Origin of the sequence: Streptomyces phaeoluteigriseus (assembly GCF_001896135.2) — a bacterium.
Lineage (GTDB): Bacteria > Actinomycetota > Actinomycetes > Streptomycetales > Streptomycetaceae > Streptomyces > Streptomyces phaeoluteigriseus.
On record NZ_MPOH02000019.1, the window covers coordinates 380,032 to 430,202 of the forward strand.

At 72.8% G+C, this 50,171-nt stretch carries 34 protein-coding genes and 7 pseudogenes; 11 read left to right on the forward strand and 30 right to left on the reverse strand.

Annotation, left to right across the window (positions count from 1 at the left end):
• From BM536_RS31300 to BM536_RS31325, 6 genes and pseudogenes are all read right to left on the reverse strand, one after another.
• The coding region (locus BM536_RS31300; RefSeq protein ID WP_245873889.1) for a serine/threonine-protein kinase at positions 1-1,131 on the reverse strand (1,131 nt) is incomplete at its 3' end.
• Positions 1,132-1,157: 26 nt separating this feature from the next.
• The gene (locus BM536_RS31305; RefSeq protein ID WP_094103786.1) at positions 1,158-2,873 is read right to left on the reverse strand and encodes a serine/threonine-protein kinase; all 1,716 of its coding nucleotides are present in this window, start codon (positions 2,871-2,873) and stop codon (positions 1,158-1,160) included.
• Between the two features lie 92 nt (positions 2,874-2,965).
• Positions 2,966-4,594 (reverse strand): serine/threonine-protein kinase, encoded by a 1,629-nt coding sequence (locus BM536_RS31310; RefSeq protein WP_094103787.1) that lies wholly within the window; start codon positions 4,592-4,594, stop codon positions 2,966-2,968.
• Between the two features lie 126 nt (positions 4,595-4,720).
• Positions 4,721-6,496 carry a serine/threonine-protein kinase gene (locus BM536_RS31315; protein ID WP_073494451.1) on the reverse strand — a complete coding sequence of 592 codons (1,776 nt, stop codon included), beginning with the start codon at positions 6,494-6,496 and terminating at the stop codon, positions 4,721-4,723.
• 171 nt (positions 6,497-6,667) lie between these two features.
• Positions 6,668-9,187, reverse strand: a complete 2,520-nt coding sequence (locus tag BM536_RS31320) for a protein kinase (RefSeq protein ID WP_094103788.1) — start codon at positions 9,185-9,187, stop codon at positions 6,668-6,670.
• A gap of 275 nt (positions 9,188-9,462) precedes the next feature.
• A pseudogene (locus BM536_RS31325) lies at positions 9,463-11,573 on the reverse strand (serine/threonine-protein kinase).
• 321 nt (positions 11,574-11,894) lie between these two features.
• Here BM536_RS31325 and BM536_RS31330 point away from each other — a divergent pair.
• Positions 11,895-13,019: a serine hydrolase domain-containing protein gene (locus BM536_RS31330; RefSeq protein WP_073494453.1), complete on the forward strand. Its 1,125-nt coding sequence runs from the start codon at positions 11,895-11,897 to the stop codon at positions 13,017-13,019.
• 177 nt (positions 13,020-13,196) lie between these two features.
• On the opposite strand, the gene BM536_RS31335 is transcribed toward BM536_RS31330, so the two are convergent.
• On the reverse strand, positions 13,197-14,903 hold the full coding sequence (locus BM536_RS31335) for a glycerol-3-phosphate dehydrogenase/oxidase (RefSeq protein ID WP_073494454.1): 1,707 nt from the start codon (positions 14,901-14,903) through the stop codon (positions 13,197-13,199).
• A gap of 294 nt (positions 14,904-15,197) precedes the next feature.
• Here BM536_RS31335 and BM536_RS31340 point away from each other — a divergent pair, with 294 nt between their 5' ends.
• On the forward strand, positions 15,198-16,406 hold the full coding sequence (locus BM536_RS31340) for a nucleotide sugar dehydrogenase (RefSeq protein ID WP_073494456.1): 1,209 nt from the start codon (positions 15,198-15,200) through the stop codon (positions 16,404-16,406).
• Between the two features lie 663 nt (positions 16,407-17,069).
• On the opposite strand, the gene BM536_RS31345 is transcribed toward BM536_RS31340, so the two are convergent.
• The 4 genes from BM536_RS31345 to BM536_RS31360 all read right to left on the reverse strand — a co-directional run bounded on the left by BM536_RS31345 (position 17,070) and on the right by BM536_RS31360 (position 21,834).
• Positions 17,070-18,194, reverse strand: a complete 1,125-nt coding sequence (locus BM536_RS31345) for a GuaB3 family IMP dehydrogenase-related protein (protein ID WP_073494458.1) — start codon at positions 18,192-18,194, stop codon at positions 17,070-17,072.
• A 125-nt stretch (positions 18,195-18,319) separates the two neighbouring features.
• Positions 18,320-19,828, reverse strand: a complete 1,509-nt coding sequence (gene guaB / locus BM536_RS31350; protein ID WP_073494460.1) for an IMP dehydrogenase — start codon at positions 19,826-19,828, stop codon at positions 18,320-18,322.
• A gap of 230 nt (positions 19,829-20,058) precedes the next feature.
• Positions 20,059-20,646, reverse strand: a complete 588-nt coding sequence (locus BM536_RS31355) for a sigma-70 family RNA polymerase sigma factor (protein WP_073494462.1) — start codon at positions 20,644-20,646, stop codon at positions 20,059-20,061.
• A gap of 576 nt (positions 20,647-21,222) precedes the next feature.
• The gene (locus BM536_RS31360) at positions 21,223-21,834 is read right to left on the reverse strand and encodes a response regulator transcription factor (protein ID WP_003948568.1); all 612 of its coding nucleotides are present in this window, start codon (positions 21,832-21,834) and stop codon (positions 21,223-21,225) included.
• Positions 21,835-22,213: 379 nt separating this feature from the next.
• On the opposite strand from BM536_RS31360, the gene BM536_RS31365 reads away from it, so the two are divergent.
• A complete protein-coding gene (locus BM536_RS31365) occupies positions 22,214-22,540 on the forward strand; it encodes a WhiB family transcriptional regulator (protein WP_073494463.1) in 327 nt (108 codons plus the stop codon).
• A 147-nt stretch (positions 22,541-22,687) separates the two neighbouring features.
• Here the strand turns inward: BM536_RS31365 and BM536_RS31370 are convergent, their stop codons facing one another.
• Positions 22,688-23,584, reverse strand: coding sequence for a LysR family transcriptional regulator (locus tag BM536_RS31370; protein WP_073494465.1), 897 nt, complete (start codon positions 23,582-23,584; stop codon positions 22,688-22,690).
• 93 nt (positions 23,585-23,677) lie between these two features.
• Between BM536_RS31370 and BM536_RS31375 the strand changes: the two genes are divergently transcribed.
• From BM536_RS31375 to BM536_RS31385, 3 genes are all read left to right on the forward strand, one after another.
• Complete coding sequence (locus tag BM536_RS31375; RefSeq protein WP_073494466.1) at positions 23,678-24,346, forward strand: MOSC domain-containing protein; 669 nt, start codon at positions 23,678-23,680, stop codon at positions 24,344-24,346.
• Positions 24,347-24,443: 97 nt separating this feature from the next.
• Positions 24,444-25,217 carry an SDR family NAD(P)-dependent oxidoreductase gene (locus BM536_RS31380; RefSeq protein ID WP_073494468.1) on the forward strand — a complete coding sequence of 258 codons (774 nt, stop codon included), beginning with the start codon at positions 24,444-24,446 and terminating at the stop codon, positions 25,215-25,217.
• Positions 25,218-25,293: 76 nt separating this feature from the next.
• The gene (locus tag BM536_RS31385; protein WP_073494470.1) at positions 25,294-25,983 is read left to right on the forward strand and encodes an ester cyclase; all 690 of its coding nucleotides are present in this window, start codon (positions 25,294-25,296) and stop codon (positions 25,981-25,983) included.
• A 114-nt stretch (positions 25,984-26,097) separates the two neighbouring features.
• On the opposite strand, the gene BM536_RS31390 is transcribed toward BM536_RS31385, so the two are convergent.
• Entirely contained in the window at positions 26,098-26,604 is a 507-nt protein-coding gene (locus BM536_RS31390; RefSeq protein ID WP_211362984.1) for a DUF5753 domain-containing protein, read from the reverse strand.
• 484 nt (positions 26,605-27,088) lie between these two features.
• On the opposite strand from BM536_RS31390, the gene BM536_RS41935 reads away from it, so the two are divergent.
• Positions 27,089-27,757, forward strand: a complete 669-nt coding sequence (locus BM536_RS41935; protein ID WP_211362985.1) for a hypothetical protein — start codon at positions 27,089-27,091, stop codon at positions 27,755-27,757.
• 715 nt (positions 27,758-28,472) lie between these two features.
• Entirely contained in the window at positions 28,473-28,784 is a 312-nt protein-coding gene (locus BM536_RS31400; protein WP_073494475.1) for a hypothetical protein, read from the forward strand.
• A 941-nt stretch (positions 28,785-29,725) separates the two neighbouring features.
• On the opposite strand, the gene groL is transcribed toward BM536_RS31400, so the two are convergent.
• The 4 genes and pseudogenes from groL to BM536_RS31425 all read right to left on the reverse strand — a co-directional run bounded on the left by groL (position 29,726) and on the right by BM536_RS31425 (position 33,899).
• Positions 29,726-31,351: a chaperonin GroEL gene (groL, locus tag BM536_RS31410; protein ID WP_073494477.1), complete on the reverse strand. Its 1,626-nt coding sequence runs from the start codon at positions 31,349-31,351 to the stop codon at positions 29,726-29,728.
• Between the two features lie 130 nt (positions 31,352-31,481).
• Positions 31,482-31,790, reverse strand: a complete 309-nt coding sequence (groES, locus tag BM536_RS31415) for a co-chaperone GroES (protein ID WP_020132158.1) — start codon at positions 31,788-31,790, stop codon at positions 31,482-31,484.
• A 306-nt stretch (positions 31,791-32,096) separates the two neighbouring features.
• Entirely contained in the window at positions 32,097-32,657 is a 561-nt protein-coding gene (locus BM536_RS31420; protein ID WP_245873927.1) for a polysaccharide deacetylase family protein, read from the reverse strand.
• A gap of 331 nt (positions 32,658-32,988) precedes the next feature.
• Positions 32,989-33,899: pseudogene (locus BM536_RS31425) on the reverse strand (polysaccharide deacetylase family protein).
• Positions 33,900-34,028: 129 nt separating this feature from the next.
• Here BM536_RS31425 and BM536_RS31430 point away from each other — a divergent pair.
• Positions 34,029-35,188: pseudogene (locus BM536_RS31430) on the forward strand (THUMP-like domain-containing protein).
• Here BM536_RS31430 and BM536_RS31435 read toward each other — a convergent pair.
• The 5 genes and pseudogenes from BM536_RS31435 to BM536_RS31455 form a co-directional block, all read right to left on the reverse strand.
• Positions 35,176-36,443, reverse strand: a pseudogene (locus tag BM536_RS31435) (RNA polymerase sigma factor). The pseudogenes BM536_RS31430 and BM536_RS31435 overlap by 13 nt on opposite strands.
• Positions 36,444-36,533: 90 nt before the next feature.
• A pseudogene (locus tag BM536_RS31440) lies at positions 36,534-36,887 on the reverse strand (YciI family protein); the annotation flags it as partial.
• A gap of 133 nt (positions 36,888-37,020) precedes the next feature.
• Positions 37,021-38,001: an LCP family protein gene (locus BM536_RS31445; RefSeq protein ID WP_245873928.1), complete on the reverse strand. Its 981-nt coding sequence runs from the start codon at positions 37,999-38,001 to the stop codon at positions 37,021-37,023.
• A gap of 228 nt (positions 38,002-38,229) precedes the next feature.
• Complete coding sequence (locus tag BM536_RS31450) at positions 38,230-39,699, reverse strand: glycoside hydrolase family 10 protein (RefSeq protein WP_079275175.1); 1,470 nt, start codon at positions 39,697-39,699, stop codon at positions 38,230-38,232.
• Between the two features lie 82 nt (positions 39,700-39,781).
• A pseudogene (locus BM536_RS31455) lies at positions 39,782-40,853 on the reverse strand (LacI family DNA-binding transcriptional regulator).
• A gap of 142 nt (positions 40,854-40,995) precedes the next feature.
• Between BM536_RS31455 and BM536_RS31460 the strand changes: the two are divergent.
• A complete protein-coding gene (locus BM536_RS31460; protein ID WP_073497509.1) occupies positions 40,996-43,311 on the forward strand; it encodes a beta-xylosidase/alpha-l-arabinosidase in 2,316 nt (771 codons plus the stop codon).
• Positions 43,312-43,323: 12 nt separating this feature from the next.
• Here the strand turns inward: BM536_RS31460 and BM536_RS31465 are convergent, their stop codons facing one another.
• From BM536_RS31465 to tsaB, 4 genes are read right to left on the reverse strand one after another with little or no spacing between them, the layout of a single operon-like run.
• Entirely contained in the window at positions 43,324-43,581 is a 258-nt protein-coding gene (locus BM536_RS31465) for a hypothetical protein (RefSeq protein ID WP_073497507.1), read from the reverse strand.
• A complete protein-coding gene (tsaD, locus tag BM536_RS31470) occupies positions 43,578-44,678 on the reverse strand; it encodes a tRNA (adenosine(37)-N6)-threonylcarbamoyltransferase complex transferase subunit TsaD (protein ID WP_073497505.1) in 1,101 nt (366 codons plus the stop codon). Before tsaD ends, BM536_RS31465 begins: the two co-directional genes overlap by 4 nt.
• Positions 44,671-45,201 carry a ribosomal protein S18-alanine N-acetyltransferase gene (rimI, locus tag BM536_RS31475; RefSeq protein WP_073497503.1) on the reverse strand — a complete coding sequence of 177 codons (531 nt, stop codon included), beginning with the start codon at positions 45,199-45,201 and terminating at the stop codon, positions 44,671-44,673. The genes tsaD and rimI overlap by 8 nt, the downstream gene beginning before the upstream one ends.
• Complete coding sequence (gene tsaB / locus BM536_RS31480; RefSeq protein ID WP_094103790.1) at positions 45,198-45,851, reverse strand: tRNA (adenosine(37)-N6)-threonylcarbamoyltransferase complex dimerization subunit type 1 TsaB; 654 nt, start codon at positions 45,849-45,851, stop codon at positions 45,198-45,200. Before tsaB ends, rimI begins: the two co-directional genes overlap by 4 nt.
• A 109-nt stretch (positions 45,852-45,960) precedes the next feature.
• Here tsaB and BM536_RS31485 point away from each other — a divergent pair.
• Positions 45,961-46,508: pseudogene (locus BM536_RS31485) on the forward strand (hypothetical protein).
• A 4-nt stretch (positions 46,509-46,512) separates the two neighbouring features.
• Here the strand turns inward: BM536_RS31485 and BM536_RS31490 are convergent.
• The 4 genes from BM536_RS31490 to alr form a co-directional block, all read right to left on the reverse strand.
• On the reverse strand, positions 46,513-46,692 hold the full coding sequence (locus tag BM536_RS31490) for a hypothetical protein (protein WP_073497501.1): 180 nt from the start codon (positions 46,690-46,692) through the stop codon (positions 46,513-46,515).
• Positions 46,693-46,843: 151 nt separating this feature from the next.
• A complete protein-coding gene (tsaE, locus tag BM536_RS31495; protein ID WP_073497500.1) occupies positions 46,844-47,353 on the reverse strand; it encodes a tRNA (adenosine(37)-N6)-threonylcarbamoyltransferase complex ATPase subunit type 1 TsaE in 510 nt (169 codons plus the stop codon).
• Positions 47,322-48,572: an alpha/beta fold hydrolase gene (locus BM536_RS31500; RefSeq protein ID WP_073497498.1), complete on the reverse strand. Its 1,251-nt coding sequence runs from the start codon at positions 48,570-48,572 to the stop codon at positions 47,322-47,324. Before BM536_RS31500 ends, tsaE begins: the two co-directional genes overlap by 32 nt.
• A 169-nt stretch (positions 48,573-48,741) precedes the next feature.
• Positions 48,742-49,968, reverse strand: coding sequence for an alanine racemase (alr, locus tag BM536_RS31505; RefSeq protein WP_073497496.1), 1,227 nt, complete (start codon positions 49,966-49,968; stop codon positions 48,742-48,744).
• Positions 49,969-50,171: the final 203 nt, after the last annotated feature.

Sequence of the window (50,171 nt, forward strand, 5' to 3'; positions counted from 1 at the left end):
GAGGGAGGCCGGTGCGGATGCGGAGTCGGGGGTCGGAGCCGGAATTGGGGCTGGGGTCGGGGCGGGGTCGGGCTGCGAGGGTGCTTCGGCAGCGGGCCCGGGCTGTGGGTCGGCGGGCTCATCGGGCCGCTCCCCCGAAGGTGCCGCGGGCGGTCCCGCGGGCTGCGGTTCCGCCTCCGCGCCGAGCCGTGTCGTCCCCACGTCTTCGCCGGGCTCCCGCGGCCGCGCCGTGTCCTGCGGTTCCGCGGGTTCGGTGGTGGCGGACGGTGTCGACCGGCCTTTCGGGGCCGCAGCCTCCAGTGCCTCGGCCACCTCCGCCGGGTCCGGCCGTCGGTCGGGGTCGCGGGCGAGCAGGCGTACGAGGAGCGGGGCGAGGGGACCGGCCTGTTTCGGCTCGGGAAGGTCGGCGGCGAGGATCGCGGCGAGCGTGGCCTCCACCGTCGTACGGCGGAAGGGGGACCAGCCCTCGACGGCGGCGTACAGCAGGACGCCGAGGGACCACAGGTCCGAGGCGGGACCGGCACCGCGGCCGGACATCCGCTCGGGGGCGACGAACTCCAGGAAACCGACGAACTCGCCGCTGGCAGTGAGGGATTCCTCGCCCCGGACGTGCGCGATGCCGAAGTCGGTGAGGACGACGCGGCCGTGCGGGCCGAGCAGCACGTTGGCGGGTTTCACATCCCGGTGGACGATGCCGACGGCGTGCGCGGCGCGCAGCGCGCCCAGGACGGCGAGGCCGATCCGCGCGGCCTCGGCCGCGTCCAGCGGGCCGCGTCGCAGCGCCTCGTGCAGGGACTCGCCGCGCACCAACTCCATGACGATCCAGGGCAGTCCGTCCCGGAGGCCCTCGCCCTCCTCCACCACGACGTCGTGGAGGGAGACCGCGGAGGGATGGTCGACGCGGGCGGCGGCGCGGGCCTCCCGGTAGAGCCGGTGGGCGGCCCGGCGGTGGAACTCGTCCTCGGGGTCTCCCGGTAACCGGGGTTCCTTGACGGCAACTTCGCGGTCCATGAGCAGGTCTCGGGCCCGCCACACGGTGCCCATGCCGCCGGAGCCGATGCGTTCGAGCAGCCGGTAACGCCCGCCGACAGTACGGCCGTCGGCGCCTCCGGGATGCCCGTCGTCGCTCATGTCACATGACTACCACGAGCGGCCCGTCAGGGCTTGTCCACCTCGAGATGGGCGATGGCCGTGCGCGCCACCTCCTGGCCCCGTTCCGTGAAGTCGCCCTTGCCGGGGTAGGAGATGGTGAGCTTGTACATGTCGCCCGCGGTGGACTTGTAGTAGAGGGTCCGCATCTCGCGGGGGCGGGGGTTCTGGGTGTCGTCGGTGGTGTAGACGACCGTGTTCTCGGCGGCCGGCCTGCCCTGGTACTCGGCGTTGGCGTCCGGCGCGGTCCTCGGTGCCTTCGGCATGTCGAGGGCGTAGCTGCCGTTGGTCTTGAAGTCGTCGTTGTCCTCGTACATCTCGGCGGCTGCCGAGTCCTTGATGTCGCCGCCGGTGTCCTCCGCCTTGCGGTCGACGGTCAGGACGATCGAGATGGCCCCGCTCGGGTCGGTGAAGCTGACCCAGTGGTCGTCGTCCGACGTCCGGTCCGGCTTGCCGGGCACGTAGTCCTTCGGCACCGCCAGCGTGGCGGTGACGTCCTTCTCGGCGCTCGTCCTCCAGTCGGCGGGCAGTCCACCGGTGGAGGGGTCGGCGACGATCAGCCAGGCCGCGATCGCCGCGGCGACGACGGTCGTGCCCAGCCCGGTCCAGAACAGCCTGGTGCCGACCCGCAGGCCCCAGCCGGCGCGCCCGGCACTGGCCTTGACGGACCAGCCGCCGATCGGATCCGGCGCGTCCACGGCCGGGGCCGCGGGCGCGGTGACCACCTGGGTGGGCGCCGGGGCGGGCGGGTTCGCCGCGTGTTCCAGGAGGGCGCGGACCCGCGGGGCCCGGGGGCGGCGGGCCGGGTCCTTCTCCAGCAGGCCGTTGATGGCCTCGGCGAGCGGGCCCTGCGCGGCGGCGGGCGGCGCGGGCGCGGCGTTGAGGACGGACTGGAGGGTCGCCGGGGTGTTGCTGCGGCGGAACGGCGAGACGCCCTCCGTGGCCGCGTACAGCACCACGCCCAGCGACCACAGGTCGGACGCCGGACCGGGGCGCTGGCCCAGCACCCGCTCGGGCGCGATGAACTCGGGCGAGCCGACGAAGCCGCCGGTGTCGGTCAGGTTGGTCTCGCCCTCGATCTGGGCGATGCCGAAGTCGGTGAGGACGACCCGGTCGTGCCGCCCGAGCAGCACGTTGTCCGGCTTCACGTCCCGGTGCAGGATGCCCGCCGCGTGAGCGGCCTCCAGCGCGCCGAGCACCTCCAGGCCGATCCGGGCGGCCTCGCGCACACCCAGGGTGCCCTCCTCCAGGGCCGCGCCGAGCGACCGCCCGTTGACCAGTTCCATCACGATCCACGGCTGCCCGTCGACGACGGCGACGTCATGGACGTTGACGACGGACGGATGGTCGAGCCGGGCGGCGGCCCGCGCCTCGCGCCGCATGCGCTCGAACGCGTTGGACCGTTCCCGTTCGGGAAGGTGGTCCGGTACGCGCGGCTCCTTGACGGCGACCTCCCGATCCACCGTCTCGTCCTTGGCCCGCCATACGGTGCCCATGCCGCCGTGCCCGAGCTTGGCGAGAAGCCGGTAGCGGCCCGCGATGAGCCGCCCGACACCGGGTTCCTGCGGGGCCGAGGCGACCTGGGCGGGCATCGCGTAGGGGTTGTCGGGGTGCGGGACCCGAGGCGCTTGCGGAGGATGCCGCGCATCCGGCTGCCGAGGCGGTTGCAGAACAAAACTCGTCGTGTCGTCGGCCCCCTGGCCCGGTCCCCCGTCGTGGCTCATGCGTCCATCAATATCGCGCCACACGGGCCGATATCCACCAGCGGCCCTCACCGGTCACAGACCCGTGACTCAGGCCGCCCTTTATCTCCCCTTTATTCCGGTACGAGCGTGTCGACCGCCACGTCGAAGTACTCCCGTGCCTCGCGCGCCTTCCCGACCGGCGCCGACACCCACACGTCGTACAGCCGCCCGCCGTCCTCCCAGCACAGGTCGTACGTGTGCCGGGCGCCCTGCGCCGCGTCGAAGCCGTTCCAGGTGAACTCCCAGAGGGCGGCCGGCCGTCCGGCGCGGGTGGTCTCGGTGACGTGGCCGTCGCGGTAACCGGGGTTGGTCTCCGGCCCCTTGGCCGCGGCCCGCTCCATCACGCCCAGCGGGCCGCCGGGTCGGGGCGCGGTGATCTTCACGCCGAGCCGGAAGACCCGCCCCGGGGACAGGTAGAACACCCGCTCGCCCTGCGGATCACGGGTGAACCCCTCCGGTACGGCCAGCGCGAACCCGGCCGGGTCGTCGACGACGCGATAGCCGGAGGGGGCACTGGGCCGCCCGTGGGAGGGAGCGGGCGTGGCGGTACCGCCGGGAGTGCCGCCGGACGTCGTACCCGCCGTACTCGTGGAACTCGTGGAACTCGTGGAACTCGCCGTATCCTTCGACCCGCTCGGCCCTCCCGGTGCCGAGGTCGACGGCGTGTCGCGCCCGTTGCCCTCACGGTCGAGCAGCAGTGCCGCCGCGGACACGCCCGCACCCGCCATCGCGGCGACCAGCAGCGCGGCCACCAGCACGCCCCGCGTCGACCGTGCGCGCAGGGGCGGGTCCGAGTCCGGGCGGGCGGGCCGCCGACTCGGGAGGTCGGCCCGCGTGGGCGTGTACCCGGTCCGGCCCGACGGCGTACGCCCGGTGTCCAGGAAGGCCCGCAGCATCCGCTCGGCCTCCTCCGCGCCCAGCCGCCGGTCCGGATCCCGCTCCAGCAGCCCCCGTACGACCGGCAGGAGCGGCTCGGCCTGCGGCGGCGTCCGGATGTCGGCGAAGACGACGGCGTGCAGGATGCCGCCGAGCGAATCGCGGCGGAACGGCGACTCGCCGCTCAGCGCCGTACACAGCAGCGCGCCCAGCGACCACAGGTCGGACGCGGGACCGGTCCGCTCCCCCGACATGCGTTCCGGCGCGGTGTACTCGGGCGAGCCGACGAAGGAGCCCGTCTCGGTGAGGGTGGTGGCGCCCGCGACCTGCGCGATGCCGAAGTCGGTGAGGACGGCGCGGCCGGTGGCGGAGTCGACCAGGACGTTCGCCGGCTTGATGTCCCGGTGCAGCACCCCGGCGGCGTGTGCGGCGCGCAGGGCACCCAGCAGACCCGCGCCGATCCGGGCGGCCTCGCGCGGGTCGATCGGGCCGCGCTCGGCGATCCGGTCGGCGAGCGAGCCGCCCTCGATCAACTCCATCACGATGTACGGCCGTTCGTCCTCCTCGACGACGTCGTGCACCACGATGATGTGCGGGTGGCTGAGCTGGGCGACCGCGCGGGCCTCGCGCAGCGTCCGGTCGCGGCGGGCGCGGGCCTCCTCGGCCGACAGGGCGTCGTCCTGGACCAGTTCCTTCACCGCGACACGCCGTCCCAGCAGGTGGTCCGTCGCCCGCCACACGATCCCCATACCGCCGCGCCCGAGCCTCGCCTCCAGCCGGTAGCGGCCCGCGATGACCCGGACGTCGTCCCCCTCGGTCCCCATGCGCCCATCATGCCCCAACGGACGCCGCGCCTCCGGGGCGCCGACCGGCCAACTCACGGACGGTACGGGCCCCTCCGGGAGCGGGGGCCGGGGATCACGGGCCCCTCCGGGAGCGGGGGCCGGGGATCAGGAAGTGCTCGGCGGCTCCCGCCAGCTCTGGAGCACGGAGGTGAACTGCCGGGCGGTGCTCGCCCAGTCCGCCGCGGGCGAGGACATGTAGATGACGTACTCGGTCCCGTCCCGGGAGATGTACGTCTCCTCGATCGCGCGCCGCGGACCCGGGAAGTCCGTGTCCTTGGCGAGCGCGGTCCAGGTGTACTCCCACCGGGCGCTCTCGCGGTCCCGGTAGGTGTTCCGCTCGAGGGTGACCCTCTGGTAGTCGGCCAGCCGCTGGAGCTGCTGTTCGAGGTCGACCTGGTGGGCGTAGGGGTCGTCGAAGTCAGGGGAGGCGTCGATGGCGATGCGGACGAAGTGCTCGCCGCCGTCGGGCGAGTAGTCGATCTGCTTGAGGTCGGCGTCGTCCTGGTACACCGACCGCTCCCAGCCCGGGGGCAGCGAGAGCCCGAAGCCGAGGGGGTCGTCGATGTCCACCCGGGAGTCGGCGACGGTGCCCTGCCCCGACCCCTTGCCGTTGGGGGTCTGGCTGGGACTCGCGGTGGGGCTCGGCGAGCCGGAGCCCTGCGCCGTACCGTCAACGCCCCACGTCCGCAGCGCCACCGCCGTACCGCCCCCCACCAGCGCGGCGACGACGACCACGAGCACGAACCTGCGCAGCCGGCGACGCCGCAGCGGCTTCGGGGGCGGCGCGGACGGGCCGTGTCCCAGCCCCGTCGGGCCGATGGCGGTCGGGCCGCCGGTGACGAGGTGCGCGTGGGCGCCGGAGGCGGCGGGGACGGGCGTCGTCGCCCCGGCGTACGGACCGGACGGCGGACCGGAGGCCGGGTACGGCGTGGCACTGCCGTTCGTGAAGTGGGGAGCCCCGCCGGTCGTCCCGCCGGTCGTCCCGCCGGTCGCGACGGTGCCCTGCGTGCCGTGCCCCGCCGGTCCCGCGTACTGCGTCGGTATGTAGGCCTGCGCCTCGTCGGGCCGGCGGCCCTCCGCCGCCTCCGCGAGCAGGCGTTCCGCACCGGCCGTGTCGGGCCGGGCGGCCGGGTCCTTGCGCAGCAGCGCCGCGATGACGGGCGCGAGCGGGCCGGCGTACCGCGGCTCGGCGGGCTCCTCCTCGACGACCGCCTGCATCGTGGACAGCGGCGAGGTGCGGCGGAACGGCGAGCGGCCCTCCACCGCCGTGTACAGCGTGGCGCCGAGCGCCCACAGGTCGGAGGACTGGCCCGGGTCGTGGCCGCGGACCCGCTCGGGGGCGAGGAAGTCGACGGACCCGACGACCTCTCCGGTGCGGGTGATGGTGGTGTCGCCGTCGATCTGGGCGATGCCGAAGTCGGTGAGCAGGACCCGGCCGTCGTCGGAGAGGAGCACGTTGCCGGGCTTGACGTCGCGGTGCAGGACGCCCGCCGAGTGCGCGGCGCGCAGGGCACGCAGCACCCACAGGCCGATCCGGGCGGCCTCGGTCGGCTCGACACGCCCGTCCGCCTTGACGGCGTCGGCCAGCGAGCGACCCTCGACCAGCTCCATCACGATCCAGGGGCGGCCGTCGTGTTCGAGGACGTCGTGCACGGTGACGACGGCGGAGTGGTTGATCCGCGCGGCCGCGCGGGCCTCGGCCCTGGTGCGCGCCAGCAGGACCGTACGGTCGCTCTCGGACACGTAGAGCGCGGCGGTCAGCTCCTTGAGGGCGACGGCCCGGTGCAGCAGCTCGTCGTGCGCGCGCCATACGCGGCCCATGCCGCCGCTGCCGATGGCGTCGACGAGCCGGTAGCGGCCCGCGACGAGCAGGCCCTGCATCTGATTCACGTTGCCCCGCAATGCTCTTGACAGGATCAGCGTAAAGACCGGTCCGCGTCCGGGGAACCAGCGGGGGCCCACGGAAACCGCACTGTGACGGTTGTCGCTTCTGCCTCCGCGCCGGAACCATCCGCGTCGACCGGACGACCGGAGGTGTCACCGACCGGTCGCTCACCCCGTGTAGCGGTAGCTGGCCGACGCCTGCTCGAACAGCCGCGTCACCTCGTCCCGCTCGGCCTCCGGGCCACGCAGCTGCACGACGTGGTACCGCCCGTCGAGGAGCAGCGCCACATTGCGCACGAACAGCTCGCGCCCGTCGCCGTCGGTCCAGGTGAACTGCCCCTCGGCCGAGATCCGTCCGCCCACCTGGATGGTCCGCAGCCCGGAGGCGGTGGCCCAGCTGGAGTCGCGGTACGGCTGCAACTCGCTCTCCTTCTCCCGCTGGTACACCATCGGGTCGCTGCCGTACTGAGCGGCGGAGTCCCGCCCCGGCACCACGATCAGCTCGAAGCCGGAGTGCGTGTAGACGACCTGGCCGCGCCCGTTCTTCGGGGTGCGGTCCCAGCCGTCGGCGACGGCGAGCTGGAAGCCCTCGGCGTCCTTGCGCAGGGTGAAGCCGCCGGGCAGCGCGCCGGACTGCGTCTCGGTGGCCCCGGAGGCGGACTCGGAGGGGGTGTTGCCCGACGCCGGAGGGCTTCCGTCGTCGGGCCGGGGCTCGCTGCTCGCATCGGGCGCCGGATCGACCTGGCCCGCGGCACCGGTCTGCTCCGCACCGCCCGCGCTGCCGGTGCCCTCCTCGCCCGCCTTGGGCATGAACATCACGGCGTACGCGATCGCCGCCGCCAGCACCAGCAGCACCACCAGGACGAGGGTGCGGCCCAGGCTGCGCGGCGAACGACCCGTCTCCGCCCGGCCCCGTTTGTGCCGCCCGTGCGTCGCGGGCAGGCCGGCGCGCCGTCTGCGCACCAGCTCGCCCCTGCGGCGCACGATCGGCAGCCGGCGCGGGTCGGTGGGCGGTGTGGCGACGACGTGGGTGCCCGCCTCGGGTTCGGGCGCCGAACGCACCAGCGAGCGCAGCCAGCCGCGCAGTTCCTCGAAGTCCAGTCGCTCGGTGGGGTCCTGACGCAGCAGCGACTCCACGACCGGCCGGAGCGGGCCGCACTCCTCCGCGAAGGCGGGCGGTTCGGCGCAGACCAGCTGCACCAGCTCGGCCGTCGACTCCTCCGGATAGGGGGCATGCCCCTGCACGGCGCGGAACAGCAGCGCGCCGAGCCCCCACAGGTCGGTGGCCGGCCCGATGGGCGCGGCCAGTTGCCAGTTCTCGTGCACGGGCCCGGCCTGCTCCGGCGCCCACCTCTCCGTGACGGGTCCGACGACGGACATCCGCGCCTGCCGCGCCCGCTCGGCCGCCAGCGCCGTGGCCGGCCCGCGCCGCACCGCGGCCCCGGCCGGCTCGTCCCACCGCGTCCCGGCGGGTGCGCCGCCGGCCTGCGGCGGCACCGCGCCGGTCCCGAGGGCGATCGGCGCCGGTGCGCCACCCACACCGTAGGGATCGGCGCTCTGCCCGGGGGACGTACCCCCACGCCACCCGGCCCCTGCTCCCGGCCACTGCCGAGGACGTGACGGCGACGGCGCCGCGCCCGCGATCCCGGTCCCGGTGTCGCCCTCGACGGGAGTGCGGGCACCCGGCAGCGCCGTCCGGCCGCCCTGCTGCGCCTCCTGCACCCGCGCGGCGGCCCGGGCGCCCGCGCGGTACGCGGCGATCGCCCCGGCCCGCGCGGCACGGATGTCCCCGCCCGTCTCCACGGGTCTGCGGGCCACCGCACCGGAGGCCCCGTTCGCCGACTCGGCTGCCGCGGCGGGCAGCCCACCGGCGGCCCGCGCCTCGATCGCCGCGCGCCGAGCGGCCTCGGGATCCACGCCACGGACCCCACCGACTCCGCCGACACCACCGGGCGCACCGGCACCTCGCCCCGGCCCCGGCACACCGGGTGCGCCGACGCCACCCCGGCCGCCCGGCGGCTGCTGCCCCTGCTGCGCCTGTACCTGTACCTGCACCTGTTCCTCGTCCACCGGCACCGGGTCGTACCCGCACAGCGCCTCTTCCGCCGCGCCGACCGCCAGCCCGGTCAGCATGACCCGGCCGTCGTCGCAGACCAGCACCGTGCGCGCGGTGATGTTCCGGTGCACCCAGCCGTGCGCGTGCAGCACCCGCAGCGCCATGAGCACGTCGGAGGCGACCTCCGCCGCCCGGTACGGCGTCAGCGGCTTCTCGGCGAGCAGCGCCGCCAGCGGCCGGGCGGACACCAGTTCACTGACGACCCACAGGGAACCCCCCTCGGCGAACACGTCGAAGACCTGGTCGAGCCGCGGATGGTCGGGGATGCTCGCGGCGGCCTGCGCGGCCTCGACGGCCCGCCGTACGACGGGATCCGCAGGGCGTCGCGTGCTCGCGCCGGTGACCCTCGGGGGCCGGCGCGCGCCGCGCTCCCGAGCCGTGAACCCCTCGGGCAGACCCTCCGCGTCGAGCACCTCTGCCTCGACGACCTCCGGCAACGGCACCTGCCGGACCAGCACTTCCTGCCCGCTGTAGGTGTCGAAGGCCCGGGTCTCGGTGAGTTCGTACTCGTCGGACGGCGGCAGCGGCAGGCGGTAGCGGTCGGCGAGTACCCGTCCCGCATATTCGTCCACGATGCCTCCCCCGGCCGCCCGGTCGGTCAGATCCGTTCGTCACGCGGACCGTCTCCACCGGATCCAGCCGAACAGCTGGATGCGCACGGTCCGCAGCCACTCACGATACGTGCCGGAGGCAACCCGCAAAGAGGGGATGCGAGATCTGGACGCACCGAACCCGCCCCGAAGCCTCATCGAAGCCGCATCGAAGCCGCAGAACCCGCATCGAACGCCTGCCGGGGGCGCGCCGAGCGCCCGCCGGGGGCGCTCGGCGCGCGGGTTGCCGCCCCGCGCTACTTCTTCGGCGTGAACGTCTCCGTGAGCGTCTTCCAGGTGCTCACCTGCAGATCGCCGCCCCACACGGCGGACTTCGCCGTGTACATCAGGGCATGCCCGAGCTGGTCGTGGACCACGAACCCGCGGTCGATCGTGCGGTACGCGGTCCCGCTCTCCGAGTAGGTGAACTCCCAGTCAGCCGTGTTCCAGCCGCGGTAGTCCACCTTCTCTATGCGGACCTTCTTGTACTGGGAGCGCTTCATGTAGCGCTCCTGGTTCTCCCAGTCCGCGACCGGGTCGTCCTTGGGCGTGGTCGTCCACCCGATCAGCAGCTTCTGCCCGTCGGGCCCGGTGAAACGGTCCCCCGCGCCGCTCGTGGACTGGTACTTCCAGCCGGTGGGCAGCCCGATGGTGTAGCCCTGCTTGCCCTCGTGCGTCGTCACGGCCGCTCCGGCTCCACCGGCGGAGGTGCCGACCCGGCACCGCCGTCCGCGGCGGTGTTGCTGGGCGAGCTGCTGCCGGAGGCCGATCCGGCCGTCGCGGACTGCGACGCCGAGCCGTCCGTCCGCGTCCCGCTGCCCTCGTCCTCCTTGGTGTCGGCGGCGGCGCTGTCGCTGGCGACGGCCTGGGGACCGCCACCGCCGTTCGAGCCGTCCGTGCCGCCGTCGCCTCCGCCGAGGGTGAGGGCCAGCACCGTGCCGAGCACGGCGAGCGCCACCACGACGGCGATGATCACCAACGTCCGCTTCGGCACCACGTCGGTCAGCGGTGCCCTGGGCACGGGCCGCGGCGGCAGGTCCGGCGGCGTCATCACGGGCCATCCCGAACTGCGCTGCGCCGTCGACCCGGACACCGGCAGGGACGCGGAGGCCGCGGTGGCCGTCGTCTTCCCGGCGGCGGCCCCTTCGGCCTTGGTGGCCGCCACGGCCGACGCCGAGGTCACGGCCCCGGCGGCCGCGCCGCCCCGCGTCTCCTCCTGCGTGCCCAAGGAGCCCGAGGCCCCCGAGCCACGCGAGGCACCCGCCGTCCCCGAAGCACCCGACGTGCCCGAAGCACCCGACGCGTTCGCCGACTTGGCTCGACCGGCGGCGGCCGAGGTGGCCGCCCCGGCCGCGACGGCGGCCTTCCGCACGGACCGCAGGGCCCCGCGCAGCTTCTCGGCCGCCTCTCCACCGGACGAGCCGGCGGACGAACTCGGGCTGCTCTGCGGGCCGTCCGGCTGCATCGGCAGCGGCACGAGCTTCGTCGCGTCCACCGCCTCGGCCGCCCGGCGGTCCGGCGCGTGGATCACCGCGTTCAACATCGCCCGGGCCCCGGCGTCGTCGAGCCGCCGCTCGGGGTCCTTGGTGAGCAGGCCGTAGATGACGTCCCGCAGCGGACCCGCGTTGGTCGGCTCCTCCAGCGGTTCGGTCATCACCGCGGTGAGCGTCGCGATCGCGGAGCCCTTGTCGTACGGGGGCGTCCCCTCGACGGCCGCGTACAGCAGGCCGCCGAGCGACCACAGATCGGCCGCCGGTCCGGGCTTGTGGCCGCGGGCACGCTCCGGGGAGATGTAGGAGGGCGCCCCGACGAGCATGCCGGTCGAGGTGATGGACGGGTCGCCCTCGACCTGGGCGATGCCGAAGTCGGTGAGCACGACCCGGCCGTCCTCCGCGATCAGCACGTTCGACGGCTTCACGTCGCGGTGCAGGATGCCCTCGCGGTGTGCCGACCTCAGCACGTCGAGGATCGCGAGCCCGACCTCCGCCGCGCGCCTCGGCTCCAGCACGCCGTCCTCACGGATGACCTCGGCGAGCGACTTGCCCTCGACCAGCTCCATCACGATCCACGGCCGGTCGTCCTCCTCGACCACGTCGAAGACCGTCACCGCGCTGTTGTTGCGGATCCGCGCGATGGCCTTGGCCTCGCGCAGCGTCCGAGTGATCAGCCGGCGCTTCTCCTCGTCGTCGATGTTCCCCGGGAACCGCAGCTCCTTGACGGCGACCGTGCGTGCGAGGGTCTCGTCCTCGGCGCGCCACACCGTCCCCATGCCGCCGCGGCCGAGTACGTCTCCCAGCCGGTACCGCCCGGCGAGGAGACGTGCGCTCTTGTCCTGACGGGATGCTCCCGCCCGCTCCGCCTCCGACATGCGTCCCCTCATGCAACCCGCCCTGACAGAGCCTTCATTGTCCCTCACCCGACAAGTGCCCGACGCCCAGGGGCCCCTTCACCGCCTCCCAGGACCGGTGCATTCCGGCCAGAAGGTGCAGCAAAGTCCGGCCAACAAGCGGAACGAGCCCCGCCCTGTGCGCGAAATCCCCCTCCACGAGACCTCACAGCGCCCTCCTCGCCACCGCAGAGCCCACCCACGGACTCGGTGCGGCGCCTTCCACCCACCCTGCATGATGGGCCACTCCAGGGACAGGGAGCGGAGGGGAGGAGAGGGAACTCCGTGAGGCGACCTCTGCGCATGCTCCTTTTCCTTCAGGTGGCCCTGACCCTCCTCTGTGCCGCCACAGCCGACTTCGAGCCGGCCCCGACTCCCGGCGCCGACACGACCGCCACGGCTGGTGCCGCTGACGCCACCGACACCGCCGACGCGCTCCTCCCCCTGCTCCGCACCCGGGGCAGGGCTCCCGCCGCCGCGCTGCTGGCCCACGAGGAGAGTGGCACCCGCTTCGCCGAGTCCGGCCCGGGCATCTCCCGGTCCGACCACTTCCGGGCCGGCAGCATCACCAAGACCTTCCTCGCGACCGTCGTGCTCCAACTGGCCTCCGAACAGCGGCTGCCGCTGTCCGACCCGGTGGAGCGGTACCTGCCCGGCCTGGTGCGGGGAGCCGGCAACGACGGGCGCGCGCTGACCCTGCGTTCCCTGCTGACCCACACCAGCGGTCTGTACGACTTCGCCCGGGACACCGGCGGCATCCGCCCCGTCACCCCTGTGCAAGCCATCCGTATCGCGCTCACCCACCCTCCGGCCGACCGCGGCCGCTATGCCTACTCCAACACCAACTACGTCCTGCTCGGCCTGGTCGTCGAACAGGTCACCGGTCGCCCCTACTCCACGGAGGCCGAACACCGCATCCTCGATCCGCTGGGTCTGAACGGCACCTCCTTCCCCGGATCCCGCACCTCACTGCCCTCCCCGCACGGCCGCGCCTACGAGACGGACGGAACCGACGTCACCGAACTCGACCCACGGGTGGCCGGGGCCGCGGGCGAGCTGGTGACGACACTCACCGACCTGAACCGCTTCTACTCAGCCCTCCTGAGCGGCGAGCTGCTGCCCTCGCACCGGCTGCGCGAGATGCTCGACACCCACACCGCACACGGCTCGTACGGCCTGGGGCTGATTCCGGCGAGGCTGCCCTGCGGAGTGACCGTGTGGGGGCACAACGGCCGGATCTCGGGCAGCTACGTGCGCACCGCGGCCACCGTCGACGGCCGTCATGTCCTCACCTTCCGCGTGAACACGACGGCGATGGCGGACCCCGACCTCGAACCGGCCCTGCTCGCGGCCGAGTTCTGCCCTCGCACCTCTTGGAACGAGCCGGTTCCGAACAGAGATCCCGGTCAGCGACACTCGTTCGAGTGAAGCGAGTCGGGCGTTCCCGCCGCGGCAGCCCAGAGCCCGGTGGGCCTCACCCCCAGGACCGCAGCGACCGGGGCGGCCTGCCAGCCACGGCCGCACAACCACCACCGCACAACCGCCGCCGCAAAGCCGCGGCCGCACAACCACCGCCCGCCCAGCCGCCGCCTCACAGCCGCCGCCTCACTGCGGCACGATGTCCGGCGCCCCCAGCCGCGCGGCGTCCGCCGTCAGGTCGTCGGGCTGCCGTTGCGACTCCCGCTCGGCCTCCACCCGCTTCTCGTAGTGCTGCACCTCGCGCTCGATCTGGTCCTTGTCCCAGCCCAGGACCGGCGCCATCAGTTCCGCCGCCTCACGGGCGCTGCGGGTGCCCCGGTCGAAGGTCTCGATGGAGATGCGGGTGCGCCGGGTCAGCACGTCGTCCAGGTGCCGCGCTCCCTCGTGCGAGGCGGCGTAGACGATCTCGGCGCGCAGATAGTCGTCGGCCGTCCGCAGCGGCTCGCCGAGTGTCGGGTCGGCTGCGACCAGGTCGAGCAGTTCCTCGGCCATCGAGCCGTACCGGTTCAGCAGATGCTCGACGCGCACCACGTGCAGCCCGGTCCGGGTGGCGATGCGCGCTCGCGCGTTCCACAGCGCCCGGTAGCCCTCCGCGCCCAGCAGCGGCACGTCCTCGGTGACGCACTCGGCGACCCGCAGGTCGAGCCCGTGCACGGCCGCGTCGACGGCGTCCTTGGCCATCACCCGGTACGTCGTGTACTTGCCGCCCGCCACGACGACCAGCCCCGGTACGGGATGGGCGACGGTGTGCTCCCGGGACAGCTTGCTGGTGACGTCCGACTCGCCCGCGAGCAGGGGACGCAGACCGGCGTAGACACCCTCGACGTCGTCGCGGGTGAGCGGCACCGCGAGGACGGAGTTCACGTGTTCCAGCAGATAGTCGATGTCGGCGCTGGACGCGGCCGGGTGGGCCTTGTCGAGGTCCCATTCGGTGTCGGTGGTGCCGACGATCCAGTGCCGGCCCCAGGGGATGACGAACAGCACGGACTTCTCGGTGCGCAGGATCAGGCCGGTGGAGGAGTGGATGCGGTCCTTCGGCACGACGAGGTGGATGCCCTTGGAGGCGCGGACGTGGAACTGTCCCCGCTCCCCCACCATCGCCTGCGTGTCGTCGGTCCACACGCCCGTGGCGTTGACCACCTGCCGGGCGCGGACCTCGTACTCCCCGCCTCCTTCGGCGTCCCGCACGCGCGCGCCCACGACCCGCTCGCCCTCGCGCAGGAAGCTCGTCACGCGTGCGCGGTTGGCGACCTTCGCGCCGTACGACGCCGCCGTGCGCACCAGGGTGGCGACATAGCGGGCGTCGTCCATCTGGGCGTCGTAGTACTGGAGGGCGCCGACGAGTGCGTCCTTCTTCAAGGCCGGTGCGACACGCAGGGCGTGGCGGCGGCTCAGGTGGCGGTGGGCCGGAAGCCCCCGGCCGTGCCCGCGGGCCATCGACATCGCGTCGTAGAGCGCGACGCCCGAACCGGCGTACAGCCGCTCCCAGCCCTTGTGCTGCAGCGGGTACAGGAACGGCACGGGCTTGACCAGGTGCGGCGCCAGCCGCTCCAGCAGCAGTCCGCGCTCCTTGAGCGCCTCGCGGACGAGGACGAAGTCGAGCATCTCCAGATAGCGCAGGCCGCCGTGAATGAGCTTGCTGGATCTGCTCGATGTGCCCGAAGCCCAGTCCCGTGCCTCGACCAGCCCCGTGGACAGGCCGCGGGTGACGGCGTCGAGGGCGGTTCCCGCGCCGACCACCCCGCCTCCCACGACCAGCACGTCCAGCTCGCGCTCGGCCATGGCCGCAAGTGACTCGGCTCGCTGCGCCGGCCCCAGTGTCGCTGTCCTCACCGCTGCCTCCCGCTGTAGGTCGCGCCGGCCGCACCCTTCAGGACGAGGCCCGGCCCGTATCCCCCATGCCCCAATGGTGACCGTGTTGCCCGAGTTCAGCCACCACGCACCCCCAGCCTGTGGACAACTCTCACGGAACAGCAGCCGGGTCCCATCGAGGCGACCGGAAAACACAGCCGATCAATCCCGCAAATCGGTCATATTTACTCCTAGTCTGACATTGCGCTCGCCCGTCCTGTCCACAGGGCTTGCGCACCTGTCCCGCTTCGGTTACTGGGAAGGACGGCCCACGCCATGCCCGCAGATCTCGCCGTCATCGGACTCGGCCCGCTCGGCCTGCCCCTGGCCCAGGCCGCCGTGGCCGCCGGCATCCCCACGCTCGGCTACCGCACCGGACCCGAGCCGGGCTCCCTCAGCCCCGCCGAGCTGCGCCGGATGCTCTCGGAGGGCTTCCGGCCCACCACCAACCCCGCCGAGCTGGGCCGGGTGCGCACCGCCGTCATCTGCGCCCCCACCCCGCGCGACGCGGACGGCGGGCTCGACCTGAGCCAGGTGGAGGCTGCCGCCCGCACCCTGGCCGGACACCTGCGCCCGCACACCACCGTCATCCTGGAGTCGCCCGTACCGCCCGGGACCACCGAGGAGTTCCTGCGGCCGCTCCTGGAGGAGACGTCCGGTCTGCGCGCGGGCCGCGACTTCCATCTCGCGTACTCCCCCAGCCGGGTCGACCCCGGACGCCGCGACTTCACGCCCACCAACACTCCGAAGGTCATCGGCGGACTCACGCCCGCGTGCACCGAGTCCGCCGCCGCCTTCTACGGCCGCCTCACCGACAAGGTGGTACGCGCGCGTGGCCTCAGGGAAGCCGAGACCGTGACGCTCCTGGAGACCAATTTCCGGCACGTCAACATGGCCCTGGTCAACGAGATGGCCGTCCTCTGCAACGACCTCGGCGTGGACCTCTGGGACGTCATCCGGTGCGCCGAGACCAAGCCGTTCGGCTTCCAGGCCTTCCGCCCCGGCCCCGGCGTCGGCGGCCACTCCGTCCCCCTGGACCGCACCGGCCACCCCGGCAGCCCCCTACGCATGGTGGAACTCGCCCAGCAGGTCAACAGCCGCATGCCCCGCTACGTCGTCCAGCGCGCCGCCACCCTCCTCAACGAGCACGGCAAGTCGGCGCGGGGCGCGCGCGTACTGCTGCTCGGCGTCACCTACAAGGCCGACCTCGCCGACCAGCAGGGCACCCCCGCCCAGGAGATCGCGATCCGCCTGATGGAACTCGGCGCGGCCGTCAGCTACCACGACCCGCACGTACCGTCCTGGAGCGTCCTGGACCACCCGGTACCGCGCGCCGACTCCCTGTACGAGGCCGCCGCCGACGCCGACCTGACGATCCTCCTCCAGCAGCACCGCACGTACGACCTACAGGGCCTGTCGGTGAAGGCACAGCTGCTGCTCGACACGCGGGGCGCCACGCCGACGGGGGCGGCGCACCGGTTGTGAGAGGGGGCGCACGACGCCGCCCCTGGCCCCGGAGGCTGGTGGCGTACGGCACGGCTCGCCGGTAACGTGAAAACGGGTGGTGCCCACCGCAGGGATCACTGCGGCAGGCACCTGATGGATCACGGAGTGTCCGCCCTCAATGTGTGCGGGGACGGCCGCTCACCACCCGAAAATAGATGGTGCCCACCGCAGCGGCCACTGCGGCAGGCACCGGATGGTTCACGGAGTGTCCGCCCCCAATGTGTTTGGGGACGGCCGCTCACCATCCGAAAAGCCGCAAGATCCACCTCCTCCGGCACTGCACCGTCCGAAGACGGAGTCGGTCCCAGCGGGTGGGCTTGCGGTGGCGTCCCATGGGCGCCCCCTTCCACGACGCCGCCCGGTGGCCCGGTGGACGGCTCGTTCAGGAACTCGGGCCGGGCCCCGAGGGCTCGGGTCCGGAACCATGTCCTTGGAAGGGGGCACCCCACACCACTGGGGCGCCGACCCGGACGCTACCGTCCGCGACCCCCCTGACCAGCCCGCATTCGGCCCGAGGGCAACCGTGCGCCCCCGCTCCGCACCGCACGCCCCCACATCCGTCCCGGGCATGCGAAAGGGGCCGGTCACCTCACCCGAGTGAGCTGACCGGCCCCTGCCGAAGTCCTGCGAACTACCGTCGGGCTAGCGCCGGTGCACCGAGTCCGCCACCGTCACCTCGACGCGCTGGAACTCCTTCAGCTCGCTGTAACCGGTGGTGGACATGGCGCGGCGCAGGGCGCCGAAGAAGTTCATCGAGCCGTCCGGCGTGTGGGACGGGCCGGTGAGGACCTCCTCGATGGTGCCGACCGTGCCGAGGTCGACCTTCTGGCCACGCGGCAGCTCCTCGTTGACGGCCTCCATGCCCCAGTGGTGGCCGCGGCCGGGCGCGTCGGTCGCGCGCGCGAGCGGGGAGCCCATCATCACCGCGTCGGCGCCGCAGGCGACGGCCTTGGGCAGGTCACCGGACCAGCCGACGCCGCCGTCCGCGATCACGTGCACGTACCGGCCGCCGGACTCGTCCATGTAGTCGCGGCGGGCGGCGGCGACATCGGCCACCGCAGTCGCCATCGGGACCTGGATACCGAGCACGTTGCGCGTGGTGTGCGCCGCGCCGCCGCCGAAACCGACGAGGACGCCCGCCGCACCGGTGCGCATCAGGTGCAGGGCCGCCGTGTAGGTGGCGCAGCCGCCGACGATCACCGGGACGTCGAGTTCGTAGATGAACTGCTTCAGGTTCAGCGGCTCGTGCGAGCCGGAGACGTGCTCCGCGGAGACCGTCGTACCGCGGATGACGAAGATGTCCACGCCCGCGTCGACGACGGCCTTGGAGAACTGGGCCGTGCGCTGCGGGGAGAGTGCGGCGGCGGTGACCACGCCCGAGTCGCGCACCTCCTTGAGGCGCTGCCCGATCAGCTCCTCCTTGATCGGCGCGGAGTAGATCTCCTGGAGCCGGCGGGTCGCCTTGTCGACGGGCAGCTTGGCGATCTCGTCCAGCAGCGGCTGCGGGTCCTCGTACCGCGTCCACAGGCCTTCGAGGTTCAGCACGCCCAGGCCGCCCAGTTCGCCGATGCGGATCGCGGTGGCGGGGGAGACGATGGAGTCCATGGGGGCGGCCAGGAAGGGCAGCTCGAAACGGTAGGCGTCGATCTGCCAGGCGATCGAGACCTCCTTCGGGTCCCGCGTACGGCGGCTGGGGACGACGGCGATGTCGTCGAAGGCGTACGCCCGGCGGCCGCGCTTGCCGCGCCCGATCTCGATCTCAGTCACGTGTGTGGCCTTTCCCTGATGCGTTGCAGCGTCTACCAGTATCGCCGACGGGCACGACAAGGGCGCCCGGACGGCAATCCGGGGCCGCCCTCAGTCGTGTGAGACGGACGCACGCGCGCGTGCCGCTACTTCTTACCGCTGTAGTTCGGCGCCTCGACCGTCATCTGGATGTCGTGCGGGTGGCTCTCCTTGAGACCCGCCGAGGTGATCCGGACGAACCGGCCGTTGTCCTGAAGCTCCGGAACGGTACGGCCGCCGACGTAGAACATCGACTGGCGCAGTCCGCCGACCAGCTGGTGGACGACGGAGGACAGCGGGCCGCGGTACGGCACCTGGCCCTCGATGCCCTCGGGGATCAGCTGCTCGTCGGAGGCGACGCCCTCCTGGAAGTACCGGTCCTTGGAGAACGACTTGCGCTCGCCGCGGGTCTGCATGGCACCCAGGGAACCCATGCCGCGGTACGACTTGAACTGCTTGCCGTTGATGAACAGCAGCTCGCCGGGCGACTCCTCGCAGCCCGCGAGCAGCGAGCCCAGCATCACGGTGTCGGCGCCCGCGACGAGGGCCTTGGCGATGTCGCCCGAGTACTGGAGGCCGCCGTCGCCGATGACCGGGACACCGGCCTCCTTGGCGGCCAGCGCGGCCTCGTAGATGGCGGTGACCTGCGGGACACCGATGCCGGCGACGACACGGGTCGTACAGATGGAGCCCGGGCCGACACCGACCTTGATGGCGTCCGCGCCGGCGTCGACGAGGGACTGGGCGCCGTCGCGGGTGGCGACGTTGCCGCCGATGACGTCCACGCGCGTGTGGTTGGACTTGATCTTGGCGATCATGTCGCCGACCAGGCGCGAGTGGCCGTGCGCGGTGTCCACGACGATGAAGTCGGCGCCCGCCTCGATGAGAGCCTGGGCGCGCTCGAAGGCGTCACCGGCGACGCCGACCGCGGCACCGACGATGAGGCGGCCCTCGGCGTCCTTCGCGGCGAGCGGGTACTTCTCCGCCTTGACGAAGTCCTTGACCGTGATCAGGCCCTTGAGGTGACCCTCGTCGTCGACGAGCGGCAGCTTCTCGATCTTGTGGCGGCGCAGCAGCTCCATGGCCTCCACGCCGGAGATGCCGACCTTGCCCGTGACCAGCGGCATCGGCGTCATGACCTCGCGGACGCGGCGCGTGCGGTCGGTCTCGAAGGCCATGTCACGGTTGGTGACGATGCCGAGCAGCTTCTTGTTGCCGTCGGTGACCGGGACGCCGCTGATGCGGAACTTGGCGCAGAGCGCGTCGGCCTCGGCGAGCGTGGCGTCCGGGTGGATGGTGATCGGGTCGGTCACCATGCCGGACTCGGAGCGCTTCACGAGGTCGACCTGGTTGGCCTGGTCCGCGATGGAGAGGTTGCGGTGCAGTACACCGACGCCGCCCTGGCGGGCCATCGAGATCGCCATGCGCGATTCGGTGACCTTGTCCATGGCGGCGGACAGGAGCGGGATGTTCACCCGCACGTTCCTGGAGACGTACGAGGCGGTGTCGATCTCGTCGGGAGCCATGTCCGACGGGCCCGGCAGCAGCAGCACGTCGTCGTAGGTCAGCCCGAGCGTCGCGAATTTTCCGGGCACTCCGTCGACGTTGGCAGTCATGACACCTTCCCCAAATGGCCTTGATCGGTGCGGATGTCCATGCTAACGGGAAGCGCACCTCCCGAATTCCACGGTCCGATGTGACTCCGGCTCCGCATGTTCGTACGGCGGCGGCGGGCGGCCTGTTCACGGAAGGGGCCGTCCGCCTGTTCGGCGTGGGCGCCTCGGCCGGTCCGGCGTTGGGCCCGTGCTTCGTTCGGCGGAGGGGGTGCGGCGGGGCCGCAGCGGGACTACTGCTCGGCGAGGGCGCGCAGCCTGCTGAGCGCGCGGTGCTGGGCCACGCGCACGGCCCCGGGTGACATTCCCAACATCTGACCGGTCTCCTCCGCCGTGAGGCCGACCGCGATGCGCAGCAGGAGCAGCTCCCGCTGGTTGTCGGGCAGGTTGGCGAGCAGCTTCTTCGCCCATTCGGCGTCGCTGCTCAGCAGGGCCCGCTCCTCCGGACCGAGGGAGTCGTCGGGACGTTCCGGCATCTCGTCGGAGGGAACCGCCGTGGAGCCGGGGTGGCGCATCGCCGCGCGCTGGAGGTCGGCGACCTTGTGCGCGGCGATGGCGAAGACGAAGGCCTCGAAGGGACGGCCCGTGTCCTTGTAGCGCGGGAGGGCGAGGAGGACGGCCACGCAGACCTCCTGCGCGAGGTCCTCCACGAAGTGGCGTGCGTCGCCGGGAAGCCGGGACAGCCGGGTGCGGCAGTACCGCAGGGCGAGGGGGTGGACATGGGCGAGAAGGTCGTGTGTGGCCTGCTCGTCCCCGTCGACCGCGCGGTGCACGAGTCCGCCGATCACCCCGGGGGCACGGACCGCCTCGTCTTCGCGCATCGGTCCATGGTGCACTGCGGCCGGACCGGCCGCGGCACCGTGCCCGTCGTTGTGCACCGAAGCGTTATGAGCAGGTGCGCCGGAACTCATCCCCTGCGCCCTCCCCTCCCGCTCGACCGACTTGTCCCCGAGGAACTCCACCCCTCAAGGATGCGGCATCAGCGGCGAAACGAGCAGCGGGCGACCGGCGAGGCCCTGTTCCGCCCCCGGTCGACGCCCGGCCGGCGGGGGGTTCCCGCAAGCCCAGAACCCCGCGCGAGCAGGGAGGTTCATCCATTCCCCCGCTCCTGTCCACTGGGATGGGCTTGCTCGAAAAGTCCGTCGGCGCAGCCTGTCCAGCGCTGCCGCCGACCGAAGAAGTCCGCAGCAGGGCCGTACGGCCGTGGCACCGAAGACGCCCGACCGAAGGGGCCGACCGAACGGGCCGGACCCGGCACCGGCGCCCGCGCCTCCGCCGACGATGTCGGCGAACTCACGCGCCGGACCACCTCACCGGTGTCCGGCACGTGCCGCCGCCCGCCGGGAGAGCGAGCGGCCGCCGGGCAGGCGGGGCGACCGGGACCGGCCGGACGGGTCCTAGCGGACCAGTCCCCACCGGAAGCCCAGCGCCACCGCGTGCGCGCGGTCCGAGGCACCGAGCTTCTTGAACAGCCGGCGGGCGTGGGTCTTGACGGTGTCCTCGGAGAGGAACAGCTCGCGGCCGATCTCGGCGTTGGAGCGGCCGTGACTCATGCCTTCGAGGACCTGGATCTCGCGCGCGGTGAGCGTGGGCGCCGCGCCCATCTCGGCCGAGCGCAGGCGCCGCGGGGCGAGCCGCCACGTGGGGTCCGCGAGGGCCTGGGTGACCGTCGCGCGCAGTTCGGCGCGCGAGGCGTCCTTGTGCAGATAGCCGCGGGCGCCGGCGGCGACCGCGAGTGCGACGCCGTCGAGATCCTCGGCGACGGTCAGCATGATGATGCGTGCGCCCGGGTCGGCGGACAGCAGCCGTCGGACGGTTTCGACACCGCCCAGTCCGGGCATGCGCACGTCCATCAGAATCAGGTCCGAGCGGTCGGCACCCCAGCGGCGGAGGACTTCCTCGCCGTTGGCCGCCGTCGTCACGCGCTCGACGCCGGGCACGGTCGCGACCGCGCGGCGGAGCGCCTCTCGGGCAAGCGGGGAGTCGTCGCAGACGAGGACGGAAGTCATGGCCGCCCTCCGCAGCTGATGCGCGTCACCTTGTGCCTCCAGGCTGGTACGTATCGTCACCTGTGCGGTCGACCGTCTCGGACGCTTGCCCGAGCGTTTGTGTTTTCAACCGCCACCGCACTCTCAACGATGGTCACTCGAAAGAGTTACGGGGCCGCGTGCATTCTTCGGCACTCTACGTGAGGGAGTGGACACGGTGGAGAGACCCGCGCGGACCCTCAACCTTTCACCACAACCCGTGCCCCATTCGGCCCTATTTCTTCCCATTTACTGGTGTCTGAGGCTAGATTCGCAATGAGTCATATTTTCATCTCCTTAGATCGTAGTTGTACGGTCGTGGGCACCGTATCCGCTCAGCACGGCTACAAGGGGTCACGCAATGGCAGATTTCTCCCGCCTTCCCGGACCGAACGCGGACCTGTGGGACTGGCAGCTCCTGGCCGCCTGCCGCGGGGTGGACAGCTCGCTCTTCTTTCATCCCGAGGGCGAGCGCGGGGCGGCGCGGAGCGCTCGCGAGAACTCGGCCAAGGAGGTCTGCATGAGGTGCCCGGTGCGCGCACAGTGCGCGGCGCACGCGCTGGCGGTGAGAGAGCCGTACGGCGTCTGGGGCGGGCTGACCGAGGACGAGCGCGAGGAGCTCATGGGGCGGGCGCGCAACCGCCTGGTGTCGGCGTCGGCCGGCTCGAGCGGTGTTTCGAACAGTTGAAGGAACGTTTCTCCACAAGGCTGAGGGCACCCGCACCCGCGTGTGCCCTCCTTGCTTGTACGACACGCCTGAACAACGCGCCTCCATGACGCGCCCCCACGACCTGCCCGCACGACCCGCCCGCACGCCCCCTGCCGCCCGGTACGGCTACCGCGCCGCCGCCCGCCCCAGTTGCTCCAGCGTGGCCGCCACCGCCGGCACCTGGGCCAGGTCGGGGAGGGTGAGCGCGACGACCTCCCGCCGTACCGCCGGTTCCAGGGTCACCGCGCGGGCTCCCCGCTGCCGTACGGACTCGATCGCGAGCTGGGGGAGGACGGCGACGCCCAGGCCCGCGCCCACCAGGCCGGCCACCGCCGGGTAGTCGTCGGTCGCGAAGTCGATGCGGGGGGTGAAGCCGGCGGCCTCGCACACCTCCACCAGCCGGCCGCGGCAGCGCGGGCAGCCGGCGATCCACGGCTCGCGGGCCAGTTCGCCGATGGCGAGGGAGTCCGCGCGCGCGAGCCGGTGCCGTTCGGGCAGGAGGGCGACGAGACGATCCGTCAGCAGGGGGCGCACGACCAGGTCCGGCCACTCCTCGGCGCCCGGCGCGTCCTCGTAGCGGAAGGCGAGGGCGACGTCGCAGTCGCCGGCGCGCAGCTTGTCGACCGACTCGGGCGGCTCGGCCTCCTCCAGGGAGACGCGGGTGCCGGGGTGGGCGGCGCGCAGGGCGGCCAGCGCGGTCGGGACGAGCGTGGAGCTGCCACTGGGGAAGGAGACCAGGCGGACCCGGCCGGCGCGCAGGCCGGCGATGGCTGCGACCTCCTCCTCGGCGGCGGTGAGTCCGGCGAGGATCCCGGCGGCGTGCCGGACGAGGGCGTCGCCGGCCTGGGTCAGCCGCATCTCGCGGCCGCTGCGCACCAGCAGGGGCGTGCCCACGGACGCCTCCAGGGCCTTCATCTGCTGGCTGACCGCGGGCTGGGTGCAGCCCAGCTCGCGGCCCGCCGCCGAGAAGGACCCGGTGGCGGCGACGGCGCGCAGCACGCGGAGATGACGGGCCTCGATCATACTTCGAGCATAGGCGAGTCGCATAAGTGAGTCTTGGGGGCGGCGACGAATAATGCGTCGACACTTTGACCGCCGGTCGCTTAGCGTGCCGCCATGAGGCTTCTGTCCGTCAACGTGGGCCGCCCGAAGGCCGTTCCGTACACCGAGCACCCGGAGGGGCTGACCGGTATCGACAAGCGGCCCGTCGAGGGGCCGGTGCGGGTGGCCGCGCCCGGCCCCAAGGGGGTCGCGGGGAGCGGGCTGGCCGGGGACGCGGTGTGCCACCTGCGTCATCACGGCGGCGACGACCAGGCGGTGTACGCCGTCGCGCGCGAGGACCTGGACGACTGGGAGCGTGAGCTGGGGCGCACGTTCACCGACGGCTCGTTCGGCGAGAACCTCACCACCACCGGGCTGGACGTGTCCGGGGCGCGGATCGGTGAGCGCTGGCTGATCGGCCGGGAAGTGGTGCTGGAGGTGACGTCGGGGCGGATTCCCTGTCGCACCTTCCAGGGCCATGTGGGTGAGAAGGGCTGGGTGAGGCGGTTCACGCAGAAGGCCGCGACGGGCGCCTACCTGCGGGTGATCGTGCCGGGCGAGATCCGCGCGGGGGATCCCATAGAGATCGTCCACCTGCCGGAGCACGGGGTGACGGCCCGGATGGAGTTCCAGGCCACCACCACACACCGGGAGCTGCTGCCCCAACTGCTGGCGGCCGGCGAGGCCCTGCATCCCGAGGCACTGGAGGCGGCCCGCAAGTACGTCGAGAAGCAAGGTGGCTGAGCCGCTGTCACAGGCGCAGGTGCGCACGGCTTCTTCACTTTCCGCAGGGCGCGTGCAGAGAGCGGACGCCCGGACTCCGGGTCATTAACCTGCTGCCATGACAACGGCTCTGATTACGGGTTCGACCGCGGGTATCGGTGCCGCGTTCGCGCGGCGGCTCGCGGCGGACGGACACGACCTCGTCCTCGTCGCCCGGGACACCGACCGGCTGCGCGAGCAGGCGACCGAGTTGCACGACCGGCACGGCATCGAGGCGGAGGTGCTGACGGCCGACCTGGCCACGGACGAGGGCATCGAGGCGGTGGCCGCCCGGCTCGGCGATCGCAGGAACCCCGTCGACCTGCTGGTCAACAACGCCGGCTTCGGCAACAAGGGCCGCTACCTCGACGTATCGATGGCCGACGAGCTGAAGATGCTCAAGGTGCACTGCGAGGCGGTGCTGCGGCTGACGTCGGCGGCGGCCGAGGCGATGCGGGAGCGGGGGCGCGGGGGTGTCGTCAACGTGGCCTCGGTGGCGGCCTTCGTGCCGCGTGGGACGTACGGCGCGTCCAAGGCGTGGGTCGTGCAGTTCACGCAGGGAGCGGCGAAGGACCTGGCGGGCAGCGGGGTGCGGCTGATGGCGCTGTGCCCGGGGTTCGTGCGCACCGAGTTCCACGAGCGGGCCGGGATGGGCACGGACAACATCCCCGGCTGGATGTGGCTCGACGCGGACAAGCTGGTCGCGGCGGCGCTGGCGGACCTGGCGCGCGGGAAGTCGGTGTCGATCCCCGACCCCCGGTACAAGGTGCTGATGGGTCTGGTGAAGGTGACGCCCCGGGCGCTGCTGGGCGGGGTCAGCTCGCGGACCGGACGGAAGTACGGGCCGCAGTAGGGAACGGCGCCGACCGGGCTCCGGTGGGAGGATTGGGTGTGACGGGGCCGGACCCAGGGGGGCCGGAGGCGACGCGATGACGTTCGTACAGCTCATCGATTGCAGGACGAGCCGGTTCGACGAGATGGATCGGCTGATGGACACGTGGGTCGAACAGACGAAGGGAAAGCGGACGGCGACGCATGCGCTGGTCGGGAAGGACCGGTCGGACGCGGCGCACTTCGTCGAGATCGTGGAGTTCCCGTCGTACGAGGAGGCGATGCGGAACTCGAACCTGCCGGAGACCGACAGGATCTTCCAGGACATGGTCGCGTTGTGTGACGAGATGCCGACCTTCACCGATCTGGAAGTGGTGCGCGACGAGCAGCTGAACTGCGCGACGGCGCGGGAGTGGTTCGAGCAGGCCGGGACGATCGAAATCGACCGCATGTTCGATCGAGTGACCGACGACTATGTGGACCACGATCCCTCCGGTCCGCGGGACAACGGGCTGCGGGCCGCGCGCGAGGAGTTCGCGGGCTGGCGGAAAGCCTTCGACTTCTCCTTCCGGGTCGACGACCAGATCGCCCAGGACGACCGGGTGTGCACCCGGTGGACCTGGACCGCCCGCCACCAGGGCGACTTCGTCGGCATCCCGGCCACCGGGCGGAACGTCACCATGACCGGCATGACCTGGCAGCGCTTCCGGGGCGGCATGATCTGCGAGGGCTGGTGGCAGTACGACCGGGCGGGTCTGCTGGAGCAGTTGGGGGTACTCGGGGAGTAGCCCGCGAGGTTCCGCCAGGGCCCCCTCCGCTCGTCCGGGGGCCGGGGCCCACCTCTTCCCGCCGGATCCGGTGATGCCGGAGGGCGACCGGGTTGCGGTCGCCCTCCTTCACGTTCACCTCAGCCGTGCGCGACCATCCGCACGAACGCGGCCCACTGGTCGGGGTCCACCGTGAGGAAGCCGTCCCCCGGTCAACGCGTCTGCCCGGAGGGCGCCGTACGTCGCTTCCAGCGGGCTGACCTTCTTCGGCTCCGCGTACAGGGCGCTCACGTCCCGTACTTCCATGTGCGCCATCCTGCGCTGATTCTTCGAGTGGATCAATGTGAACGGCCCTGCGAGACCAGCATGTTCCTCTCGTTCCATCGGCATGATCAACGTCGCGACGTTGCGCTGGTGGCCGTAGAGCAGAAGCTGCTCCAATTCGCCGCGCCAGACCTCGCGCCCGCCAAGTGGCCGCCGTAAGACATGCTCGTCGATGACGAGGCTCAGCAGTGGAGCCGGACGCCGTCCGAACAGCTTCTGCCGTTCCATGCGCGCGGAAACGCCCTGCTCGATCGCCTCCCCGTCCAGCAGCGGACGCCACATGCGGAACACCGCACGCGCGTACTCCTCGGTCTGCAAGAGCCCTTTGACGGCCCGGCCGATGCAGGCGTGCAGCTCGACCGCCCTACGCCTCCAGCTCCGCGTACCGCCGGAAGAATGACGGATACCGAGCCTTCGCCACCTCCTCACCGCGCCCCCGCGCCTTCACCCAGTTCTCCCACGACCTGATCCGGCATCCCCGGCTGTCGTCGGACGCCGTTCGACTCCTCACCTGGCAGCTCTCCCTCCCCGAGGGAGCGCGCGAACCCCTCGCGCACCGCCGAACGCGCCGACATCGGCGCGACCGCCTTCACCCGCGCCAAGCGCCAGCTCAAGGACGAAGGCTTCGTGCACGAGCGGCTGCTGCAAGGTCCCGGCAGCCACTGGGTCACCCAACAACGCATCCGCAAGGTGCCGTTGAACTCCGCCGAGGCCGCCAAGCTCCTCGCCCGGATGCCCGTACCGGCGCCCTCCGCCCCCGTGTCGCCGCAGGTCGCTCCGAGTCCCCGTGTTCCGGCGGTCGGTGCTCCGACCCCTCCGCCCGCCGACGGTCGTCCAAGGAAAGACCCTGAGGGAAACACCTCCCACCCTCCCGCCGAGCGGGACGGCTCCGCGCCGGAGGCTGCCGGGCCCCCAGAAGTCCCTCGGACCGGCTGAAGCCGCCCGCGTACTCGTCTCCTCCTACGGCGACCTCGACCCGGCCCTGCGCACCGTCCCCCGCTCGATGCACACCGAGCTGACGGACCTCACCGCCCGCTGGCTCGCCGCCGGACACCACCCCGCCGCCGTCCGCGCCCACATCCTGCGCCACCTCCCCGGCGAGGGCACGCCGGTCCACCGCCCCGGTGGTCTCCTGCGTTACCTGCTCCGCGACGCCCCGCCCGTGTCCGGACCGGGCAACGCGCCCGCCCTCAGGGGCCCGAGTCCCGGCGCCCCTGCCCCGATCGCCGAACAGCCCTGCCCCGAGCGCCTGTCCGTCCGGCTGGCCGCCTTCCGGGAGTGCGAGGGCGACCACTCCCAGGCGACGCCGTTCCGGCCGACCGGCGAGGAGACACTGTGCCACCGCTGCCTCAACTTCCCTGCTTCCGCGCGGGATCCCGATGCCCTGTCCCCGCTCCTGACCCGCGGTGCGCACGGACGGGACATCTGCGTGGCCGAGGGCCCGTCGTGCGCGCTCCCGCACGGTCCTTGAGCGTTGAACCGGCGCTCGGTCCGCCGTCGGGCCCCGGCGGCTGCCGGGCAGGGCCGGGGAGCCGCCGACGGGGTAGCTGCCGCCGACAGGCGTGGGACGGTCGTGCCGCCTATGGTGGAATGCGGTGAGCCGACCGGGACTCACCCTCTCGGGGCCGCCTGGTTCGCGGTCCCGACAACGCATCTCATCCCGTGGGGCCGTGAGTACGTCGGCCTTCTCCCCCATCCACAGCGCATCCGCCGGTCGGCGCTGTTCCGACCGACTCCGATCACCGCCGCCGTACCCGACCGTGCCGTCCACGGACCACACCGATCCGTTCGCGGCACCGGCGGCCTCCGCCGACAGGCGGGGCCCGGAAACGGCCCACGGATCCCGGTCCCGCAGGCGAATCGAGGAACGGAGAAACCATGGCAACGCTCCGCCTGACTCTGAAAGCCGCGTTGTGCGCGCTCGTCGCGCTGATGATGGCCGCGGTCTGGGCCCAACCGGCGAACGCGTGGACCTGGGCCACCAGGGTGACCGTGTACAACGGTGCCGGCCTGTGCGTCCAGGGAACCGCGGGAATCGACCACCTACGCCCCGGCACGCTCTCCGGCAACCTCGCCTACGCGGACACCTACGCCCTGACCCAGGGCTGCGGGACCGGCCAGGCCAAGCCTGACGGCTGGGCCGCCGCACGGGCACCGTCTACCGGTGGAACGGCGCCGACTGGGCGGTGTGCCGCACCAGCCCCTGGAAGTACGGCGCCACGGGCCAGGCGGGGGGCGAGTTCCCCGGACCCTGGGGACCTGAGCAGGTGTACAACTGGGGCGGCTGGCAGTCCTGCGGGGCGGGCTACTACGGGACGGTCGCCTCGGCCTACGTCTGGGACGGTTCCGCCTGGCGCGGCGGCGACGTCTGGTCGGGCTACGAGTTCGCCTCGTCCACCCGGTCCCAGGAAGGCCGGCCGTCCGAGCCCAGGACCACTCCCGAGGCGAAGGTCACGCCGCCCCCCGCCCACCCGCCGGTGAAGGCGGGAGCCCGGTAGGGCCAGGAGTGCGCCGCACGCTCCACCCGTGTCCGGCGATCCGCGAGGACCGCCGGACACGCTCCCGTGCCGGGCGGCGACGCGTGCGCCCGCCGCCCACGCGACCGGGTCCGCGCCCGCGCGGTGCCGGGGGGACGGCCGGCGCGTGCCCCGACAGGCCCGACACCGCCGCCCCGCACCCCGACAGAGCACCACCGTGGGAGTGTCGTACCTGGTGAACGGCGGTCGCGGCACGGGATCTTCGGGTCATGACCACATCCCCCGCCGGGAGCGACCAGCCGCTCCCCGCCTCCCCTCCTCGCCGACCAGTCGGTCCTGGCCCTCCGCTTCACCGCCTCGCCGCGCGGCGCCCGGCTCGCCCGCCGGTTCGCCTCGTGCCGGATGGACGCCTGGGGCCGACGGCACGGCCCGCCCGCGCACGACGCGGTCGAGCATCGTCGCCGAGCTGGCCGCCAAACGCCGTGACCCACGGGCGGGTGCCCGGCCGGGACTCTGCGCCTCGAACGGCTCGACGACGCCGGACGGATCCGCGTCGAGGTCAGCGACGCGCGGGGCGAACGGCTTCCGCGCCCCGTCCGGGACGGCCGGCCCGACGCGGACGGGAGGCGCGGGCCCACGCTCGTCGCGGCCCTCGCCGAGGACTGGGGCGTCGCCCTGCGGCCCGGTGCGCCCGGGAAGACCGTGGGCGGGGTGCGGGGCGAGACCGGTCCACGGTGAGGGTCGGGGGGGCCGGCGTCCGCGCCGGAGCAGCGGCGACCTCAACCGTCGGGAACATCCGCGGCCAAATCACGAAGGAGGGCGGGCGGCGCTCGCGGCGCCCGCCTGGTTCCCCGTCCGGTTCCTGGTGCGGCACGACGGGTGATGCGAAGGGTGACGGTCGGCGCGGAAACGCCGAGGCCCGGCGCCCCTTTCGGGGGCCGGGCCTCGGTGGCTGACGTGCGTCAGTGGGAGTGGCCGTGGCTGTGACCACCGGCGGCCGGCTCCTCTTCTTCCTTCTTCTCGACGACCAGGGTCTCGGTCGTGAGGAGGAGGGAGGCGATGGAGGCGGCGTTCTCCAGGGCGGAGCGGGTGACCTTGACCGGGTCGATGACGCCGGCCTTGACCAGGTCGCCGTACTCGCCGGTCGCGGCGTTGAAGCCCTGGCCCTTGTCCAGCTCGGCGACCTTGGAGGTGATGACGTAACCCTCCAGGCCGGCGTTCTCGGCGATCCAGCGCAGCGGCTCGACGGCGGCCTTGCGGACGACCGCGACACCGGTGGCCTCGTCGCCGGTCTTGCCGAGGTTGCCCTCGAGGACCTTCACGGCGTGGACGAGCGCGGAGCCACCACCGGAGACGATGCCCTCCTCGACCGCGGCGCGGGTCGCGGAGATGGCGTCCTCCAGGCGGTGCTTCTTCTCCTTCAGCTCCACCTCGGTGGCGGCGCCGACCTTGATCACGCAGACGCCGCCGGCCAGCTTCGCGAGGCGCTCCTGGAGCTTCTCGCGGTCCCAGTCGGAGTCCGTGTTCGCGATCTCGGCCTTGATCTGCGCGACGCGGCCGTGGACTTCCTCGGTCTTGCCGGCACCGTCGACGACCGTGGTGTCGTCCTTGGTGACGGTGACGCGGCGGGCGGAACCCAGCACGTCGATGCCGACCTGGTCGAGCTTGAGGCCGACCTCCTCGGAGATGACCGTGGCGCCGGTGAGGACCGCGAGGTCCTGCAGCATCGCCTTGCGGCGGTCACCGAAGCCGGGGGCCTTCACCGCGACGGCGTTGAACGTGCCGCGGATCTTGTTCACGACCAGGGTGGAGAGCGCCTCGCCCTCCAGGTCCTCGGCGATGATCAGCAGCGGGCGGGAGGAGTTGGTCTGGATGACCTTCTCCAGCAGCGGCAGCAGATCGGCGATCGAGGAGATCTTGCCCTGGTTGATGAGGATGTAGGGGTCCTCGAGGACGGCCTCCATGCGCTCCTGGTCCGTCACGAAGTACGGCGACAGGTAGCCCTTGTCGAAGGCCATGCCCTCGGTGAAGTCCAGCTCGAGACCGAAGGTGTTGGACTCCTCGACGGTGATGACACCGTCCTTGCCGACCTTGTCCATCGCCTCGGCGATCAGCTCGCCGACCTGCGTGTCCTGCGCGGACAGCGCGGCCACGGCGGCGATGTCGGACTTCTCCTCGATCGGGCGGGCCGAGGCCAGCAGCTCGTCGGAGACGGCCTTGACCGCGGCGTCGATGCCCTTCTTGAGGAGGGCGGGCGACGCGCCGGCGGCGACGTTCTTCAGGCCCTCGCGGACCAGCGCCTGGGCGAGCACGGTGGCGGTGGTGGTGCCGTCACCCGCGATGTCGTTGGTCTTGGTCGCCACCTCCTTCACCAGCTGCGCGCCGAGGTTCTCGTACGGGTCATCGAGCTCGACCTCGCGGGCGATCGTGACACCGTCGTTGGTGATGGTGGGGGCACCGAACTTCTTGTCGATGACGACGTTGCGGCCCTTGGGGCCGATCGTCACCTTGACCGTGTCGGCAAGCTTGTTGACGCCGCGCTCGAGGGCGCGACGGGCGTCCTCGTCGAACTTCAGGATCTTCGCCATGACAGCGGGAGCCCTCTCGGGAATCTGTTGGGTGAAAAAGACACTGCGCCCCGGGCGCCCGGGTTCTTATGTGGTCGCGGGGGCCAGGGGCGCAGCTTGAAGCAGAATGCTTCCGGTGAATCCGGGTGAACTACTTCTCGATGATCGCGAGAACGTCGCGAGCCGAGAGGACGAGGTACTCCTCGCCGTTGTACTTCACCTCGGTGCCGCCGTACTTGCTGTACAGAACGACGTCGCCGACCTTGACGTCGAGCGGCAGGCGCTCGCCGTTCTCGAAGCGGCCCGGACCAACGGCAAGGACAGCACCCTCCTGGGGCTTCTCCTTCGCCGTGTCCGGGATGACCAGGCCAGAGGCGGTGGTCTGCTCAGCGTCGAGCGGCTGGACCACAATGCGGTCCTCGAGCGGCTTGATGGCAACCTTGGAGCTGGTGGTCGTCACGATCCGACCTCCCCCTTCGGAGATCTCACGGGGTTAACTGTCTGAGGTGGCGACCAGGTGGATCCGTCGTCGCGGGTGCCGGACCTGCCCGTCGCGTTGTTGGCACTCTCCACTGGGGAGTGCCAGAGCTGAGACTATGACCGCGGTTAGCACTCGGTCAAGCGGAGTGCCAGATTCGTGCGGCGCGTCCGCCGGAACCGGATCTTCGGGCGCGTGGGTTTCGCGCCTTCGGGCGCGTGGGTCTCGTGCCGTTCGCCCAGGCCGGCGGCGGCCGGGTCGGCGTGGACCGGACTCTTCCGACCGCGCTCAGAGGTAGTTCTCCAGGCGACCCACCGTCAGGCCCTGCCGCTGGATCTGCCGCAGCAGCCTCGCCGTGCGTTCCCGCAGGGTCGGGCCGCTCGTCTCGTCGGGGTCCACGGCGACGATGTCTCCGGGACGCAGGCGGTGGGAGCCATGCGTGTAGGTGAGGTCGGTGGGACCCATCGAGGCCCGCCAGAGGACGACCGCGGTGATCCCGCAGTCGGCGGCGGCCCGCAGGGTCGTCGTGTCGTACGCGCCGTAGGGCGGGCGGAACAGACGGGGGCGCAGGCCGAAGCGGGACTTGAGCTTGTTCTGCTGGCCGCAGATCTCGGCACGCTGGCCCGCGTACGGCAGACCGCGCAGCGCGGCGTGGTCGAGGGTGTGGTTCTGGAGGCCGGCCCCCACCGACCGCAGCCGGGCGAAGTGGGCGTAGCCGGGGCCCGCCACACTGTCGGTGAGGAACATGCTGACGGGCAGGCGCAGCTCACGGACCATGTCGACGAACCGGGGGTCGCGTTCGGCGCCGTCGTCGTAGGTGAGGAAGACGACCTTGTCGCGGGTCGGGATCCGGTCGACGACCGGGGGGAGCGCGGGGCCCGCCGGGCGCGCCGGGCCGGCCTGCGAGAGGGCGGCCGCCGGGGTGGGGGCGGTGTACAGGGTGTCGGGGTCGACGACCGCGTTGCGGTAGCGGAACTCGGAGGCGGGCTCGGCGTCCGCGGGGATGCGGTCAGGCCCCAGCGGCGGTACGGCTTCTCCCCCGCCGGCCCCTCCGACCCGCCCCTGTTCCGCCGCGGCGCGCCCAGGCGTTCGACCGGGTCGGCCGACCGGGTACAGCCGGTCACCGCCACGGCCATGGCCAGCGTCACGGCCATGACCGCCCCCGTCGCCCCCCGCCTCCTCACAGGTAGTCCTCCAGCCGGGCCACCGCGTAGCCCTTCTCGGTGACCAGGTTCAGGAAGCGGCGGATCATGTCGGGCATGGTGCCCTTCCAGTCGGCGTGGCCGCGGAAGTGGGTGAGGACGATGTCGCCGGGGTGGAGGTCGCGGTCCCACTCGCGGTAGTCCCAGTGGTCGGCGAAGACCTCCTCGCTCCACAGCGGGACGTACTTCACGCCGCAGCTCTTCGCGGCGCGCAGGGTGTCGCGGTTGTAGTTGCCGAAGGGCGGGCGGAAGAGTTCGGGGCGTTTGCCGTAGCGCTTCTCGATGACGTCCTGCATGCCGCAGATCTCGTGTCGCTGGCGGCTGTGGGAGAGGTCGGGCAGGTAGGGGTGGTGCAGCGTGTGGTTGTTGAGGGTCACTCCCCTGTCCTGCATCTTCTTGAAGTAGCCGTAGTCCTCCTTGACGAGGTAGTCGCTGAGGAAGGCCGTGTAGGGGATCTTCAGGTCGCTCATCATGCGCAGGAACGCCGGGTCCTTCTCGGCGCCGTCGTCGATGGTGAGGAAGACGACCTTGTCCTTGGTGGGGACGGTGGTGAAGACCGGCGGGAGGCCCAGTTCCTCGTGGTCCTCGACCTCGAAGCCCTCGCGGGTGGTGATCGCCGGTTTCGTCACGGGCGGCGCGGGGGGTGTCAGCGGGACCTTCCTCAGCCCCCAGCGTCGGGCCGCGGCGGCACGGGCGGCGTACTCGGCGCGCATCTTGGCCGCGTGGGTCTGCTTGGCGCCGGCCTGCCCGTGGGGTGACTCTCCGCCGGGGGCGGGACGGGTTCCGGTCGCGCGGCGGCGCCGGGGCCCTTGGTGCCCTGTGCGCAGCCGGAGGCGACGGCCGCCAGGGCGAGGACGGCGAGGCCGGTCCTGACGCCCACTCGGCGCATCCTCTTTTTGTCATTTTGTACGACTGATCCTGATCCCATGGCGCCGGATCCTCGCAGTCACCGGCGCGCAACCCCGTCCGACACCGCCGCCGGAGGCGCACCATCCACCGACTGGCCCACAATGACCCGGTGAACGACCTCGCCCCGCTCCTCACCCCCGAGGGCCGCGCCCTCCTCGACGCCGTGCGCGGCACCGCCCCCGCCGACGAACTGGCCGTCGCCACCCGGCTGCGCCGCGAGCACCCCGCCGAGCTGGTCTCGGCGCGCTCGGGCAGGCCCGGCTGCGACAGCGGGCGGCGGCGAAGTTCGGGGCCGAGGACGCGGAGCGGATGTTCTTCACGCCCAACGGGGTCGAGCAGTCGACCCGGGCGAGTGTCGCCGGCCACCGGGCCGAGCGGATGAAGGCGCTCGGAGTGACCTCGGTCGCCGACCTGTGCTGCGGGATCGGCGGCGACGCGATCGCGCTCGCGCGCGCGGGCATCAGGGTCCTCGCCGTCGACCGCGATCCGCTGACGGCGGCGGTGGCCCGGACCAACGCCGAGGCGCTGGGGCTCGCCGGCCTCATCGACGTACGGGAGGCGGATGTCACGGAGGTCGACACGGGCGGGTACGACGCCGTGTTCGTCGATCCGGCGCGGCGGGGCGGGCGGGGGCGGATCTTCGATCCCGAGGCCTACTCGCCGCCGCTCTCGTGGGCGATCGGGGCGGCGCTGAAGGCTCCGCACGGGGCGTTGAAGGTCGCGCCCGGCATCCCGCACGACGTCGTCCCCGCCGGGGCCGAGGCCGAGTGGATCTCCGACGGCGGGGAGGTGAAGGAGGCCGTGCTGTGGTTCGGCACGGAGCCGGGGGCCGTGCGCGCCACCCTCCTCCCCGGCCCGCGCACCCTGCTCGGCACCGGTCTGCCCGACCCGCAGGTCCGGCCGGTCGGGCGCTATCTGTACGAGCCGGACGGTGCCGTCATCCGGGCCCACCTGGTCGCCGACGTCGCGCGGGACCTGGACGGCGGGCTCGTCGACGAGACCATCGCCTACATCACGGCGGACACGCTCCGGCCGACGCCGTACGCCACGGCCTACGAGATCACCGACCGGCTGCCCTTCAACGTGAAGAAGCTGAAGGCGCTGCTGCGGGAGCGCGGGGTGGGCATCCTGACCGTGAAGAAGCGCGGCTCGGCGGTGGAGCCGGAGGAGCTGCGCAAGAAGGTCAAGCCGCAGGGGCCGCACTCGGCGACCGTGTTCCTCACCCGGGTCGCCGGGGCGCCCACGATGCTCGTCGGTCACCCGGCCTGAGCGGCCCGGCGCAGCAGCAGTCCCCGTTCGCGTTCGTTGCCGGTCAGCCGCGCGGCCCGCTCGAACTCCGCGCGCGCCTCCGCCGCGCGGCCCAGGCGCTGGAGCAGGTCGCCGCGGACGCTCGGGAGCAGGTGGTAGTCGCGCAGGGCCGGTTCGGCGGCGAGGGTGTCGACGATCCGCAGGGCCGGCTCCGGACCGTCGACCATGGACACGGCGACCGCGCGGTTGAGTTCGACGACCGGGGACGGGACGCGGACGGCGAGGAGGCCGTAGAGGGCCGCGATGGCACGCCAGTCGGTGTCCTCGTAGCGGTACGCGTGCGCGTGGCAGGCGGCGATGGCGGCCTGGAGGACGTAGGGGCCGGGCGCGCCGGTGGCCACCGCCTCCGCGCGGCCGAGGGCGGTGATGCCGCGGGAGACGAGCATGCGGTTCCAGCGGCGGCGGTTCTGGTCCTTCAGGAGGACGGGCGTGCCGTCGGGGGCGGTGCGGGCGGCCGTGCGGGAGGACTGGAACTCCAGCAGCGCGGCCAGGCCGTGCACCTCGGGCTCCTTCGGCATCAGGGCGGCCAGCAGGCGGGCCAGCCGCAGGGCGTCCTCGCACAGGCCGGGCCGCAGCCAGTCGTCGCCCGCGGTGGCCGCGTACCCCTCGTTGAAGATCAGGTAGATGACCTCCAGGACGACTCGAGCCGGGCCTCCCGGTCGGGTCCACAGGGCACCTCGAAGGCGACGTTCTTCCTGGCCAGGGTGCGTTTGGCGCGGACGATGCGCTGGGCGACCGTCGGTTCGGGGACGAGGTGGGCGCGGGCGATCTCGGCCGTGGTGAGGCCGCCGAGCAGCCGCAGGGTGAGGGCGATGCGGGCCTCGGCGGACAGCACCGGGTGGCAGGAGGTGAAGACGAGGCGGAGCAGGTCGTCGTCGATGTCCTCGGGGTCGGAGGGCTCGGGCGCGGGCGTGGTCGTCTCGAGGTTCCGGCCGATCTCCGCCAGCTTGCGGGCGTACGTCTCCCGGCGGCGGACCAGGTCGACGGCGCGGTGCCTGGCGGTGGCGGTGAGCCAGGCGCCGGGGTTGTCGGGGACGCCCTCGCGGGGCCACCGTTCCAGGGCGGCGACGAGGGCGTCCTGCGCCAGTTCCTCGGCGATGCCGACGTCCCGGACGATCCGGGCGACGGCGGCGACGACGCGGGGCGACTCCAGGCGGAAGACGGTTTCGATGGCGGCCGTGGCGCTGGGAGGGCCGACCGCGGGCTGTTGGTCCACAGCCCACCATCGAACACCCTGCCGGGGTCGCGGGGAAGGAACCACAGCCCTCCCCGCCCCCGGACGTCCCCGATCCGGAACCGGGATCAGCCCTCCCCGACTCTCCCGGACCTCCAGGGTCAGGGTCCAGTCGTCGCCGTGGACCTTCAGGAAGCGCTTGGCCCATTCGAGCGCCTCGGCCTTGTCCTTGCACTGCATGATCGCGTAGCCGCCGACGACCTCCTTGGTCTCGGTGAAGGGGCCGTCGGTGAAGGAGACCTCGCCGCCCCTGAGGTGGGCGCGGGTGCCCTGCGCGGAAGGCAGCAGGCCGGCGGTGTCGAGCATGACGCCGGCCTTGGTGATCTCCTCCAGCAGCTCGCCCATCCGCTGCATCAGCTCGGGGCTGGGGCCCTCGGCCGGCACGTTCGACTCGTCGATCCTCACCAGGGACAGGTAGCGGGGCACGGTGACTCCTCGGGTGGTGCGGGGGCCGGGCTCCTCCCGGCCTCTCACCCATGCGTCGAACGGGGAGCGGCCGGATCGACACCCTCGCCGGAGATCTTCGGAATCTTTTCGGACGGCCCGCTCGCGTGCCGGATCAGGCCCGCCGGAGCGACTCCCACAGCTCGCTCGCCTCGGGCTCGTCGGGCACGACCCGGTTGCGGTCCGAGGGCGCGGGCAGCACCGGCAGGGTGACGGTGGTGACGTTCGCGGCGGACAGGTCCTTCAGGCTCTGGCCGAGTTCCATCAGCTGGGCGAGGGAGTCGAGGCCGGTGTCGGTGGTGAGGCTTCCGGTGACCGCGTCGGCGACCCGGTAGAGCCGGGTGGGGCTGGTCAGCAGGTCGGTCGCGGCGATCTGCTCCAGCAGGGCTTTCACCAGGGTCTGCTGGAGGCCGATGCGCCCGAGGTCGCTGCCGTCGCCGATGCCGTGCCGGGTGCGGGCGAGGGCGAGGGCCCGCGTGCCGTCGAGATGGTGGGTGCCGGCGGCGAGGCTCAGGTGGCTGTCCTCGTCCTCGATGTCCTCGGTGGTGGTGACGGTGACCCCGCCGAGCGCGTCCACGAGCTTCGCGAAGCCGGCGAAGTCGACCTCGACGAAGTGGTCCATGCGGACGTTTGTGAGGGACTCGACGGTCTTCACCGCGCAGACCGGGCCGCCGAGCGCGTAGGCGCTGTTGAACATCGCGCCGTGGGAGACCTCCGTCGAGCCGCCGGAGGGCAGCGGGCAGGAGGGGCGGGTGACGAGGGTGTCGCGCGGGATGCTGACCACGGTGGCGCTGGTGCGGCCGGCGTCGATGTGCACGACCATCGCGGTGTCGGAGCGGGCCCCGGAGCTGTCGCCGCCGCCGAGCTGCCGGTTCTCCTCGCCGCTGCGCGAGTCCGAGCCGAGGACCAGGATGTTGACGGCCCCGGTGGGCAGCGGGGCGGCGGTGGCGGTGCCGGACGGGGACGGGGTGGTGACCGCGCGGGGCGGGCGGTTGTCGCCGAGTGCGCTGTCGACGTCGACGCCGCGGATGTTGTCGTTCAGCTGCCAGTAGACCCCACCCGCCGCCGCCACGCCCAGCACCAGGGTGCCGGCCAGGGTGAGGCCGACGGCCTTGAGCGTTCTGGACCGCCGGCCCCGCTGTCTTTCCTCGTAGCCGTCTCCGTGCCCGTCTCCGGGCTTGCGCCCGCGCCCGCTCGCGTCGTGTCCCGTCACGGAAGGAACGTACGTCCGAATTATGAGCGGACTGTTAGGAACGGCGGCCCGAGCGGGATTTCTTCGGAGAATCTCACGGTCGGCGAGTCACCGGCGCCCCTTTGCCCCCGCTCACCCCAGGGTCACCGCGGGCACCGGATTGCTGCCGCTCCACGAGCCGTTGAACCCGAAGGTGACCGAACCGCCGTCGGGAACCGTCCCGTTGTACGAGGCGTTGGAACAGGTGACGGTCGCCCCCGTCTGCGCGCAGGTCCCGTTCCAGGCCTGCGTGATCCGCTGCCCCGCACCGAAGTTCCAGCTCGCCCTCCACGACGACAGCGCCGCCCCCGAGCAGGCGATCCTCACCTGCCCGGTGAAGCCGGTGTTCCACTGACTGGTGACGCTGTAGGCCGCCGTGCAGGCACCCGTGGGCGGCTCGGTCGTGGTCCCGCCAAGCGCTTCGACGATCGCGCGGTACGCCGGTTTCGGCGCGTAGTTCTCGTCGTACGGCGTCGCCGCGCCCTGCCCCGGGAAGGTGTCCGGGATCCAGGAGTCGGAGTCGGTGAAGCCCCACACGGTGACGCCCGTGCAGCGGGTCACCGCCAGGCAGGCGCTCATGACGGCCTTGTAGTCGGCGGCCTGCTGGGTGAGCTTGGCGCTGTCCGAGGGCAGTTGCATCCGGATGTCCAGCTCGGTGATGGCCACGTCCACGCCGAGGTCGGCGAAGCGCTGGATGTTCTGCTGGAGGGTGGCCGGCACCTGACCGACGATCAGGTGGGCCTGGAGGCCGACCCCGTCGATCGGGACGCCCCGCTCCTTCAGCGACTTCACCAGGTTGTACAGGGCGGTGGACTTCGCGTTGACGCCCTCGACGTTGTAGTCGTTGATGTACAGCTTCGCGGCCGGGTCGGCGGCCCGTGCCCAGGTGAGGGCGCTGGCGATGTAGTCGGCGCCGAGGCCGTCGTACCAGAGGGTCGGGCGGTAGGTGCCGTCCTCGTCGAAGGGCTCGTTGACGACGTCCCACGCGGCGACGCGGCCCTGGTAGCGCCCGACCTCGGTGTTGATGTGGTTCTGCAGGAGCGTGCCGAGCTGGGCGGGCGTCCAGCTGCCGTTGGCCAGCCAGTCGGGGTTCTGGCTGTGCCAGACCAGGGTGTGGCCGCGCACCTCCTGGCCGTGGGCCTCGGCGAAGTTCACGATCCGGTCGGCCTCGGCCCAGTCGAAGGTGCCCTGGGTGGGCTCGACCGAGCCCCATTTCATGGCGTTGCCCGGGGTGAGCCAGTTGAACTCCCGGCCGGCGATGTCTCCGTAGGTGCCGGTGAGCTTGGAGCCGGTGACCGCCGTGCCCATGACCTTGCCCTTGGCCGCGGCGAGGTCGCGCAGCGGTGTGTCGGCGGCGTGGGCGGTGGTTGCTCCGGCGGTGATCAGCGCGCCGACGGTGGCCACCCCGGCGAGCAGGGCGGCGAGCCGGGCGCGGAACGAGGTACCGGACGCTCCCGTGGCCGGACCCGGGGGTGCCGTGGACGGACGGGACGGTGTCGCTGCCGCACTGGACGGTGTCCCTGCCGTACCGGAGGGTGTCGTTGAGGTACTGGAGGTTCTCATTGCGGGCGCCTCCGAAAGTTTCGGTTGTGCAACCGATTGACTTCGGAGGAGTGTGGGGGCGTCATCCCCACCCGTCAATACGTCAACTTCCGGCCAGGGGCGGCGCTCCGGTACTCGCCCGCACCACCAGGCTGGTCGCCAGCTCCACCCGGGTCGCCGTGGGCGCCTCGTCGGCCGCCCCAGCTCCAGCACCAGCCGGGCCGCCGCCTCGGCCATCTCGGTCAGCGGCTGCCGTACGGTCGTCAGGCGGGCGCGACCCAGCGGGCCACCGGCAGATCGTCGAAGCCGACCACGCTCACGTCCTCGGGGATGCGCAGCCCCAGTTCACGGGCGGCCTCGTAGAGGCCGAGCGCCTGGAGGTCGTTGCCGGCGAACACGGCCGTGGGCCGGTCGGGGCGGGCGAGGAGTTCGCGGCCGAGCCGGTAGCCGGTCTCGTGGTGGAAGTCGCCGGTCCTGACCATCTCGGGGTCGACCGGCAGCCCGGCCGTCTCCAGGGCCGCGCGGTAGCCGTCGAGCCGGGCCCGGCTGCACATCATCTGCGGGGGTCCGCTGATCGCCCCGATCCGCCGGTGGCCCAGTTCGACCAGGTGCCGGGTGGCGGCCAGGCCGCCCTGCCAGTTGGTGGCACCGATGGAGGGCACGTCGGCGCCGGGGTCGCCCGCCGGGTCCATCACCACGAACGGGATGGAGCGGCTGGTCAGCAGCGCCCGCTGGGACTCGTCGAGCCCGGACAGCACGAGCACCACGCCGTGCGGGCGGCGGGCGGCGACCTGGTCGGCCCAGGTCCGTCCGGGGGTGAGCCGCCCGGCGCTCTCGCTGAGCACCACGCTCAGCCCGGCGTCCCGCGCGACGTTCTCCACGCCCCGGATGACCTCCATCGCCCAGGCGCTCTCCAGTTCGTGGAAGACCAGGTCGATCAGGGGCGAGCGGGTCGCCTCGGCCCGGCGGCGCCGGTAGCCGTGGGCGCGCAGCAGCCCCTCGACACGGGTGCGGGTGGCGGGGGCGACGTCGGCGCGGCCGTTGAGGACCTTCGAAACAGTCGGCGCGGAGACGCCCGCCTCGCGCGCGATCTCCGCAAGGGTGGCCGTCTGTGCCGCCGGTCGCCGTGGCGGCCGGTCTTCCGTCCGCGTCTCAGCGGGCTCCGAGGGTGTCATGGCGGCGATCGTATCCCCGCGCTCCCTCTTGACGAACCCAAGGGGACGCCATAGGTTCCCGGAACATTCGAAGTTAAGCTCGAAACATTCGTTGTGGTTGGATTCCAGCTCTGGTGGCTCACCGACCTCTGACAGGAGTTTCATGACCACCGCCCCCTGGCGTGACCCCGCCCTGCCCGCCGTCGCCCGCGTCGACGACCTCCTCTCCCGGATGACCCTCGAGGAGAAGACCGCCCAGCTGTACGGCGTGTGGGTCGGCGCCGACACGGACGGCGACGGAGTCGCCCCGCACCAGCACGACATGACCGCCGGCTACTCCGCCGATGAATGGGACGAGCTGATCGGCAGGGGCCTCGGCCAGCTGACCCGCTCCTTCGGCACGGCCCCCGTGGACCCGGCGCTCGGCGCCCGCGCCCTGGCCCGTGCCCAGCGCCGGATCGTCGCCGCGGGCCGCTTCGGCATCCCCGCGGTGGCGCACGAGGAGTGCCTGGCCGGATTCACCGCCTGGCGCGCCACCGCCTACCCGGTCCCGCTCGCCTGGGGCGCCGCCTTCGACCCGCCGCTGGTCGAGGAGATGGCCCGGCGCATCGGCCACGACCTGCGCTCGGTCGGCGTCCACCAAGGCCTCGCACCCGTCCTGGACGTCGTACGCGATCCGCGCTGGGGCCGGGTCGAGGAGACCATCGGCGAGGACCCGTACCTGGTCGGAACGATCGGCGCGGCCTATGTGCGCGGCCTGGAGTCGGCCGGGATCGTCGCCACGCTCAAGCACTTCGCGGGCTACGCCTCCTCGGTGGGCGCGCGCAATCTGGCCCCCGTGCGGGCGGGCACCCGTGAGTTCGCGGACGTGACCCTGCCGCCGTTCGAGATGGCGCTGCGCGAGGGCGGGGCCCGCTCGGTCATGGCCGCCTACACCGAACGCGACGGCGTCCCCGCCTCCGCCGACCCCGAACTGCTCACCCAGCTGCTGCGCGAGGACTGGGGCTTCACGGGCACGGTGGTCGCCGACTACTTCGGCATCGGCTTCCTCCAGACCCTGCACCGGGTGGCGGGCACCCCCGCCCAGGCCGCCCACCTGGCGCTGGAGGCGGGCATCGATGTCGAGCTGCCGACCGTGAAGTACTACGGCGACACGCTCAACGAGGCCGTCCGCGCGGGCGAGGTCCCCGAGAACCTGATCGACCGGGCCGCCCGCCGGGTGCTGCTCCAGAAGTGCGAGCTGGGCCTCCTGGACGAGGACTGGCGGCCGGAGACCCCGGAGACGGTCGACCTCGACTCGGCGGCGAACCGCGCGGTGGCCCGCCGGCTGGCCGAGGAGTCGGTGGTCCTGCTGGACAACCCCGACGGGCTGCTCCCCCTCTCCCCCGACACCCGGATCGCGGTCGTCGGCCCGAGGGCGGCGGACGCCCTGGCGATGCTCGGCTGCTACTCCTTCCCCTCCCACGTCCTCACCCACCTCCCCGGGGCCGAGCCAGGCATCGACATCCCGACGCTGCTGGAGTCGCTGCGCGCCGAACTCCCCGACGCCAAGGTCACGTTCGCCGAGGGCTGCCCGGTCTCCGACCCGGACACCACGGGCATCGAGGAGGCCGTCGCGCGGGCCGCGGAGGCGGACGTGTGCGTGGCGGTCCTGGGCGACCGGGCGGGCCTGTTCGGCCGGGGCACCTCGGGCGAGGGCTGCGACGTGGCGGACCTGCGACTGCCCGGTGTCCAGGGCGCGTTGCTGGACTCGCTGGTGGCGACGGGCGTCCCGGTGGTCCTGGTCCTGCTCACCGGCCGCCCCTACGCCCTCGGCCGCTGGCACGGCCGCCTGGGCGCCGTCGTCCAGGCCTTCTTCCCCGGCGAGGAGGGAGGTCCGGCGGTCGCGGGAGTGCTGTCGGGCCGCGTCAACCCCTCGGGCCGACTGCCCGTGAGCGTGCCCCAGGTGACGGGCGGCCAGCCGTGGACCTACCTCCAGCCGCCCCTGGGCCTGGCCGGAGAGGTCAGCAACCTGGACCCGACCCCGCTGTACCCGTTCGGACACGGCCGCTCGTACACGACGTTCGCCTGGGAGGACGTCCACGGACCGGAGACCGGCCTCGGCACGGACGGCTCGTACGACCTCTCGCTGACCGTCCGCAACACCGGCGACCGGGCGGGCGCCGAGGTCGTCCAGCTCTACCTGCACGACCCGGTGGCCGGCGTGACCCGCCCCGACGTACGGCTGATCGGCTACCAGCGACTGGAGCTGCCCGCGGGCGGGTCGGCCCGGGTGACCTTCCACTTCCACACCGACCTGTCGGCCTTCACCGACCGCGGCGGGCGGCGCGTGGTGGAACCGGGCGACCTGGAACTGCGGCTCGGCACGTCCAGCGCGGACGTACGGCACACGGCACGGCTGAGCCTCACGGGGCCGGTACGGGTGCTGGGGCCGGACCGGCGGATGCGCTGCGAGACGCGGGTGTCGGAGCAGGCGTAGGGCGGCCCCGGCTCAGTCCGGGTCCACCGCCTCGAACCGCCACCGGTGCACCGCGCGCGTGACCAGCTCGCCGTCGGGCTCCGGCAGTTCCGGGAGGTCCGCGTCGAGGTCCGCGTCCCACCAGGTGATGACGAGGACCCGGTCCTGCGGGGCACGGAAGGTCTCGCGGCGCACGGGAGGGCGCGGGAGCCGCTGCTCCCGCGCCCACGCCAGCAGTTCCCCGCCCCGGCCGTCCGCCGCGCGGGCCTCCCACATCAGCGCCACCGTCATGAGTACAGGTTGTCCTTGCCGCCGACCTCGTGCGCATGGTCGTGGTCGTGCGCGCGGCCGGGGACGTGCGGGTCGGTCACCGGCAGGGACGAGTCCGCCGACAGGTCCCAGTCGGAGGCGGACCGGTTGCGGGCCACCATCTCCGCGCCGAGCGCCGCGACCATCGCGCCGTTGTCCGTGCACAGCTTGGGCCGGGGCACGCGCAGCCGGATACCGGCCGCCTCGCAGCGCTCCTGGGCCAGGACGCGCAACCGGGAGTTGGCCGCGACGCCGCCGCCGATCATCAGGTGGTCGACGCCCTGGTCGCGGCAGGCGCGGACGGCCTTGCGGGTCAGCACGTCCACCACCGCCTCCTGGAAGGAGGCCGCCACGTCCCGCACCGGCACCTCCTCGCCCGCGGCCCGCTTGGCCTCGATCCAGCGGGCGACCGCCGTCTTGAGACCGGAGAAGGAGAAGTCGTACGCCGGGTCCCGCGGGCCGGTCAGCCCACGCGGGAAGGCGATCGCGGACGGGTCGCCCTCGCGCGCGTACCGGTCGATGACCGGGCCGCCGGGGAAACCCAGGTTCAGCACGCGGGCGATCTTGTCGAAGGCCTCGCCGGCCGCGTCGTCGATCGTCGCCCCCATCGGGCGCACGTCGGAGGTGATGTCCGAGGAGAGCAGCAGGGAGGAGTGCCCGCCGCTCACCAGCAGGGCCATCGTCGGCTCCGGCAGCGGGCCGTGCTCCAGCTGGTCCACGCAGATGTGCGAGGCCAGGTGGTTCACGCCGTACAGCGGCTTGCCGAGGGCGTACGCGTAGGCCTTGGCCGCCGACACGCCGACCAGCAGCGCGCCCGCCAGACCGGGGCCGGCCGTCACGGCGATGCCGTCGAGGTCCTTCGCGGAGACGCCCGCCTCCTTCAGCGCCCGTTCGATCGTCGGGACCATCGCCTCCAGGTGCGCGCGGCTCGCCACCTCCGGCACGACCCCGCCGAAGCGGGCGTGCTCGTCGACGCTGGAGGCGACGGCGTCGGCCAGCAGGGTGGTGCCGCGGACGATGCCGACGCCGGTCTCGTCGCAGGAGGTCTCGATGCCGAGGACGAGCGGTTCGTCAGTCATTGATCTCGGTTCCTTGTACTGATGTCGGTTCCGGGGCGGCGCCGCTGTCGGATGCCGTGGTCAGGCGCATCACGAGGGCGTCCACGTTCCCCGGCTGGTAGTAGCCGCGCCGGAAGCCGATGGGCTGGAAGCCGAAGCGCTGGTACAGCTTCTGCGCGCGGACGTTGTCGACGCGGCACTCCAGCATGACCTCGGCGCACTCGAAGGCGGTCGCGGCCCGCAGCAGCTCGGCCAGGAGCCGGCCGCCCAGTCCGGTGCCCCAGTGATCGGCCGCCACGGCGATGGTCTGGACGTCGGCGAGGTCCCCGGAGGAGGCGAGGCCCGCGTAGCCGACGACACGGTCGCCGCTCTCGGCCACCACGTACCGGCGGGTCGCCTCGGGGCCGCGGGAGTGCGCCAGCTCGGACCAGAACATGCCGCGGGACCAGGCGTCCTCGGGGAAGAGGGCCTTCTCCAGTTCGAGGACGGGATCGATGTCCCACCAGCGCATCTCGCGCAGCACGGGGATGACGGGCTCGGTCACTTGGGGGTGACCACCTTGTAGTTCTTGGGGACCTGGGCGTCGGGCCGGCGCAGGTAGAGCGGGCGGGGCTCCGAAAGCTCCTCCCCCGCGGCCAGTCTCTCGGCGGCCAGCGAGGCGAGGGCGGCCGCGGACACGTGCTCCGGCTCGTGCGCCGCGGGGAAGGTGTCCGGGTAGAGCAGCGCGCCCGCCCCGACCGCGGGCAGTCCCGCCACCTGATCGGCGATGTCGGCCGGCCGGTCGACGGCGGGCTCGGTGACGCGGGTGCGGGAGTCGGCGTAGCGCGCCCAGTACACCTCCTTGCGGCGGGCGTCGGTCGCCACGACGAAGGGGCCTTGGAGGTCGGTGGCGTACGCGAGGCCGTCGAGGGTGCACAGGCCGTGCACGGGGACGCCGAGCGCGAGTCCGAAGGTGTCGGCGGTCATCAGGCCGACGCGCAGCCCGGTGTACGGGCCGGGGCCGATGCCGACGACGATCCCGGTGACGGCGTCGAGCCGCTGCCCCGCCGCGGCGAGGAGGCGGTCGACGGCCGGCAGCAGCAGTTCGCCGTGGCGGCGGGCGTCCACCTGGCCGGCCGAGGCGAGGACGTCCGTGCCGTCGTGCAGGGCGACGGTGACGGCGGGGGTGGCGGTATCCAGAGCGAGCAAGAGCACGCAAACAGCCTACGGCTCCGCGGGGCCCGGGCACGGCCGCCCGGGTAAGGGGCCCACCGGCTGCTAACGTCGCCGGGAGGCACTGACGTACGACGGAGAGGTGGTCGCGGTGGCAGGCAGCAGCTCGACTTTCGTGGCCGCGCTCACCGTGGCGGCCGTGGCGACCGTCGGGTTCCTCGCCTTCCAGGCCTCGGCGAACGTGCCGGCCGACCTCGCGTCGCCGCCGCCGGCCGCCTCCCCCACGACGCCGAAGGCACCGCGCGACATCCGGGACCTCACCGCGCTGCCGGCCCGCTCCGGCACCGGCGCGCGGGTCGTGTACTCGGTGGACGACGACCGGGTCTGGCTGGTGGCCGAGGACGGCAGGCCCACGCGCACCTTCCAGGTCACTCCCGGCAGCGTCGACCCGCTCCCCGGCACCTACGCCGTCACCTCCCGCTCCGGCGCCGTCACCGGCACCGACGGCACCCCGATCGAGCACGTGGTGCGCTTCACCGACGTCAAGGGCGTCTCGATCGGCTTCAGCGCGGCCGTCGACGGTTCGAAACCGGTCGTCGACCCGATCAAGAAGACGGGCGGCATCCGCGCCTCCGGCCGGACGGGAAGGCGCTCTGGAACTTCGCCACGATCGGGCAGCGGGTCGTCGTGATCCGCTAGACGGTCAGGCGGCTTCCCGGTGCCGGGTGTGCCGCTTCTCGGCCCCGGTCGCCGTCGCCGGGTCCGGCTCGCGCGGCGGGCGGGAGACGGCCTCCGCGGCGGCGCAGGACGCCAGCAGGTCGCGCATGGACACCCCGGCGAGGGCGGACGGCCGCCGCGGGGCCTTGGGCTCGGTGGCCGGCATGGACGCCTCCTGAGGACCGGGGCGGACCTAGTTAGGTAGCCCTAACCAAGGGCGGGATACCATGTGACCACGCCCAGGACACCGAACGCAACATCTTGCCGACGTCTTGTCGGAACGTCCACGTGCGGCACGTCCCGCCCCCGCCGCGCGCTCAGGCCGTCAGCACGCCCAGGTCCGCCGAAGCCCACCGCTCACCCAGACCGGTGACCGTCACCTGCCGGACCTCGTCCGTGGTGTCGCCCACGGCCCGGTGGATGCGCACCTGGAGCCGCTCCTCGGTCAGCTCCTCGACCTTGCCCTCGCCCCACTCCACGACGATCACGGACTCGGGCAGGGACACGTCGAGGTCCAGGTCCTCCATCTCGTCGAGCCCGCCGCCGAGGCGGTACGCGTCGACGTGGACGAGCGGCGGACCGTCCCCGAGGGACGGGTGGACGCGGGCGATCACGAACGTCGGTGAGGTGACCGCGCCCCGCACGCCCAGACCCTCACCGAGCCCGCGCGCCAGCGTCGTCTTGCCCGCGCCCAGCTCCCCGCTGAGCATCACGAGATCACCGGCGCGCAACAGTCCGGCCAGGCGCCGGCCCAGGTCCCGCATCCGCTCGGGGGAGGTGACGGTCAGCTCTGTCTCAGCCCTGCGCGCTGTTGCTGGTGCTTCCATAGCCACCCACGGTAACGCCTGCCGGTACGGCGCCCGCGCGGGTGAGCAGGTCGGCGAGCCGGTCGGTGACGACCTCCGGGTGCTCCAGCATCACGAGGTGCCCGGCGTCGGGGACGAGGACCAGTTCGGCGTCCGGCAGCAGGTCGGCGATGGCCTCGCTGTGCTCGCTGGGCGTCACCAGGTCCCCGATGCCGGACAGCACCAGCACCGGCATCTCCGTGAAACAGGCGAGCGCCTCGGTCTTGTCGTGATCGGTGAAGGCCGGGTAGAACTCGGCGACCACGTCGATCGGCGTGCCCTCGATCATCCGCTCGGCGAACCGGGCGACGGCCGGATCCACGTCCCGGGACGCGAACGAGTACCGCTTGATGATCCCCGCGAACAGATCGGCGGTGGCCCGCCGTCCCTTCTCCACCAGCGCGGCCTGCTGCCCGAGCGCCTTCAGCACGCCCGGCAGCACCCGACGCACGGCGTTCACCCCGGCGACCGGCAGCCCGAAGTTCACCTCGCCGAGCCGCCCGGACGACGTTCCCACGAAGGCGGTGGCGGCGACCCGCTCGCTGATCAGCTCGGGGAACTGCGCGGCCAGCGCCATGACGGTCATCCCGCCCATGGAGTGACCGACGAGCACGATCGGCCCCTCCGGCACGGCCGCGTCGATGACCGCCTTCAGGTCGCGCCCCAGCCGGTCCATGGTCAGCGGCTCACCGTCGCGCAACTGGGCCGCACCGCGCGCGGACCGGCCGTGGCTGCGCTGGTCCCAGTACACGGTCCGTACGACGCCCCGCAGGGCCGCCCGCTGGAAGTGCCAGGAGTCCTGGCTGAGGCAGTAGCCGTGGCTGAAGACGACGGTGACGGGGAGCGGGGACTTGCGGCCGAACAGGCGGCGCCGCCGGTTCGCCGGTCCGCCCTGCGGCTCGACGTCGTCGACCTCGTAGTACAGCTCGGTGCCGTCGTCGGCGTACGCCTTGCCGGGGGTGCCGCGCAGTGCGCCGTACGGGCCGGTGGAGTCCAGGGCGAGGCGGGCCTTCGCCCGCATGCCCCGTCCGACGGTCATCCGCTCCAGGGCGACTCCGGCGGCGGCGCCGGCGGCGATCACGCCTATCGCGGCGCCCGCGATGCCCGTCGTCCGACGCCAGCCACCGGCCCCCGTGGCGGAGGCGGCGTCGACGATCGCCGAGGCGGCACTCGCCACTGCCTCCGCGCTGCTCTCGCTCACGTACCGCTCCTCTTCACCGGATGTCGCCGGATACCGGGGTGCCCGCGCACGCGGGTACCCGTCTCGTTCCTCGTTCACATGAACCGCATGCACGCGAATCACATGCACATGAATGGACGCGCGCGGGCGCGCTCAGGAAAACGTGCTCACGAAGTCCGGTCCGCCCGGCTCATCCCGCTCGTCCCGCTGGTCCCGTCGCCGCGTTCGTCGCGTTCATCTCGATCGTCTCGTTCGTCTCGTCGACATAGACGCGGGGGACCCGTGATCCGATGCGCGTGACGATCTCGTAGGCGATGGTGCCCGCGGCCTGCGCCCAGTCCTCGGCGGTGGGCTCGCCCCGGTCGCCGGGGCCGAAGAGCACGGCCTCCTCGCCGGGCCCCGGTTCGTCACCGCCGAGGTCGACGACGAACTGGTCCATCGCGATCCGCCCGGCGACCGTACGCCACTTGCCGCCGATGAGGACCGGGCCGGTGCCCGAGGCGTGCCGGGGGACGCCGTCGGCGTATCCGAGGGGTACCAGGCCGAGGGTGGTCTCGCCGGGAGTCGTGTAGTGGTGGCCGTAGCTGACGCCGTGGCCGCCGGGGACGTGCTTCACCAGGGCCAGCGAGGCCGCCAGCGTCATCACCGGGCGCAGTCCCAGGTCGGCTGCGGAGCCCAGCTCGGGGCTCGGCGAGACGCCGTACATGGCGATGCCCGGCCGGACCAGGTCGAAGTGGGTCTCGGGGAGCGTGAGCGCGGCCGGCGAGTTGGCGATGTGCCGCACCTCGGGCCGTACGCCCCGCTCCTCGGCGTACGCCAGCATCTCGCGGAAGCGGGCGAGCTGGGCGGCGACGGAGGGGTGGCCGGGTTCGTCGGCGCAGGCGAAGTGGGACCAGAGGCCGGTGATCCGGACGAGGCCCTCGCGCTCGGCGCGCAGCGCCTCGGTGACCAGTTCGGGCCAGTCGGCGGGCTGGCATCCGTTGCGCCCGAGGCCCGTGTCCGCCTTGAGCTGCACGCGGGCGGTCCGCCCGGCGAGCCGCGCGCCCTCGACGGCCTCGCGCAACGCCCACATGCCGCTCACGGACACGTCCAGGTCCGCCTCGACGGCCTCCCGCCAGGGGCCGCCCGGCGTCCACAGCCAGCACATGATCCTGACGTCCGCCGGCAGGCCCGCCCCGGCGCGCAGCGCGAGGGCCTCCTCCGGGGTGGCGGTGCCGATCCAGCCGGCGCCCGCCTCGACGGCTGCGCGGGCGCAGGCGACCGCGCCGTGGCCGTATCCGTCGGCCTTCACCACGGCCATGAACGCCGCACCGGGCGCCTTCGCGCGCAGCGCGCGCACGTTGGCCCGCAGCGCGGCCAGATCGATCTCGGCGCGGGCACGCTGCGGGGCGGCGGTCGGCTGTGCAGTCTCACTCATCCCGCCCAGTCTCTCAGAGCCCCCGGACGCACCCTAAGAGCCGGGCCGCATCACCTGACCGCCACCCGCTCGGTGGGACAGGGCGCCGGCCGGACACCGCATCCCACCCGGCATCCGAAGACGAACCCCCACCGCCCCGAGCCCCACCCACCGAAGGCGCGCCTGTCAGGCGCCGGACGGCTGCATCCCACCCGACCCCCCGC

Bases quoted from the DNA above. Each gene is read 5' to 3' on its own strand.
- BM536_RS31370 (WP_073494465.1), bottom strand. From the start codon at position 23,584: ATGATCGAGGCCCGTCATCTCCGCGTGCTGCGCGCCGTCGCCGCCACC.
- BM536_RS31310 (WP_094103787.1), bottom strand. From the start codon at position 4,594: ATGGGGACCGAGGGGGACGACGTCCGGGTCATCGCGGGCCGCTACCGG.
- BM536_RS31365 (WP_073494463.1), top strand. From the start codon at position 22,214: ATGGCAGATTTCTCCCGCCTTCCCGGACCGAACGCGGACCTGTGGGAC.
- groL (WP_073494477.1), bottom strand. From the start codon at position 31,351: ATGGCGAAGATCCTGAAGTTCGACGAGGACGCCCGTCGCGCCCTCGAG.
- BM536_RS31490 (WP_073497501.1), bottom strand. From the start codon at position 46,692: ATGCCGGCCACCGAGCCCAAGGCCCCGCGGCGGCCGTCCGCCCTCGCC.
- BM536_RS31305 (WP_094103786.1), bottom strand. From the start codon at position 2,873: ATGAGCCACGACGGGGGACCGGGCCAGGGGGCCGACGACACGACGAGT.
- alr (WP_073497496.1), bottom strand. From the start codon at position 49,968: ATGAGTGAGACTGCACAGCCGACCGCCGCCCCGCAGCGTGCCCGCGCC.
- BM536_RS31330 (WP_073494453.1), top strand. From the start codon at position 11,895: ATGCTCCTTTTCCTTCAGGTGGCCCTGACCCTCCTCTGTGCCGCCACA.
- BM536_RS31340 (WP_073494456.1), top strand. From the start codon at position 15,198: ATGCCCGCAGATCTCGCCGTCATCGGACTCGGCCCGCTCGGCCTGCCC.
- BM536_RS31465 (WP_073497507.1), bottom strand. From the start codon at position 43,581: ATGACGGTGGCGCTGATGTGGGAGGCCCGCGCGGCGGACGGCCGGGGC.
- tsaE (WP_073497500.1), bottom strand. From the start codon at position 47,353: ATGGAAGCACCAGCAACAGCGCGCAGGGCTGAGACAGAGCTGACCGTC.
- BM536_RS31375 (WP_073494466.1), top strand. From the start codon at position 23,678: ATGAGGCTTCTGTCCGTCAACGTGGGCCGCCCGAAGGCCGTTCCGTAC.
- BM536_RS31315 (WP_073494451.1), bottom strand. From the start codon at position 6,496: ATGCAGGGCCTGCTCGTCGCGGGCCGCTACCGGCTCGTCGACGCCATC.
- BM536_RS31385 (WP_073494470.1), top strand. From the start codon at position 25,294: ATGACGTTCGTACAGCTCATCGATTGCAGGACGAGCCGGTTCGACGAG.
- BM536_RS31460 (WP_073497509.1), top strand. From the start codon at position 40,996: ATGACCACCGCCCCCTGGCGTGACCCCGCCCTGCCCGCCGTCGCCCGC.
- BM536_RS31355 (WP_073494462.1), bottom strand. From the start codon at position 20,646: ATGCGCGAAGACGAGGCGGTCCGTGCCCCCGGGGTGATCGGCGGACTC.
- BM536_RS31450 (WP_079275175.1), bottom strand. From the start codon at position 39,699: ATGAGAACCTCCAGTACCTCAACGACACCCTCCGGTACGGCAGGGACA.
- BM536_RS31360 (WP_003948568.1), bottom strand. From the start codon at position 21,834: ATGACTTCCGTCCTCGTCTGCGACGACTCCCCGCTTGCCCGAGAGGCG.
- tsaD (WP_073497505.1), bottom strand. From the start codon at position 44,678: ATGACTGACGAACCGCTCGTCCTCGGCATCGAGACCTCCTGCGACGAG.
- BM536_RS31380 (WP_073494468.1), top strand. From the start codon at position 24,444: ATGACAACGGCTCTGATTACGGGTTCGACCGCGGGTATCGGTGCCGCG.
- guaB (WP_073494460.1), bottom strand. From the start codon at position 19,828: ATGACTGCCAACGTCGACGGAGTGCCCGGAAAATTCGCGACGCTCGGG.